The sequence below is a fragment of the Peribacillus sp. 05N428 genome (assembly GCF_056397085.1).
Genome location: NZ_JBFTMS010000016.1, coordinates 57672 through 114657 on the forward strand (window position 1 = coordinate 57672; position 56986 = coordinate 114657).

The window sequence follows — 56986 nt, forward strand, 5'->3', positions numbered from 1 at the left end:
TGAAACTGCGTAAGCTATCGCCTGCCTGCGGTCTTCAATAACCTTATATTCTTTGCTTGCTACACCAGCTTCCATATCGCGGAGGATCTGGGCAGCATCTTCACTGCGTGGATTATCCGAAGTGAAGATCGGGTCAGTCGCCAAGCTGCATGCAATTTGCGCCATGATTGGACGCTTTGTCTTGTCTCGGTCCCCGCCGCAGCCCACTATCACGTAAATTTTCTTTCTAGCAAACTCACCAACAGTCTTTAGAACATTTTCCAAACTGTCCGGAGTATGGGCATAGTCAACAATGACCGGGAAGTCCTGATTCGCTGAAATGAGCTCAAAACGGCCTGCAACACCTTTTATATCCTCGATGGATCTAATGGTCTCATCCAGATCGTTACCGGCGCACAAAGCAGCAGAGATGGCAGAGAGTACATTATAAACACTGAATTTACCAATTAGCTTCAGCTGAATGTATCGCTCTTCTTTACCTGCTGTCAAGGTGAACGATGTGCCATTTGCATCAATTTTTATATCCTTGGCCCTGATATCCGCTTCATTGTCTATGCCGTATGTAACGACAGTAGCAGCAGTCGCTTTAATGAAATCGGCTGTTGCCTCATCATCAGCATTAAGCACAGCATATTTAGGGCGATTTTCTATGTAAGCATTGCCAAGCTGTGAGAAAAATAAGGATTTTGCCTGCCTGTATCTGTCCATGGTTTTATGAAAATCCAAATGATCCTGTGTGAGATTCGTAAAGACGGCAATATCATAATCACAGCCATGGACGCGCCCAAGCTCAAGTGCATGCGATGAAACTTCCATAATGGCCGTGGAGACGGATGCTTCGGCCATTTCATGAAAAGCCTTCTGCAATGTAACGCTATCTGGCGTCGTATTCTTGGTTTCATATACCGTATCGGCAATTTTTGTATACATCGTGCCAATCAAGCCTGTTTTTTCTTGTCGATCCTCGAAAATCTTTTCCAATAAGTGACTGGTCGTCGTCTTTCCATTCGTTCCTGTAATTCCGATCAAGCGCATCTTTTGAGTCGGATGGCCATAAAATGCATCGGCAAGAACTGCCATCGCCCTGCTCGAATCCCTGACTACGATCACGGGAACATCGAGGTCAAGCGGCCTTTCGGCAATGACTGCTGCAGCTCCATGCTCTACAGCAAGTTCGGCAAAATCATGACCATCGACTGTATAACCTTTTATACAAACAAATAAACTTCCGTCTATGACTTTTCGGTTATCATTTTCAATGGAGGTGATTTCAGGATTTTCTCCTTCATACGTAAATAAGGAGTGTAAATAAGATAGTAATTTGTGAAGCTTCATTTTTCCATCCCTCTCAACTTAATTTGAGGATTCATTATATGTGATTAGCCTTGGCTTGTCGAGAAACCAATTTCAATTATACGGGGTTATCCCGACTCCGTAAACAAAGCGGCTGATGATTCTTCAGCCGCTTTAACTATTCATATATTATATTATACTTATTCTGTATTTTCGCCAAGATAAATTCTTATTGTAGAGCCTTGTTTTACTTTAACACCTGGATCTGGGGCTTGATTTATGACTTTATCCCCATTTCCGGCAATATCAAGCTTAAGGTCGATGAGCTGGGTTTGCAACTCTTTTTTGCTGAGACCCACGACGTCGGGTACCTCGACCATGACGGGATCCGTCCAGACCGTTTCCTTCTCAATCTGGTTCTTCCTTGGCTTGACGCCCATGGCCCTAAGTGAATCCTCCATGATATTCCCAACGATCGGTGCGGCAACGACCCCGCCGAATTGTACCGTTCCTTTCGGATTATCCACAGCTATATACACGACGATTTGCGGATCATCCGCTGGAGCGACACCAATGAATGAGAGAATATAATTATTTTCAAGGTATCGGCCATTTTCAGCTTTTTGGGCTGTACCCGTTTTCCCGCCGACGCGGTACGACTCCACGAATGCTCCTTTACCGCTTCCTTGGGCGACAACGGATTCAAGCGCTTCCCGGACTTTCTTCGAGGTTGCTTCTGAAATCACCTTTTTCTTCGCCTGAGGGGTCTTTCGCATCAGCACTTCCCCATTTTTTGGATTCACGAGTTCCTTCGCGATATATGGTGTATACAAAGTCCCGCCATTCACGGCCGCCGATACCGCTGTCACCTGCTGAATGGGCGTTACGGCTACACCTTGTCCAAACGCAGTAGTTGCCTGCTCTACCGGACCCACTCGATCCATGTTGAACATGATTCCTTTTCCTTCTCCGGTTAAATCAATTCCCGTCTTTTGCCCAAAACCGAAATCATTTATATATTTAAACAGCTTGTCTTTACCAAGCCGGTTCCCTAATTCCACAAAACCCGGGTTACATGAGTTCTCGACCACTTCAAGAAAAGTTTGATCCCCATGTCCTCCGCTTTTCCAGCAATGCAGCGTTGATCCTGACACTTCCACATGTCCGGAATCATAAAAATGTTCCTTTTGTAAGTCGACCTTCCCTTCCTCAAGCGCTGCAGCAAGCGTGATGATCTTAAAAGTCGATCCTGGTTCATATATACTCCAAACTGGTAAATTACGATTATACACTTCTGAGGGGACATTTTGAAAATTGGCAGGGTCGAAGGTTGGCCTGCTGGACATTGCCAATATTTCCCCTGTGTTCGGGTCCATTGCAATGGCAATTATACCATCGGGATCATATGTCGCCTCCGCATTATCGAGCTCCCTCTCCACAATTGTTTGGATTTTGCTATCGATGGTCAGCTTCAAGTTATCACCATCAACAGGGGGCTTATAGTCATCGGCCATATTCTCAAGCCTTTTCCCTTTCGCATCGGAGTAAAATTTAACGAATCCTTTTTCCCCGCTTAGTTCCTTATCATAAGACAATTCAATACCCATCAACCCTTGATTGTCAGAGCCTGTAAAGCCAAGAACATGTGAAAGGTATTCACCAAATGGGTAATGGCGCTTTGAATCTTCAGCGATATATACACCCTTTATCCCTAATGCCTTAATTTCCTTCGCCTTTTCGTGAGATATCTTTCTGCCTTCCGGAATTCTGACGCTCATCGCCTGTTTCGTTAACCATTGATAAGCCTTTTCCTTTGTCATATCCAATATTGAAGCAAGCTGTTCCGCCGTCTCCCCAGGATTCTCAATCTGTCTTGGGATGACATACACTGTTGGCGCAGATATATTCGTTGCCAGCTCGACACCATTCCGATCAAGGATTTCTCCTCGTTTGGCTTCAAAAGGAATATTCCTGCTCCAGGAATCTTTAGCCAGCCCCGTCAACTTATCCCCTAGATAAAACTGTACAATTCCCAATCGGATATCAATGATAAAAAAAACAACGATACCGATCGCCAATGCGATTGCCAGCCGTTTTCGGACAGTAACATTCGAAACACGCAAAAACAGGCACCTCCATTTCATACATGCTTCAATATATGCTTGTCTACTCGATGCTAGACTAGAAAATTTGATAGAAATAAAGAGGGGATCCAATTGGATCCCCTCTTTGTCTTCACTCTGTTTTCTCTTTTGTCGATATATCTTCACCAGCCCCATCTGGTTGGGATAATTCAATATTGAAGGTTTCCCCTTCATTAACCTTTTTCCCGGCCTCAAGACTCTGTTTACTCACGTATCCCGTACCTTCGGTTTTCAGATCCAGTTTTGCAACCTTAGCCAATTTCATGACATCGCGCAAGGACCATCCCTTCATGTCAGGAACTTTCATTTCGCCATCCGTCCTGAGGATTATCTTTTCACCCTGTAAGAGTACACTCCCCGCTTTCGGGGATTGGTCGAGCACTTTACGTCCACTTCCGATCGTACTTACATCATAACCAAGTTCCTTCAGTTCTGTAACAGCTGAACTCTCGGTTTGATTCGTAAAGTCTTTGATTTTATTTGCTTTTTGTTTTTTAACTTCAGAAGGTTTTATGTTTAGATATTGCAGGCTATTTTGCATGACAGGATTAAATATCTCTGACAATGGATCAGCCCCAACATAAGATACACCTAACTTGGGCTGCTTGACCGCCACATACATGACCAACTGCGGATCATCTTTTGGAGCCATTCCTAAAAAGGAGAACACATAGTTATTTTTCCCTTCTAAATATCTACCTGTCGGACCCGCAATTTGTGCAGTACCGGTTTTCCCCGCTACTTGATATCCATCAATGGCATATTTTTTCCCAGTTCCTTTTTTCGCGGTAATTACCGTTTCCAAATAATCACGTACTTGTTTTGCAGTTTCTGCCGAAATCGGTTGCCCTGTCACTTTCGGCTTAGTCGTTTTCAAAATTTTTCCGGTATCCTGATCGGAAATGCTTTTTATCACGTACGGCCGCATCATTTTTCCGTCATTGGCTATTGCGGATGCAGCTTGGATTTGTTGAATCGGTGTAACGGTCGAACCCTGTCCAAAGGAGGTAGTCACTTTTTCAAGCTTATACTTGTATTGAATTTTTCCGGTTATCTCGTTTGGCAGGTCAATTCCCGTTTTTTTATCAAATCCGAACTTAGTCAAATACTCACGGAACGTATCGGCTCCTATTTTATCCATTGCAAGTGTGGCAAAAGCGACGTTCGAGGAACGTTGTACCCCTTCCAGAAAGGTCATGCTCTTTCCTCTTTCGATTCCGCTATGATCCCCGATTTTCCCCGATCCGGCTTTATAGGTTCCTGCAACAAAGCTTTCATTCGGATTAAAGACCCCTTCCTCAACAGCCGCGGCAAGGGTGAAGGTTTTCATGGTTGAACCCGGTTCGAAGGTTTCTTCAATAGCCAGGTTACGCCATGTATCCGTTAGGCCGACTTTCGTTGTCGGATGGAAGGTGGGCCTTTGCCCCATCGCCACAATCTCCCCCGTTTTGGGATTGGAGACAATCGCTATGATTTGTTCGGGATCGTATTTTTCCTGCACTTTGCTCATCGAGTCTTCCAAGAATGTTTGTATTTTCTTGTCGATCGTAAGCATGACATCATTGCCATTATCAGGAGCAACGACTTTTTCCTTCTTATCCGGTAAGAGGAAACCCCATGAGTCACTGTCATATGTCAGCTTCCCATCCGTTTCCTGCAATTCTTTATTGAGGTACCTTTCGATGCCGAACTTACCAGCCATTTCTCCCGTTTCTTCATCCTTTTCTACATAACCAATCAGATGGGAGGCAAAAATCCCATTCGGATAAAAACGTTTATTGGTCCTTCCGAATGTAATTCCCGGCAGTTCCAATTTTTCTATTTTCTGCTTGACGACCTGAGTCAAATCCTTGCCGGCACTGCCAAACTCCACTTGGTATGCCCCTTTTTTCGTAAGTCTTTCATAGATGTCCTGTTCATCCATTTCGATATATTTAGCAAGCTCATTCGCGGTCTTCTCCGGATCCTTGACATGCTCCGGCTCCTTTTCACTAAGTACTGCCCTTAAGATATAGGAGGAAGTATCTTCGGCGATGACTTCACCTTTTGTATCGAGTATGCTTCCCCTTTTTGCTTCTATGACCTGTTTTTTTTCATATTTCTTGTCGATTTTCGAAGCCAGTACCTCCCCGCCAGCTGTACCCGTCACCTGAATATACAAAAAGCGGCAGACTAAAACAAAAAAGAGCAGGCCGAATAAGAAGAATAATCCGGCTGCCCCATGCTTCATATTTTTTTGTTTCTGCATTATCACTGCACACCCTTCACATTATTCTCATTTAACTTGAACCCTAGCGCTGCAGCTTTTTTCCAAATTCTCTCGTATGTACTAAGTTCAGCAACCTGCACTTTTAAATCATCATTCACTTTACCCTGTTCTTCAATCGATGTTTCCACTAGCTGGATCTCTTTATTCGTTTCATAGATGGCCGCTTGATTAGAGACTATTTTCACTCCCATGAAGGTGACCATGATAGCAAGGGCACATAGTAAGAAAACTTCACCAATGGATATCTTCGCTTTACGGATGACCACTGTTTGCTGTGTCTGTTGCTGCTGTTGGTCTTCATATTGCTGTTCTTGTACTTTTTTGGCTATGGAACTCATTCATGTTCCCCCTCACTGATTTTTTTCTGTAATCATTGCTTTTCGGCGATTCTTAGCTTAGCCGACCGGGAACGATTATTCCCTTCCAACTCTTCTTCTGAAGGTAAAATCGGTTTTCTCGTAATTATTTTCATAGTTGGCTTGAATTCATCCGGGATAACTGGAAGTCCAGGCGGAAGATCCGGCATGCTACTGGCCTTTTTAAATACCGTTTTACAAATTCTATCTTCGAGCGAATGGAATGTAATAACAGATATTCTTCCCTCTCTATCCAAAAGCGAAATGGCCTGCTCCAGGGAATCTTCAAAGACACCAAGTTCGTCATTCACAGCGATCCTTATTGCTTGGAACACTCGTTTCGCAGGGTGCCCGCCTTTACGCCTTGCCGGGGCCGGTATCCCATCCTTAATTAATTCCACAAGTTCGAACGTCGTTTCAATCGGTTTTATTTCTCGTGCCGCTTCAATTTTCCTGGCAATTTGTTTCGAAAACTTTTCTTCTCCATATTGGAAGAAAATTCTCAGCAAATCATGGAATGACCAAGTATTCACGACATCATAGGCAGAAATGGCAGCACTTTGGTCCATCCTCATATCCAAAGGTGCATCATGGTTATAGCTGAAACCACGCTCCGGTGTATCCAATTGTGGGGATGACACACCTAAATCATAAAGGATCCCGTCCACTTTCTCGATTCCCCGGGCATTCAACTCTTCTTTTAAGTATTTAAAATTATTAGGAACAAGAACAATACGTTCGCCATAGCTTTCCAATTTTTCCTTAGCATTCCGAATCGCCGTTTCGTCCTGATCAAAAGCATAAAGCCTGCCCTTGTCAGAGAGCTGTGAAAGTAAGTATTCGCTGTGACCGGCTCCTCCTAAAGTACAATCCACATAAATTCCATCAGGTTTGATGTTCAATCCATCAACCGTCTCTTTTAATAACACTGTTGTATGTTGAAACATGCTAGACATCCTTCCAATCGGTTATTGAGTGACTCTATTTCTGAGGGCAGCCTTAAATATCAAAGCCAATCATATTTTCTGCTATCTCAGCGAAAGAATCCTCCGAAGCTGAAAAATAGTTTTCCCAAAGGGATTTGCTCCAAATCTCAATACGATTGGTAACACCAAGAATTACACATTCTTTTTCCAATTGGCCATATGAAGTAAGCGGCGTGGGGATATTAATTCGCCCTTGTTTATCAATTTCGCATTCTGTAGCTGCAGAAAAGAAAAAACGGGTAAAGGCTCGGGCATCTTTTTTTGTTAAAGGCAGGGCTTTCAGCTTTTCTTCTAGCAGCTTCCACTCTTCCATAGGGTAACCAAATAAACATTGATCGAGTCCGCGGGTAAGGACAAATTGCTCCCCGAGATTTTCCCTGAATTTCACCGGGACTATCAAACGGCCCTTTATATCGATGTTATGATGGTACTCTCCCATGAACATACCCAATACCCCCACATTCTAATCTCAATGTACCACATTCCCCCACCTTTCTCCACTTGTTTTTACTTTCTCCTTCCAAGTAAAAATTACCTTCTTTTCTTATTAAGTTTATTTAGCCAAATTATTCAAAGAAACGTGCATTTCCCTCGAATGCACTCAAACTAAGACGCAGGCCCACTATTACTGTCGAAGCCCCGCCTGACAAGTACTCAGGAAACAGAAAAAAGACAGGCTTTAGCACCTGTCTTTTTTTCACATTTCAATCCCTCCATCAGGATTGGTTTGTGGCAACCGTATTCAAAATGATCTATCCGCCACTTTTCCCCAAAACGGATGGTTTTTCTAAATGAAAATCAATTTATGCTGATTATTGAAGCGATAGTCCAGTTTCATCATATCCCTTACGAGCTCTGGCCCATATTGATTCAAGTAATAAAACACATTCCAAATCCTCTCCTGGGGTGATTCGAGAGGGTACAGCGAATTTGCTATCCGATCATATTTTTTCAAGATGACCGAATGTCTTTCCTTTGTACGGTCACCGATTTTGCCATAGATGAAATTCAATTGTTTTTGAATGAATTCAATGTTCTTGTTCAACATTGGCTCGAGTCCTCTATCCAAAGAGACAGCGTGGACAAATAGCTTTTCATGGTTCTCTTCAAGCTGTGATTTCAGCGTCCCGAACAGGGTGTCAATCGTCTCATCTTTAACGGAATCAAGGTAACTTTCCACAGCATTAGCGGTCCCTTCAGTCAGAACAGTTTCCAAACTGAGTTCCATTTCTTCAAGGTCGCTTTGGATACTCCGCTCCACCAGCGTGATGTTTAACCTAGGAATGATTGGCGGCATCTTCATGGAAAACAACTCAAACACCTTTTTTAATTCTGCCCAATAGGCTATTTCCCCTGGCCCAGAAACGAAAGCCAATACAGGGAAAAGCATTTCCTGCATGAGCGGGCGTGTAATGACATTGTTGCTTAATCGTTCTGGATGATTTCTGGCTATCTGCAAGAGTTCATCTCCGGTAAATGATACCTCACCGTTTTTTCCGCTGAAACCGCCTTCTACACGTTCGAGTAAACATCGATCTTTTTTTTCTGGATCATAATAAAATAAATTAGCGGCCTGTTTATCCATTTCAATCATTTTTGCATACCCTTTTGCATGCATGAATGATTGCTGTTCCTCGACCACTTCAGCAATCCGTCCACTTTCATTGACCATCGATTCAAAGTATGCCTTCTCGATTCGCCTTAAATCCGGATCTCCGGCATCGACTAGTAAAAGGCCATATTCTTTGAACCATTCATGAATCAGCTCGGCGAAGAAATCGACGAAAGTATTCGATCTCTTAATGGTTTCCTTCATATCAATCAGGAGTTTGTTCGTAAATTCCGTTTCTCCATATGTTTCAATGATTTCCTCAAGCCACTTCTCTGCCTTTTCCGTTTCCAGCTCCACATCGGAAACCATTGTTTTATATGGCTGGTAGGAAGGGTAGGTTTTTTTATCGGGTTTTCCGTTTTTCATAACATAAACATGATTGACTTCAGCCAAATCATGATCTTCTCCAGCTATCCAAAAAACCGGAATGACTGGCTGCCCCAGTTTTTTTTCCTGTTCTTCCGCAAGCTTAATGATCGATATCACTTTATGAATGGTATACAGCGGCCCTGATAATAACCCTGCCTGCTGTCCTCCAATCACAACCACGGAATCATCCCTGCGCAACCTTTCAATATTACCCTTAACTGCCTCACTGAACGAAAGACGAGACATGTATTGTTGTATGTAATCCGACAATTCCCCACGTGAAAAAGAGCGGTTCATCAATTCTTCATATCTATTGAGATAAATGTCAGGCTTAGACAAGTCATAGTGAAAATAATCCTCCGTTTCAAGACGGTTTTGTAAATAGTCCGATGCAAAACGGTTTAAAGATGGTAACGCGAGATCTTTCATCTCCATTTCTGTTCTCCCTTTCTCTGCAACTACAATTCTTTTTAGAGTATAACATTCCGGTTTAAGAAAACAAAAGAAGTTGCCCAGCAGCAGAAAATTGATGCGTTGTTCTATGTTATGTAGTCAATATCTTCGTAATACTTGTGATTATTCCAATGGAAAACAATAGAAGGTAAGCCACGAAAAAGAAGGCGAAGTTCACTCTCCAAAAACCCTTTAATACCTTATGGAAAATGATTTCTCCTTTTACCTTGTAATGGACAAGAACCACCACGAATGCGTTGATGATCATGATGAGCATGATCACCCAAAGAATTTGCATATCCCAAATCGTAATGATCAAATAATGGACGGATAATACGAACAGCAGCGTACTCATGTCCATTGCAAATTGAACGGAGCGCCGATGGTTTCCAGTGAATTGTTTGGCACCTATAAAAAAAAGTATATACCCTACGAAAGGCAAGGTAATAAATATCGCGGCAAGGCTTGAAACTACGTACGGCACATCCTCATCCCCCCTGAGACTCTTTTCCTTTGACCATCTTATATAGAGAAGACGTCAGGCAATCACTTTTCCCTTTATTCTTTGCCTCCGAGAGGATATGACCCAAAATGGCATCAATTTCCGTTTTACGGCCATTTTCTAAATCTTTTAGCATGGACGATCGATTTTCAGCAGTTGCCATGCAAACGGATTTCACATGTTCAAATGACTCTTCCTTATTTTGAACTTCCAAAATACCGGAGATTTCCCCGAAAAGATCTTGAAATAATTGGTAGTGAAAAGAGTTAGTGATTAAACCGCCATTTTCCACACCAAGTATCGCCGTTAATGGATTTATCACCGCATTGACGACAAGTTTATCCATCAGCATCGAGTGAAAATCTTCACTCGTCGTAAAAGGAAAATGATCGATCCTTTCATTCATGAGCGATAGTTGCCCAAGTTCCCCTCTAAAGGAAGCGATCCTTGTAATGCCAAGCCCCGTATGCTCCACGGTATTCCCGTCATGTTTCAATGCACCATGCTCCACTACCCCCACATATATGGTCGGGGATTGAAGCTGCTTTAAATAAGAAATATGCCCATAGCCATTCTGCAAGAATAGCAATGGAACCTGAATACCTTTGATCCTAGGCAATATTTGCGGCAGGTGATATTGCTTGACTGCCACTATTAGAAGATCCACATCCGATATCCCTTCATCCAGCCCCTTGGAAATGATGCCCGTCAGCAGTCGGCTTTCACCATCCGCAATAAGACGGATTCCATCACGTTGGATGATGGACGCCTGATCCGCAGTATGAGTATAGAGAGTCACATTATGTTTTTCACTTAAATGGGACGCAAACAGCAGCCCTATGGCCCCTCCGCCAATGATTCCAATTCTCATAATAACCTTCCTTACTTTTTTATATATATTTACTATTTTATCACATTATCTTTTTTAGCCTGCACCAATTTTCCCATCGTTGGAAAACGCAGCCAATCTGATTGAACGAAACGATGGAACTGCCATTAACGATGGCTCGTCATAAAATACCAATGGAAAGAATGATTAATACGCAATTGAAGATATATTTTCTTCTTTAAGTGTTAATTTAATGGTATATTAGATACGAAAAGCTTAGCCATTTTGAAGACTTTACAGGAACAAAAGATAACTCCAAACTCACCCCAAGAGATTGAAGGGAAAAGGGCGGGGGATATAAGGCTATAAGCATTTAGTCAGCTAGGATAAGTCGATGATGTCATACTAGATTTAACCTAAGTTGAAATTCCACATGGCAAAGATCAGTGGGATGACTTTCAAAGGGTACTATCGGAAGAGGTTTATCAGAATTAAGGGGGAGCTTTTTTATGGAATACAAGGTTGAACGATTACTTGTAAATTTTAAAACGCTTGAGGAATTCAAAAAATTCAAAGAATATGGGATACAGGAACTGTCCATGCTAGATGATTTAGAGGGTAACATCATCGAAAATGACAGCCAATCACCTTTTTACGGAATCTTTTATGGCGATAAACTTGTAGCTCGCATGAGCCTGTATAAAAGAAGCGCTAAATTCGACCAGTATTTTGACAATTCCAGGGATTTCCTTGTGCTTTGGAAACTTGAAGTCCTGCCTAACTATCAGAAAAAAGGTTATGGAAGAGCTTTGGTCGAATTCGCCAAAAGCCTGAACATGCCTATCAAAACCAACCCAAGAGTCCATTCACAAGACTTTTGGAAAAAGATGGGTTTTTCTGCTGTTTCCTATGACTTGGACAGGGACCTCGGAGAAAACCCGCTGATTTGGAGCCCATTTGACATACAAGATAAGGAAGAAATAGATACACAAGAATAAGGAAGCATCAAGAAAATGCGGGCGGATTTTCCCACCCGCATTTTTTATTTATTGACCCTTTCCAAATTACCATTCTTATCCATTTGAAAACTCACCTTCGGATTCGCCTTTTCGTCCTCCTGGACACTAAGTTTTCTTGCGCGCTCCATGATCTGCATTAACGCACGATAATCTTCCTCAACAGCTTTCAGGTTTTCCTTAAGCAGGACATTCTCTTCCAGTAATCGGACATTTTCCCGTTCAAGAAATAGGGAACGCTCAGAAATCCGTTCTTTTTCCTTATTATCAAGCTGAAAGAATTCATCCATTTTGGTTAAATATAATATAACTTCCTGAAGGGTAATAGATTCTTTATCTTCATGCTCGGGCGTTATTTCTTCAATCGTGACATTTTCGACCGCTGCAATCGAATCCCTTTCCACTTCAGGATTATTGACTACCTGTTCTTTCCTTTGTTTTTTCGCCAGCTCTATCCCTGATTTATATTGCTTCCTAACAAAGGAATTCCAACGGAACCCACAAGCAGCAGATGTCCTTGATAACTGTTTCCCCACTTCTTCAAACGCCTTTAATTGTGTACTGCCTTCCCGTATATGCCTCAGTACCACTTCAGCCAACAACAGATCCTCATCATGAGTCCATGCATCTTGTCTCGCAATCGTCATCTCTCTACCTCCTTAGCAAGTTTTAATTCATAATATGCACATGCTAGGAAAGATAGAAGATATATAGAGCTGTAATATTTATTTTTTCTTATTTAGAAAACGCTCGACTGCAGCATGGTGCTCATCACTCGCCCACAGTTTGGAACATTCCCGGATTTCCGCATCCATTCTTCCTTTAAGCCCGCTATCCTGCCATTTATGGACCAGCAATCGTTTATAGGCCATCAATACCCCTTTCTCATGGCGAAGAAAATCTTCCGCAAACCATTCCCATCCATCCGTACCTTCTCCGACTACCTCATCTACGAAACCAAGTTCCTTCGCTTCCTCAGCTTTATGTATTTTTGCATCCAATAATAGCTTTAGCGCTTTTTGCTCTGGTATTTTTTCAAGTAAAAGCGAAGCTCCGCCCCAGCCAGTCGTTATTCCTAGAGTACCTTGTACAAACCCTAGCCTAGCTTCCCTCTTTGCTAACCTGAAATCACAAGCTGTCGCTATTTCGCATCCGCCGCCGAAAGCACTTCCATTGATTAGCGCTATTGTCGGTTTTGGGAAAACTGCTAGTTTATACAGAATTTCACCCATTTTCGATAACATAGAAAAGGCCTCTTCTTCTGTATGCAAATCCTGAAATTCCCTTAGATCCCCGCCTGAACAGAACGCCTCAGAGCCCGCGCCGGTCAGGACCAGCAACTTAACTTCATCATCGCTTGCAGCTTCCGACAATATCGACTCAAGTTCGTCCATCAGCTGATAATTCACGGCATTCCTTTTCTCCGGTCTATTAAATAGGAGCTTCATGAAACCGCGTTTATCCATTTCAACTTCAATCACCTGATCCATGTAAACACCTTCTCCAAAATCATCGGCAAACACAAATGATTCGAAATATTCTGCCAAATATATTTGTAAAAAAAGCACAGAGAAAAATCCCTGCGCTTTGATTAGCGTGTTGCATCAAGAGAGCTAAGCTCTCAAGTAGGTCAAGAAATTATTTTGCGACAACTTCTTTTCCTTTATATGTTCCACATTCTTTACAAACGTGATGTGAAAGAGTCATTCCACCACAGCTCGGGCATTCTACCATACCAGGTACTTGAAGCTTGAAGTGCGTACGACGTTTTCTTTTTACAGTTTTCGACGTTCTTCTAAAAGGTACAGCCATTATTCCCACCTCCTTAAAAAATATAAAAAAGCTGGAAAAATCGGATTAACGATTTTTCGTTCCAATCAAGATTCTTTATTGTTGTCAAAAAAGTCGGCAAGCTTTGCAAATCTCGGATCAACCTTATGCTCATTTTCCTCTTCGGAAATAACAGCCCAGTCTTTCCCAGATTGAGGAGCAGCTTCATTCGAATCGACATCCTCACAAAAAACCTGCATCGGAATTTCTAGCAATAAATTTTCTTTAATTACCGGTATTAGGTCTACAACGTCGCCTTCCACAACAGTGACATCATCTCCGTAGAAATCTGTGCCATCTGCCTTTAAAAGAAAGGTTTCCTTTGTATCAATATCAATCGGATATTTAACGTCTACCAGTGTACGGGAGCAAGGTAATGTTAATTCACCTGAAAGATGCAAGTGAAAAGTAATCTCGGTCGAGCTGATATCAGCTCTTCCTGTTACTCTGATCGGAGAAACATCGCGAATTTGCGGGTCTCTTTCTCTAATGTCCAAGACATCCACCAGTTCATCAAACCGTAAATCTTTGTCCCGAATTTTTTGAAGTTGACTAATCGTCCATTTCAAATGAAATCACCTCAAGGCAACAAAAATAATTATAGCTTTCAATTATAAGTTTGTCAATATTTTTTCTTTACACTATAATGTAGTCATCCTAACTGATTGTCTAAGTTTTATGAATCATTTCTAACAAAAAATCCAGACGATTACTTATAGTAATTTTACTTGAAATACTATTTTAGCACTAAGTTGATAAAATACAAAGTTTTTCTCTGAGGTGAACGAATGAAAGCTTGCGGTTTAGTAGTCGAATATAACCCTTTTCATAATGGACATGTTTTACATGCAAGAGAAAGTAGAGAAAAAACAGGTGCAGATGTTGTTGTCGCTGTTATGAGCGGGCCCTTCTTACAGCGTGGCGAGCCCGCTATCGTCAGCAAGTGGACACGCGCTGAAATGGCCTTGAATGGCGGCATTGATCTTGTCATTGAGCTGCCATATGCTTTCGCGACACAGAAGGCTGAAATATTTGCAAAAGGATCTATTGCTCTTTTGGAATCCCTTGGCTGTGACTCCTTTTGCTTCGGAAGCGAGGATGGCAAAATTGAACCATTCATCATCGCCCACAGAATCCTTTCGGAAAATTCCGCTGCATTCGATGCCGCAATCAAATCGGCCATGGATGCCGGTAATAGTTATCCGGCAAGTGCTGCCCAGGCTTATCGTTCGATCATCCATGGTGATGCGGCATTGGATTTGACAAAGCCGAATAATATCCTTGGAAAGGAATATGTAAGTGCTGCCCTTTCAAACGGCTACTCCATTCGCCCTTATACGATTCAAAGGGTCGCTGCCGGGTACCATGAAACAAAGTTGTCCAAAAACCCTATTGCCAGCGCAACGGGGATACGTAAAGCCATCCATGAACACCAGGAATTACATTCAGTTTCCAGTTACATTCCTCAAGCGACGATGAGTGGCCTTGAGCAATATTTAACGCACTACCATGCCTTGCATGACTGGGAAATGTATTGGTCCATGTTGAAATACCGTATCCTTTCCTCCTCTTTAACCGAATTGGCAGGAATATACGAAGTTGAGGAAGGCATAGAGCACCGAATGAAGGAGATGGCCAACCAATCTTCGAGCTTTTCTGGATTCATGGCAGCGCTGAAGACAAAACGCTACACATGGACACGGCTGCAGCGGATGTGTGTCCATATATTGACGCATACATTCAAGGAACAGGTGATTCATAATGACCAACCGGCCTATATCAGACTTCTTGGCATGAATGGCCGGGGACAAGAATATCTTCGTTCTGTAAAAAAAGGCTTGCCCCTCCCTCTCATCTCTAAACTTTCGTCCTATCGGAAGCAGGACATCGATATGGACTTGCGAGCGGCACAGGTGTATGCACTGGGCTTGCCCGAGCCGCATCAAGCTGCATTGATGCAACGTGAATATGAATCTCCCGTCATTTTCAAATGAAGAAGGATTCAAGCTTGGTCCGTTTCATCCTTAAGTGTAAAAAGAAAATGAAAAAAGCGCAAACAGTAGATGACTGCCTGCGCTTTTTTTCATTTTTCTTTTCCATTTAGCTTCGTTAAATAGGCTACTGCATCTTCAAAGTTGTCAACCGGCACGATCTTCATGTCAGTGTCAATATCCTTTGCTGCAATGAGTGCATCTTCATAATTCGAACCCGCTGCTCCGTTTTCATTCGGGGCAAAGAATATTTCGGCTCCAGACTTATCGGCTGCAACAATTTTCTGTTGAATTCCGCCAATTGGACCGACTGTCCCATCATCAGACATCGTCCCTGTACCCGCTATGTCATATCCATTTGTAAGATCGCCTTTCGTTAATTGATTATAAATTTCCAATGAAAACATTAAACCAGCCGAAGGACCGCCTATATGTTCTGAATCTATGGCAATCGCCGGTTTTGTGGTCACTCTTCGATTGTCATCCAGCGAAATGCCGATTCCTACCCTATTTGGGTCATTTTTAAAAGGCTGCAATGAAAGAACGGCCGTTTTCTCCGTCTCTTCCCGCTTATAAACTATTTTAACTTCATCTCCAGCCTTCTTTTCGTTAATATAGTCCATGAATTCCTGTGCAGACTTGAATTTAACATCATCAACTTGAATGATTTGATCGCCCGCTTTCAGCTCTTTTGCTGCCGGCATTCCTTTTAGCACGTCCAAAACATATACACCCAGGTACTCGTATTCGACTTCTTTCCCTGCTTTTTCATATGCGATCTTAATGGCATTATTTTTAGAACCATCCATTAAATGGAGCTGCCTGATATTATATTCTTCATCTGTTTCATCTTCGCTTCTGATGGAGGTTTCTGGATAAAGCTCCTGATATTTGCTCCACTTCGCCATCATGTAGGAATATATATTCGCCCGGCCCATCCTTACAGTGGTTAACATAAAGCTTCCTTTTGCTTCATCTCCTCCGGATACCTCAATGATTGGCTCCAATTCTTTAGCCATTCCTGGTTTCGATACATAAAAAGGTAGGGAATAAAGGGCTGATGCTATGAGAAGTATAGCCACCACCAGGAAAGTGCGTACATACGTTTTACGGCTCATCTTCAAAGGACTCCTTCCAAGTAACAATGCTCTGCTTAATTTGATCTATCTTACCTCTTGCTGCTTCTTCTCCAATACTAATTATTTCCTGTACGTTTGTAAATGATTTCGAGCTGTATTTCTCAACCCTGGGGCGTATCATGACGTCTGAAGCAAACTCCCTGCTTTTAACCAGCTCCATTTGCAGGATATCGAGGCTTTGCATGATGACGTCATATATGGAGTTTATCTCCATATCCTGTTTCACGTGGGCTACATCCACACCAATTATGATGTCTGCTCCCATGTCCTTCACAACTGAAACAGGAACCCTGTCAACTACGCCGCCATCAACAAGCAGTCTGTTTCCGATTCTTTCGGGAATGAAAATCCCGGGAATGGAGATGCTTGCCCTTACAGCCGGTGCGATGGGACCTTCCTGAAAAATGACTTTTTCCCCCGTTTTTATATCAGTGGCTACCACCGCCACAGGAATATCAAGTTCTTCAAATTTCTTGCCATATGTAAATACCCTGATTAAATCCTTTGTCCGCTTACCCGAGATGAAGCCCATCTTAGGTATGGTGAAGTCCAAATAATACTTCCGCTTAAATGCACGGGACAACTTATACAGCCTCTCGATATCCGACCCCGCTCCATAAAAGGCTGCAACCATTGCTCCCATGCTGCTTCCAGCAATCATATCTATCGGAATGCCTTCTTGCTGCAATACCTTTATCACGCCAATATGTGCAAACCCCCTAGCTCCTCCTGACCCAAGTGCAAGCCCGACCTTTGGTTTCGACAAAGATATCCCTCCCGCTTTAACTAGTTCAAAATATTGAAATAACACTCATTCAAAGTTATGGTCTTAAACGGATTTATAGAAGCATATTATTTATATTGACAGTGAAACAAGCATGGCAGATATATTCCATGCAGCCAATGTAAGTGAAGGGCTGCGCGGAAATTCCATTGTGCGGATCATCCCTCTTTACATGTCGGTACAATCCTTATTCCATCATGCGCTTACTTTCGAGAAAAAGAAGTTCATATTTTATTATATACGAAACGAACTGCCCTTATTTAGTAACCTTCAAGAGGAGGCTGAATTTTGCTAAAATCAAAATCTAAAACAGTACTGTTAGCTACCTCCGTCACGATGATGGCAGTTGGCTTGATCATCTTCCCCCAAGAATCCTTTGAAGCTTCCAAAGGCGGACTGAATATTTGGTGGACAATTGTTTTCCCTTCGCTTCTGCCTTTCTTGATTTTCTCGGAGTTATTAATCAGTTTTGGGGTTGTCAGGTTCATTGGTGTCATGCTCGAACCATTTATGCGTCCCTTATTCCGTGTACCAGGAGTGGGCGGTTTCGTTTGGGCGATGGGACTTGCATCAGGGTTTCCAGCCGGGGCGAAATTCACTGTAAGGCTTCGTCAGGAAGAACAATTGACCCGCATTGAAGCTGAAAGACTCGTTTGTTTTACTAATTCATCCAATCCATTGTTCCTATTCGTTGCCGTTGCCGTTGGTTTTTTCCACAATCCTCATTTAGGGATCATCCTTGCACTTTCCCACTACCTAGGAAATATTTGTGTAGGCATCATCATGCGTTTTTACCGTTGGAAAGAAGAAAAATCCCATGCAAAAGTACTGACCAAGCTCCCCTCCATAAGACAAGCCTTTAGTCAAATGCATCGAACCAGAATAAAAGAAACAAGACCATTTGGCAGTTTACTTGGAGATGCAGTACTCTCATCCATCCAAACCCTATTGATGATCGGGGGGTTCATCATTCTCTTTTCTGTGGTGAACAAGCTTTTATTTCATATGAACATCACCGGATTGCTAGCATCTGGGGTCGGAGGAATTCTACATATTTTTAATTTCCCGGATTCCTTAAGCCTTCCCTTCATATCAGGTATGTTTGAAATGACTCTAGGTTCAAAATTAACCAGCACGGTCGAAGAGGCGACACTCTTTCAGCAAACCGTGATGACAAGTTTCATCTTAGCTTTCAACGGGTTCAGCATTCAAGCGCAAGTGGCCAGCATCATTGCCGCAACGGACATTCGTTTCACTCCCTTTTTTCTGGCTAGGATTGCACATGGCCTTCTTGCATCCATTATCACCGTCCTGCTTTGGGAACCATTCTATAAAGGCAAAATGTACAGCGGCAGCCCGATAAACGCATTCCCGGTCAGCGGATCCGGTGAACACGCGAATTCCCTATATCAAAGCATGCTTGAAATAGGTCCCATTCTAACACTCGTGTTTTTGATCCTATACATCATCATATTTACCAAAAGGTTATTCAAAGGCCTTTCGTAAACCAAAAAAGAGCATTGCGCGTTGGCAATGCTCTTTTTTTCTATCCTTTCAGTTCCTCGTATTTTTTGGCCAGAGCTTTCTGGACGACACTTGGCACTAGTTCGGAAATATCCCCGCCATACTTCGCTACCTCTTTCACGATACTCGAACTCAAGAAAGAATATTGATTTTTCGTCATGATAAAGAATGACTCTATTTTACTGTTAAGGAATCGGTTCATCGAAGTTCCCTGCATTTCATATTCAAAGTCGGAAGTCGCCCTCAATCCCCTGATGATGGCATTCGCGGAAACGCTTTCAGCATAGTCGACCGTCAATCCTTGATAGAAATCCACTTTAACATTCGGCATATGGGCAGTCGCTTCAGTAATCAGTTCCAGCCTCTCCTCCACTGTAAAAAGGGAGTTTTTCGCTGAATTGTTCACGATGACCACATATACCTCATCAAAAACATTCGCTCCCCTTTGAATGATATCAAGATGACCAAATGTTATTGGATCAAAACTCCCCGGACAAATCGCTATTTTGGACATTCATAGTTCCCCCTGTTCGTGTACGTTTCCCCATTGATAAATCGTAACGGCAATGACGCCATAAACTTCTTTTCTCTTAACGGTAAAGTCACCAACTTTTTCTGGCAAAGTAACATCATGGCCATGCTCACAAACAATGTATCCCATATCGTTCAGCAATCGGTATTTATGTATTTCTTCAAGAATCTCAACTAGCTTTTGTTTCTTATAAGGTGGATCAAGAAAAATCAAATCAAAAGTCATTTCCCTTTTCACCAAAGCCTTTAATGCACGTTCTGAATCATTTTTATAAACTTCTGCACGGTCTGAAAACTTGCATAGTTCCAAATTAGCCTTAACCGTTTGATTTGCTTTAAAATCCCGGTCGACAAATATGGCTTTTTCCATGCCTCTGCTTAACGCTTCAATTCCCAGTCCACCGCTTCCGGCAAACAAGTCGAGGACCAGCCCTCCTTCGAAATAAGGACCAATCATGTTGAAAATGGATTCCTTGACTTTATCAGTAGTCGGCCGGGTTCCTGTACCCGGTACAGCCTTAAGTGGTCTTCCTTTGCAAATTCCGGAAACGACCCTCATCATTCTCACCACATTTTATGACAAATTTCTGTTACTTTCCTATCCTAACATATTAGAAAAAGCTAGCCAATATTTAAACCCATTTGGCTTCATTTCCATGATGAAAAGAACATAACATTTCGTACCATGGATAGTAGATATCCATTCTTTTTATAAATCTTTTACATGTTGAATAATAAAGTGGTTTTTGGCAATAATGTGAATAACAACATTCCTTTTTAGGTGTTGTTGCCAACCGCGGAGAAGGCTTACGTTTCCCCATAAGTTCTTCCTCCGGTTTCTCCTCTCCCTTTGCCTTCTGGTCCTTAGTTAGACATAGAAGGACCCTGCATATTTTTGCAGGGCTTTTTTTTATTGATAAACCACTTATTTCTAATTTCCTTTATCATCATTCGTCAATGAAGTTGTCCTTCTCTTTTATGAGGGATAATGATAAAGTAATGAATAATAAGTTAGTTAGGAGAGGTTTAATTGATTCAACGTTTTATTGAAATTGGACAAGGATATTCCGATATATATGAGTTGCTGGAAGTAGGCCGCAATCAGAAACATCGAGTTGCAAGGCTCTTGGCCATGCATACTACTATAAATGATAAAAAGGTAACGTCATTGGTCATCGTCATGGAGCCCACAGATCCCGGGAAATTCCAGCCGCTTTACATTTGCCGTGAAGGTATCCCTAACCCACATGCCACCAAAAACAAACGCTATGAGCTTTTTGAGAACTTGGCTGAGGAACTGGATAGGCCAATTATTGAAATCGACGTGAAACCTTCGGTGCTCTTTGCAGAAATCGAGTTGTACTACCAGCACTTAATCGGCATTTTGCGAATGAATAGATATCTGCCGCCATTAGGTTGAAAGATGTTGCTGCCCTGAAAATGAAAAAGCTGACTCCGCATGAGTCAGCTTTTTTCAAATTCCCATTTTATAATCATATTCTTTCGCTTTATCCGGTTTGGAGTTTTCGAACTCCACCTTCAAAAAAGGCTTGTAAGAAAGGTCCACCTTTTTAACGAACGAATAATTATTCAGTTTTTCCACCAGTGGTTCCACTTCATCCATATTCGTATAAAGCACGACATATTTCAACTTTTTTGAAACATAATGGATATTTCCAAATTTCCTAAGCATTTTGGCTTGTTTCAATGTATGTAAATAGACGATGATTCCCTGTCTCGCTCCAAGCATATCAATAACTCCCTTTTATAAAGGTTTTAACTAAGTGTAGCATAGCAGAATCTTTACTTTCAACCAAGAAAAAAAGATTATAAACAAAATTCTCTCACTATTATGAATATATACACTGTGAAGGGAGTCAAACAAACGATGGATTTAAACCAAATTTGGCATCAATTTATTGATCATCTATTGGATAATGATGAAATTACCCAAGCTTCGATAAAAAAGTTCACAGGAATCCCCTTTATATATATCCATTATCATCCGGCACCAAATGATGATGGTAAGCTTCCTCTCTTAATAAAAACAGCCGCAAGCCTTTCAATGCGTGGCAAGCAGCTTCATTGTGAAACCATTTTCGTACGGCAGGAAGAACATTTATATGTATTCCGGCATCGTTTTTATGTGCCGCAGCAAAAGATGTTTTGCTGCGGAAACCTTTGTCCGGATTGTATTTTATATCGCAGTTAATCGCTTTTTGCCACGAATCCGGAATATGTACAATGAAAGAACATGCATCTGTTCATGACCATGTCTCGGCGAGGTTCCAAACATGACACAGCCACCGAACTTCGTATTAATGTCGAATTTCGATGGCTGCATGTTATATACCGGCCGGGAATGTTCCCAATCTGGCCATTACCTTAAGCAGAGCACCCGCAACTTCCCCCGGTTCCGCAACTTCCCGTTGAACATCCGCCGGATGAAACAAAAAATGGATTCCCAGCCGGGGTTTTGACCTGTTCAGAAACAGCTCGGCCAATTCTTCCACTTATTTCATCAAGAACGGATTGCAACTCGGTCTCCGCCCGCTTAAACCTTGCAACGGCAGGATGCATATCCATGTCTCGTTTAGCTTGCCTCGTTTCTAAATTGATGCGTTTATAATCCGGATGATATTTACCGAACCTTTGAACATCTTCAAATAGATCCTTAAGCGAAGTAAACTTTGAAATTATCCGCTGGGCCTCTTTGTCGTTTTGTAATTTATATAAACTAAGGAGGTATTCTTCCCCTATTTCAGAATGAAGGATCATTTCAGCTAATCCATCAGCCTGATGTAAAATGTCGATGATTTCCATAGTAGCAAGCATTAACAAGCTCACCTCCACAACCATTTTACCATTTCTCCCTTTTAGATGCTAATGGTTTGATTAAATCGAGGAAGTGATATGTACCTCAATCTCTTTTTGCAGCCCTGTTTTTTCACCTGCACCATTCAAAATCTCCAGCTTTATTTTATGCATGCCATTCGGAACATCCTTTACGATAAATGCTGCCGTTTTCATATCGACTTTCTTTTGATTATCAATAAATACGGACACAGTTGCCAATTGTTCAGGATTTGATTCAGAAAAACCATAGTTTTTCAAGTAGCACTCAACATAGACGGAGTTGCCTTTTACAAATGTTTTTACCCGAAAGTCCTCATCTGAGTTTTTGATGCTCGATACAGTGGTGGCAGCCTCTAGTGTAGAAACACCTTGTATGGCTACTCCTGAGTTTTCAGGTTCAGGTATTTTCTTGCCACAACCCGTCGCTGCCATCAACACTGTTAGAGCCAATATCAACTTTCTCATTCCATCGTCCCCCTTTTGCCTTTATTGTTCGCCAAAAGGAGTAATTTACTCTTATTTTCTTCATTCACTTGGAGCATTCATCGCTTGAAACATATGAAGCATCATTGAGGCAACCTGAACGCTTTCCGAAAATTTAGAGACCCGATGTGGAATCGACTTCTCAAAATAATATTTAGCTTCGGTTTCAAACACATCCACTTCATGTGGATTACGCATTAATCTTTTGTACCATGCAGGCTGAACCCTCAAATAATTTCGCATATCTTCGTTTGTTTGAATGAATTCATATATATTCTGGCGCATGAAAAACCCTCCTTAATCTTTGGTGAATAAAAAAGGGTTAGCTCTCTGCTCTTTTTCTTTTGGGGGAGGACTGGTATCACCTGATTTATTCCCTTGGAAAGCAGATAGCACTCCTTGGATTGCACCGATGGCCTGATTGGCATTCGTAATATATTGTTGAATCTGCCCCATATCCATGTTTTTAACGGCACTCATTAACGAACCGATCAACTCAGTGCTTTGGTCTCCCTTTTCAACCGGCGGTGATGGAGATCCTGTATTCTCTTTGGGCTCACCCACACTGCCGTCAGCCTGCCAGCGCGGATGATCTTCTCCGAGTAAATACCACTCTTCAAAAAGTTCCTGCCATGTTGCTTGTTTGCTTCTCACTTCATTCACTAAATGAGGATGTTCCTTTACAAACTCCCGAAATCCATCCACGGAGGGCCGCTTTCTTTTTGCCATTACTCTCACCTCACACTTAGACATCGCCTATTGCACCATATGCTAAAGGTAAATAAAAAGTGCATAAATTCCTTTTCTAATGCAATGGGGCGTGACTGCTGAATCCAAGTTCGTTATGTAAAAACCTCCATTGGCAAAAGATCCTCATCGAGGGGAATGCAACTGGTTGGGACCTTTAGTCAATTTAAAAATATGATCCACAACAAGAAAACGGACCCAAACCGGGTCCATTTCAGACTGTAGTCAAACTCGATGAAAAACGAGTTTGTCTACATTTTTTTTGCTTGTACAAATTTGGACGTTGATTTCCACTTCAGGCACTCGCTTTCCGCGGGCGGTCCGGGAGCCTCCTCGGCGTACTTGCGCCTGTGGGGTCTCCCTTGGACTCGCTATTCCCGCAGGAGTCTCGCACCTGCCGTTCCAATCAACTATGTTTTAGCCTACAGTCTTTTGTTTTGAAATAGATCTATTAAAACTTGAAGTGATGAGGATGCTTTCGAAACATATTTCCATTCGAGATCAATGATTACGTTAGATCAATTGGTGCCTCCGAACCATTTGGTTCGTAAAATATAGGCTGACATTGACTTCACTTTCATGTATGACTTGGTGAAAGGTATGTATTCAGAGGTAGGACACGCAGTATTGATCCAGTTATTCAGTTAAACTGACATTCATTCAATATACCTTCGTTTTCGTTATTCGTTCCATGCGTAAAGCGATTGAAGAAACTGAAACAAATATGGCTTACCATTGGCTCTTAGGCTATAGTTTTCATGATAAGCACCTCATTTCTCAAAGTTCGGAAAAATTATGAGCGACGTTTTAAAGATACAGACCCGTTTGAACAGATTTTCAATCGCATCTTAATAACAGCTGCTGATAGAAAGTTAATAAGCGCTGAACACGTATTCGCGATTCCACACATGTAAAAGCCAATGCGAATAAGCGCAAATTGAAAAGAAAATCGTACGCATAGAAACACGAGCATATCAATGACGTCTTCCAGATGAAATAAATCAAGATCGTGAAAACCATGGAAAGAAGCCTTTTCCACCAGATAAATTTGATAAGGAAGAAACCAAAGCAATTAAAGAAAGTACTACGGATCCTGAGAGTGGCTACCATGTGAAAGGTAAACGAACAAAACAGTTCGCCTATTCATTCCACGCGGTCGCAGACAGCAACGTTTTGTATTGGGAACAATTGTAACAACTGGCATGACAGTCATATTTTGATGCTACTAGGATTGAGAAAGTTGGCAACGAGAAGCAGTTGCCGCAAATGCAGCTTATAAAACACCAGCGATTACAAGCTACCTTTTTAACAAAGTAATCACACCTGCTTTACCCTATACACGTCCTCGAACAAAAGAAGGATTCTTTTGCAAACATGACTATGTTTCTTGTTACCTTTGCTCTTCGTGCGAAACTTTAAAGTACTCAACAACAAATAAAGTGGACTATCGCGAGTACAAATCGCCAAAACAAATTTGTGCAACATGCTCATATTTATCACGGTACAGAAAGCAAAGACCATCAAAAGGTAGTGACACGACATATCTGGCAAGCATTTGTGGAAGAAGCAGATCATTGCGTCATCATCAAAATATAAAACCTATATATGCGAAACGCAAAGAAACGGTTGAGCGTATATTCGCAGATGCAAAAGAAAAGCATGGTATGCGATGGACTACTTTAAGGGGACTTGAAAAATTGCCGATGCAAGCGATGCTTACTTTCGCTGCCATTAATTTAAAGAAGATGGCCACGTGGACATGGCAAGGTCCTAAAATGGCATAACATAGTGGCTCGAAGAACTCAAATCTCTTACCCTTTGGTCAAAATTTCAAAGGGAATATTAAAGGTTCGGAATTTTTTAATTCCGAACCCCTTTTGTCTACAAACTGAAACGGACCCAAACCGGGTCCGTTTTTTTATCTCTTTATGAAATTCTGGGTGTAATACTTTTTATATACCCCGACGCCCAGACCTGTAAATTCCTCGCTCAGCATCGCATCCCGATGCCCTTTGCTATTTAGCCAACCTTCCATGACTGCAGCTGCATCCACATAATTGGCTGCTATATTTTCACCGGCCACCCTGTATTTCACATGACCTGCATCAAGACGATTTTCCAAATCCCCCTTTGTTTCAGAAACATGGGTTCCTTCAGGGGTGTCCTTCATTTCCCGGCTATGAAGGTAAGCAACCTCCGCAGTAGCGGCATCCCATTCTAAAGGCTTCAAATCAAATCTGCTGCGCATGATATTCGTAATATCGAATATTTGCTGCTCATTTCCATCTTCCACTTTCGCCATGTCCTCATCTGAAAGGTCCTTAACTGTCACAAGTTCACCATGATAGGTCAACTCATATGGCTTTTGTTTCAATAGGGCGGAATCATTCAAAAATCGGATGCTTGAAACAGTCCCCGTGAATTTATCCAAATAAAGCTGAACATTAATATTCCCTAAATCAATTAACGGCCTCATGTTCATATCTTCCTCCGACAATTCAAAACGATAGGAACTGTGACCAACTTCAATATCAACAGTAGGTTCCACATATAAACTGGAATAGATGGCATCAATCGATTGTCCAATTTTAAAAGGAGCGACATTGACCTCATCACCGATTCCGAAAGCAGATACCACTTTTTCATTTTCAACGGCTAATTGGAAATAATTATTATAGTCCTTTTTATAAACCCACCATTCATATCCATAGGCAGACAAATCAATTCGATCCGGCTTACCGTATTCCCTTTCTATCTCTTTTGCATTTTTCCCGATCGTTACCGCCAGACCTTCTGTCACTTCAGTAACCCCTTCCTTTTCAGAGGAAGTGCTTCTTTCATTTATATGTCCATTGGGGTTAACACCTTTGTTACCATCAATAAGAGGGTTCCCTTCATCTTCATCGCCGATATTAAGATAAATACCGATTACGAAAAAAATAATGATTAACACCAACACCTTACCTAAACTGCGCAGAGGAACACTCCCTCTCTCTATCTAATTTATGTATCCAATGCAAAAACCTTTCTTTCCTGATTATATCACTGTTCAATCATAATTTTCTAATTTACGATAGACTGCCCCTTCATTAAATTTATTTAAAAAATGGAACTTTTGTGAATGATTGAAATACCATGGTTGAGTTCATTGCAACTTCAACCATTTCGTACTATTATAAAATATAGGATAAAATGGTATATTATAAACATACTTGGAGATTTTTAATATATTCATGTACATAATATTTTCCCGGTATGTCATTTTAATTCTCAATAGTAAACATAGGAGGTACTACTCGTGAAATTTGAAAGCTTTGGAATCGAAAACATCACAGCCGACTTAAACCGACTAGATGACCTAATGCCGCAATATGGTTTAATACGAGCAGAACAATGGGATTACGAAAGAGTCAGTTACGATCGTAAGTTCGAATTAAAAGAAGGCACGTTTTACCTGAGAATACTTGGCTATGCTACAGAGGGCGATGTTGGCGCTCACAGGGCCGTCATCAAATTAATGGTTCCTCTATTAGGAAAACACTATTATCCACACGGAGTTGAATATGGTGAAGGAGAGGATTTCCCTGCATCACTAGTTAAACAAAGTGAAAAAATCCTCGCTCAAATCAAAGAAGAACTTACACAATTTAACGGCCTGTAAAAGCCGTTAGCGAAAAGTGGGTCAAAGAGAGAGGATCATGTGTGATGCTCTCTTTTTTGTATCCAATACAAAAGCCTGATGCTTTTTTTTGCACCAGGCTTTTTTTCATTTTAAAATCCTAGGATTGCCTTTATTAAAGATGTTGTTTCGCCGCCATGATAAATCACATAAAGCAGGATGTAAACAGCTACTCCAGTAATCCCAGTGAAAAACCAAATGATGCTGGTCGCCGGCCCGATTTTCTTATGAATCGCGAATTTACCTTTAAACCCAGTGGTAAGCATGATGATCCCCAAAACAGCTCCAGTTGTTGCAAGCGTTATATGGAAAATCAAAAAAATCGTATAATAAATTTTTATGTCATCGGGTCCGCCAAATGACGTACTACCAATGAAGACCGTCCGAGAAAGATATATAGTGAAAAAGATCACCGCAAAAATCGCAGCTGCCATCATGGTTTTTTTATGGGTCTCGATTTTGCGTTGTTTAATTTGATACCAGCCTATTGCAACAGTGATGGCACTTAATACAATGAAGGCTGTACTTATCGTTGGAAGGATTGGTAAAGACATATGAAGTGTAGTCCTCTCTATATTTATTAATCAACTACCATTTTATAAGAGGCAATCGTAAAATTCAATAAAATCAAGGATTATTAACAGAATGCTCACTTTTACAGAATAGCCAAGTCAAATCACTGGCAATTTGCTTTAATTCGAAAATCAGGCAAAGGCAGATAAAAGACTTGTCCGCCCCAAGACAAGTCTTTTATCGTACAATTATTCTACAGTCTGAAAATCCGAAGGTATCGGATCGATATCACTTTGGCCGCCATTCTCCTTTTTGAACCAAGCAAAGAAAATGACACCTAATACATAGCCTAAAACGATTTCTTGAATCACCTTCATCAGAACCCCACCAAGCTGTTGATCCTCAAGCAACGGCAGTCCATTGAACATTTCCGGGCCACTGAGCGTTAAGCCCGACAGTGCTGAAGCAGGAACGCAAAGTTCCATGGCACTCGCCCAAGATTCCGCATTCGTAAATGTATCATACATCGGATCATTAGCAAAAATGATTAAAGCGCAAGCAGGGGTCATTAGAATGCCACTACCGAAAATATAAGCTACTTTTTTCACACCTGATAGACTTTCACGTTCCGGCAGTTGATTGACAAGCGGGAACCACATCAAAACGGCAGTCGTAAATAAAAGGACCGTGTATCCGGCATGAAACCACATGCCAGTTTTGATAAAGTCGAATACTAATGGGATATGGTACAGAGAGAAAAGAACATTAAATAGTAAAAGGGCGACAAGAGGTTTCGTGAAAAATTGAAATAACGTCTTCACTCCCCTTGAATTTATGAAAGTTCTTAAAAGCCAATCTGGAACCGCAATGATAAATAAAGGCGGGATCACGAGATAAAGCAGTGCCATTTGAAACATATGGGCACTGAACATGATATGGCTCAATAAGTCCAGTGGCGATCCTTTTACAACATATAGAAGGAACATGGCTATCAAAAAATAAGTAGCCTGTTTAACGGAAAGCGATGAACTGCCCGAAAACTTTTCCCTTTTTTTTGTCACCAGCCAAAAATAGCCAACGGTTATAAGTACGAGGACGGCAAAATAATAAGGACTCCATAAAGCACGAAATCCGAAAATATCAATAGACAAAAAAATCACCTCGTTCATGAACTTTTTCTTACTTTCATTATAACTAAAATGAAACCCGGTAACAAATATAGATAAACTTGGATTCTTTTTCTAGCTCATCACATAAAGAAAACCGGCTATCATTCAATAGCCGATTTTCTTTATGGTCTATAACCAAACAATCGTTGTGAACACAAGGACCGTTATCAAGCCGACTGCAAGCCCGGAAAACAAGAACAATGCAATGGTGCCATGGCCTTTATGCTTCATATGCATGAAATAATACAATTGGAAAATCACTTGTACAACTGCCAGCAGCAAAATGACTGGTTTAATGAACCAATGTGAAAAACCCTCAATTCCTACAGCAGCAAAAGCAAGTAATGTAAAGAAAATCATAAGTGTAAATGTTATCACTTGGTGTTTCATCTCTTCAGCATTTTTCTTGCGGCGATATTTTAAATCGACATTCGGGTTCGCTGAATTTGATTGTTCATTCGCCATCAGTTATCCCACCATTCCCATTAAATATACGACTGTAAAGATAAACACCCAGACTACATCAATGAAATGCCAATAAAGACTTGCAACATAAAATTTAGGAGCGTTATATAAATTCAAGCCCCTTCTTGCATTACGAACCATTAGAGATATGATCCAAACCAGACCAAAAGCAACGTGTCCTCCATGAAAACCAACTAACGTATAGAATGCGGATCCGAATGCACTGCTCGTAAATGTATGATTATATTCATGTATATAGTGATAAAATTCATAAATCTCAAGACCCAGAAAAGCAAAACCAAGTACAACCGTAATCAAAAGCCAAGCCTGCATCTGTTTAAAGTGGTTATTTTTCATATGGTACATCGCATACACACTGGTTAATGAACTGGTCAATAACAGCATGGTTGCTACAAAAGTAAGTGGTAATTGGAATAAGTCTTTTGCCAGGGCCGCATCACCATTTGGAACTTTATCCTTCAATGCAAGGTATGTTGCAAAAAGTGAGGCGAATAGTACCGTCTCTCCACCAAGAAACAACCAGAATCCCAAATACTTATTTTTACCTTCTAAAGTCGCTTTCTCGGGAGAAGCAGGCCAAGTGGCATCCGTGAATCTTTCATCTGTTTGCATTATGCCTTACCTCCCTTGTCTTTATCGTCCAAAAGGTCTTCTTTATGAATGTGGTATCCATGATCGTCTTTAACGGAACGGATAAACATTGAACCGAACGTGATCAAAAGACCAACAATCATTATAGGCAGGGTCCATGTCTTATCATCCATATTATATAAAGCACCGAATGCGGCAACAAATAAACCGAAAGAAATCGTTAAAGGGAGTATAGATGAATTCGGCATATGGATATCCCCCAGTGGTTCTGCAGGAGTCATTTCCTTTTTCCCTTCCATTTTTTCGACCCAGTAAGGATCCAATCCGCGGACAAGCGGAAGTTGTTTGAAATTATAAAACGGCGGTGGTGATGGAATGGCCCATTCAAGCGTACGGCCGTCTCCCCATGGATCATTGCCGACTTTCTCATTCTTTACAGATGTAATGATTATATTTATGATCATTACCAAGACACCAAATGCCATTAAGAAGGCACCGACTGTGCTGATCATATTACCTGTATTGAGACCTTGATCGTCCAAGAATGTAAATACGCGACGAGGCATCCCCATTAAACCTAAGAAATGTTGGATGAAGAATGTTAAATGGAAACCGATCAAGAACGTCCAAAATGTAATTTGCCCCAATTTCTCGTTTAACATCGTTCCAAACATTTTCGGCCAATAGAAATTGATTCCAGCCAGTAAGCCCAATACAACCCCACCGACGATTACATAGTGGAAATGGGCAACAACGAAATAACTATCATGGTATTGATAATCAGCAGGTGCTGACGCGAGCATGATACCTGTCACGCCACCCATGGTAAATGTAGGGATAAAGGCAACTGCATAAAGCATCGGTACCGTGAACTTGACGCTTCCCCCCCACATCGTAAAGATCCAGTTGAATATCTTAATACCTGTCGGAACTGCGATAGCCATGGTAGCCACGGCAAAGATTGCATTCGCTATAGGGCCTAAGCCAGTGGTAAACATGTGATGCGCCCAAACCATGAAACCTAAGAAACCGATTAAAACGGTTGCAAATACCATCGATGAATATCCAAATAATCTTTTTCTTGAAAAGGTAGCGAAAATTTCGGAAAAAATACCGAAAGCAGGAAGGATCAGGATATATACTTCCGGGTGACCGAATATCCAGAATAAATGCTCCCAAATGATCGTATTCCCGCCTGCTGCTACATCAAAGAAATTCGCACCGAACATCCTATCGAACATCATTAACACCAATCCCACGGTAAGCGGAGGAAAAGCGAATAATATCAATGCGGAAACAACGAAGGTTGACCATGTAAACAGCGGCATACGCATATATGTCATACCAGGCGCACGCATATTAATAATGGTTACAAGGAAATTGATCCCCGCAATTAATGTTCCCAATCCCGATATCTGTAATCCCAGGACGTAAAAATCAATACCATGGCCTTCTGAGTGCAGGGAAAGTGATGCATATGATGTCCAGCCCGCATCAGGAGCCCCTCCTAAAAACCATGAAAGATTCAGAAAGACTCCCCCAAAGAAAAACAGCCAAAAACCTAACGAATTCAAAAATGGGAACGCAACATCACGTGCCCCTATCTGTAAGGGTACGACCGCATTCATTACAGCAAACACCAACGGCATGGCTGCCAAAAATATCATAGTCGTACCGTGCATGGTCAATATTTCATTATAAAATCCGGCACTTACGAAGTCATTATTTGGGATTGCAAGCTGGATACGGATAAACATTGCTTCCAAACCGCCGATTACAAAGAATAACCCGCCAGAGATAAGATATAAAATGGCGATTTTCTTATGGTCTACCGTCGTCAGATAATCCCAAAGCGTAGCGCCAAATCCTTTTTTATTAGCGTACGTACTCACGATTTAACCTCCTTAATCAATGTTCTATTTGTCTTCCACCTTAAGCTCTAATAGATAAGCTGCCAGTGCATCAATATCTGAATCCGAAAGTTCACCGTAAGTACCGGTCATCGTGTTGCCCGGTTTATACTTCTCAGGATCCTTGATCCATTTCTTCACATTCTCTTCCGTATGATCCAATACGCCAGCTACTTTTTCACGCTCACCGAATGTAGCCAGATTCGGAGCCTGACGAGCAGCTTCAGGCCTGCTGTCATTTGGTGTCACCGCATGGCAGCCTATGCAACTTTGATTAAAGACGTCTTCACCCTGTTTGGCTAGATCACCTTCAACGACAGGTTCCTTCGCGGCTTTCATATCTTTTGCCCATGCTTCAAAATCGCTTTTAGACTTCGGTATGACTTTAAAATCCATCAAAGCATGTGAAGGACCGCAAAGCTCAGCACATTTTCCGTAGAATAAGTTATTCGAATCTTCTGCCTTTTTACTATCGAATTCTAAGAAAAACTGATTGACCCCTTCTGTATTTGTATCCATCTTTCCTCCGACGGAAGGTACCCAGAATGAGTGCTTAACATCTGAAGCAGTTAGATTGAAGTACACTTTTCGATCTGTCGGGACAACCAAATCCTGACTTGTTACAACGCCAAGGTCTGGATATTCAAACTCCCACCAATAAAGGTTTGCCCTAACATTCACGACAAGTGCATCCTTCGTTTTTCCATCCTTATCTTTCTTATCCATTGCCTTTGTGTCGGCTAAGTCAAAAGTCGTGACGACGGTTGGAACAGCCAGAACAATTAAAAGAAGGATAGGAATAACAGTCCAGATAATTTCGAGTTTATGACTTCCTTCAATTTGTTTCGGTATTGTTTCGTCGCCTTCCTTCCGACGGAAGCGTAGTAAAACTACAACGAACAAAATAATCACAACAATAATAACCAGTACCATGATTAGTGTACTCAATATCAGTAAGTCATACTGAGATTGCGCAACATCGCCAGCTGGCTTCAGCGCGGATAGAAATGGTTCGCCGCAGCCCGAAAGGACAAGTCCTACAATACCCAGCAGAGCAATTAGGCGCCATTTGTGCAGCCTTTTTTTCATAGCTTCAGAAACCCCTCTTTCGTCAAAATTTTCTCACAAAAATAAAAATGGGCGCAATTGCGAATATTCTCTCTATGTCAATTTCTAAAAAGAAAGAATCCCTAATCTAAGGAATTATTAAGTTGATTCATGTAACCGCTCTTATGTATGCCCCTGTTGGTTCCGTTAATATGTATGAATGGCGGTCAGTGCTTTATTTATCAGTAAACTGGAGCCTGTAAAAGAACAGGCCGCCAGTTTATTTAAACCAAAACTAGATCAGTGTGACAATAACCATCGCTACAAATAAAATGGTCATATAATTTAAAGAATATACAAACATGGATGTTGCCCATTTAATATCGTCTTTCTTTTTATACCCCTTAATTCCCAAAATAAGCCAACCTGTGCTCAATAAAGCAGCAAGAATAACTAGCGGTGTTCCTAATGGAGTTAAAAAGAAAGGAATGAACATTAAACAGATGATCCATAGCATAATCGATCTTTTTGCAGCCTTGAACCCTTTTACGACCGGAAGCATAGGTATTCCAGCTGCTCGATATTCTTCCACACGCCTCATTGCAAGTGCATAAAAATGAGGGGGCTGCCACAAGAACATGATCGCGAACAGGACCCAGGCGATCTTATCAAGGCCCGGGTCGACCGCAGCCCACCCGATAAGCGGAGGCACCGCTCCGGATATACTGCCTATTATCGTATTCGAGACAAATCTACGTTTGAAAACCATAGTATATAAAACAACATAGGCGAAGACGCCGAATGCACCCAGTATGGCAGTTGTCATATTAGTCAATGCAAGTAAAATCAGCCCTGCAGCAATTAAGCCGAAACTTAACGCCAATACCTTTGAAGGCTGTACTTTCCCGGTTACCGTCGGACGGTTTTTCGTTCTTTCCATTAAATGATCGATATCACGGTCATAATAATTATTGAAACTGCAAGAACCCGCCATTATGAGCGCCGAACCTGCAAGTGTATAAAACACTACATCTAGATTGCTTAAGAAGCTAAGCCCCGAAAAATGAAGAGCTAACCACACGCCGGTAAAAGCAGTAATTATATTCGAATTGACGATCCCCACTTTTATAAGTGCGAGAAAATCCTTCCAAGCTGTTGTTTCAGGTATATCCGATTGAAGGGCGGCTTTACTGTCCTCCATGACAGCTTCTGACAAACCCCTTGTTTCTGACATTTGTTTTCCTCCTTTAAATCATTCAGCACAGACGCAAATGCAAAAAAATACTTACATATGCTATAGAACATTATTTCATACTTTTTGATATTTGTAACCAAGGAAGCGTAAACAAAAAGTAAATTATTTACCAATGACTGTCGTCAATGGAATCCATCGAGAGCTATCATTCTTAATATCATGCTTAATAACAGTAAAATTTAGTAAAATCATTTCTTCAATATATTAAAACACATTTTTGGAAGCTTTTGTGAAAATTTTTCGGATATTTTTTGACCAATTTGTGTCTCAATAATTTACTGCTCTTGTAAGATGTTCATCAAGAACATGAATAGTATGCTATTATCATCATCCCCTAGGCTCTATCCCTATTTTGCTCCTACTTGAAGGTTTACACTCCCTTTATTTCTATCAAAGTCTTTTGTAACTTTCAACTATTTCAGGCATTTTAATTAATAGTTATAATATTAACTGAACTTGTAAAATCATTCTATTTTGTGTAATATCGAGGAAGTTCGACAAATATTATGAAAAATCTTATGCTATTATTAATTTTATGGAACAATCCTAATTTGCTACAGAGAAAAAGGTGGGACTACTAGTGAAATCGTCTCTTAAATGGTTTGCTGTTTTAACAACGATTGTAATGCTTTTCATCTTACTTGGCGGAGCTTTAGTCACGAAGACGGATTCCGGCATGGGATGCGGCAGGTCCTGGCCATTGTGCAATGGCCAATTGATCCCGGACAAAATCACGATTGAATTGGTCATTGAACTTTCCCATCGTCTCGTTTCAGGTGCTGGAGGATTCTTGGTTTTAATTTTATCGTATATGTCTTGGAAAAAAATCGGCCATATCCGTGAAGCACGTTTCTTATCCGTCCTTTCTTTTGGTTTTCTGTTACTACAAGGGTTAATCGGGGCCGCTGCCGTCATTTGGTCACAATCCGATTTTGTCCTTGCCCTTCATTTTGGCATATCGCTCATTTCCTTTGCTGCCGTCTTTTTACTTACATTGTTGATTTTTGAAGTAGACAAGAAGTTCGAAGCCGAAAAACTTATAGTTGACAAACGAATGAAATTCCATATCATTGGCGTATTGATTTTTTGTCTCGTAGTCGTATATACAGGTGCTCTTGTAAGGCATACAGAATCAAGTCTTATCTGTAAGGATTGGCCTTTATGTGTAAATGACAGCCTTGCACTCCCCTCTAACCTTTATGAATGGATTCAGATGGGACACCGTGCAATCGCAGGCGCCATTTTCATTTGGGTATCATATGTGGCTTATATCGCAAAAAAACATTACAAAAATCAAAAAGTGTTATATGGCGGTTGGATGGCTGCATTCATTCTCGTATTTTTACAGGTTACCGCTGGAGCCTTCATCATTTTCTCAAGGCAAAACTTATATATCGCATTGACACACGCATTATTCATTGCCTGCTTTTTTGGTGTAATGAGCTATTTGATGCTATTGACATCAAGAAGCAAAAAAAATGCACTGGCCAAGCAAAAAAGAAACTCCACGCACACAGTCAAAGGACAGGATGAAAAGGATATAACACCAACAGTACCCGCCCGTTAATTTCTGATTGTTCAATCAATAATATAATAGGACAAAACAAAAACCACCATTCCCCAGGGAATGGTGGTTTTTGTTTTGTCTTAAGATGACCGTGGATTGCCTTGAAAGAGGGTGTAGGGCAGCTTGAAACCTCAAGCATACCCCATATACCCTAAATCATTCAGAAGGTCACAGTCAGCGATATTACTTAGTTATTTCTATCAATAAGTCTCCAGTACTGATCGCTTCTCCATCTTTTACATAAATATCTTTGATGGTCCCGGAGAATGGTGCTTGCACGGTGGTTTCCATTTTCATCGCTTCCGTAATGATCAGGTGATCACCCTGCTTGACCTGATCTCCTTTCTCGACCACTACACGAATTACCGTACCTGGCATTGTCGCACCGATTTGTTCTTTATTTTTTGAATCAGCTTTTACTTTTGATACAACGGAAGATTTAATGTTTTCATCCTTGATGATCACTTCACGTGATTGACCATTCAACTCAAAATACACAACCCGTGTTCCATCAGCCAATGGCTGGCCGATTGAAACCAATTTTACGATAAGCGTTTTACCCTTTTCGATTTCAACTTCGATTTCTTCCCCTAGCCTCATACCATATAAGAAAGTTGCGGTATCGAGGTTGGAAACATCTCCAAACAACTCAATCGTTTTATTGTAGTCCAGGAATACTTTTGGATATAAGGCATATGCAAGCACATCGAAATCAGTGACTGCCCGTCCCAATTCCTTGAATAATTCTTCTTTAAGTGCTGCAAAGTCCACTTCTTCCAATAACTCACCCGGTCTTACCGTTATAGGTTTCTTCCCTTTCAGGATAACTTCCTGAAGCTCTTTAGGGAATCCCCCAACTGGCTGACCTAGATAGCCTTCGAATAACTCTATGACTGAATCAGGGAAATCGATGGATTTACCTTTTGTCAGAACATCCTCTTCAGACAGGTTATTTTGTACCATGAATAAAGCCATGTCCCCAACAACTTTGGATGAAGGAGTCACTTTAACGATATCGCCGAACATTACATTGACGCGCTGATACATCTCTTTCACTTCATGCCAGCGGTCTCCCAGCCCAACTGCTTTGGCTTGCTGCTGCAGATTACTATATTGGCCGCCCGGCATTTCGTGTTTGTAAACCTCGGTATGAGGTGCATTCATTCCGCTTTCGAAGTCATGATAGAATTTCCTGACCTCACCCCAGTATTCTCCTAAACGCTCTAGTGAATCGACTTCCAACTTAGGCTGTCTGCTTGAACCCTCCAATGCATAATGAAGTGTTTGTACACTTGGCTGCGAAGTCAGTCCAGCTAAAGAACCAATCGCCGTATCAACGATATCCACACCGGCTTCAATCGCTTTAGAATACATGTAAATTCCATTTCCGCTTGTATCATGAGTATGCAGATGTATCGGAAGGGATGTCGATTCTTTCAGTTCCGAGACAAGGCGGTAAGCAGCATCAGGCTTCAAGAGGCCGGCCATATCCTTGATCGCTAAAATATGGGCACCGGCTTGTTCCAATTCCACCGCCATATTTTTATAATAGTCGATATTATACTTGCTGCGTGTTGGATCATTCAAGTCCCCTGTATAACAAATGGCAGCTTCTGCAATTTTGCCGGATTGACGGACTGCATCAATAGCCAATTCCATCCCTTTAACCCAGTTTAAACTATCGAAGATACGGAAAACATCAACGCCTGCATCCGCTGATTTCTCGACGAATTCACGAATGACATTATCAGGATAATTTTTATAACCAACTGCATTTGAAGCCCTTAAAAGCATTTGTAATAGGACATTCGGTGCTTTTTTCCTGAAACTTAACAGCCTGTCCCACGGATCTTCTTTCAAGAAACGATATGCGACATCGAAAGTTGCCCCGCCCCACATTTCCATTGAAAATAAACCAGGAAGCAGTTTTGCTGTAGGTTCTGCGATATCAAGGATATCTTTCGACCTAATTCTCGTCGCCAGCAAAGATTGATGTGCATCACGGAAAGTCGTATCGGTGATCAATACCTCTTTCTGTTCTTTTATCCAATTGACCAGTCCCTCTGCTCCTTGCTCTTCAAGTATATTTTTTGTACCCGAGATAAGCGGCAGGCCACCAACATTCGGAATTGGTGCTGGATCAAAAACAGGTTTTTTCTTTTTCTCGACTCCCGGGAATCCATTCACGGTCACATTTCCGATATATGAAAGCATTTTTGTCCCACGGTCTTTTCTAATTGGGAAGCTAAATAATTCCGGTGTTGAATCAATGAATGATGTATCATATTCCCCATTAATGAATTTTTCATGTTTTACAACATTTTCAAGGAAGGGGATATTTGTTTTAATACCACGAATCCTGAATTCCTTAAGGTTACGAACCATTTTGGAAGCTGCCTGCTCAAATGAAAGCGCATGAGTAGAAAGTTTAACGAGAAGGGAATCATAATATGGTGTGATGACCGCACCTTGGAACCCATTCCCTGCGTCCAGACGGACACCGAATCCCCCACCGGAACGGTACACCATCATTTTCCCGGTATCAGGCATGAAATTATTCAATGGATCCTCGGTCGTCACCCTTGATTGAATCGCATATCCATGAGTTTTAATACCTGCTTGTTCGGGAATCCCGATCTTCTTGCCATGGAGCTCATGCCCTTCAGCCACCATGATTTGAGATTGAACGATATCAATGCCCGTAATCATTTCAGTGATCGTATGCTCAACCTGCACCCGTGGATTGACTTCAATAAAGTAAAATTCGCCATTTGCGACAAGGAACTCGACCGTACCAGCGTTTACATAATCAATATTTTTAGCCAACTTGACTGCTGCTTCACAAATCCTTTCCCTTAAATCTTCGGAAAGGGAAACGGAAGGTGCCACTTCCACAACTTTTTGATGCCGTCTCTGAACGGAACAGTCACGCTCATATAAATGGACGATATTCCCATGAGTATCAGCCAAAATCTGAACTTCGATATGCTTCGGATTTTGTATGAATCTCTCTACATAGACTTCATCATTACCAAAAGCTGCTTTAGCTTCTGATTTTGCGCGATCATAAGCCTCTTCAACTTCTTCGATTTTTCCGACAATTCGCATTCCGCGTCCGCCGCCGCCTAATGAGGCTTTTATAATAATTGGAAAACCGTATTGTTCACCAAATTCCTTGACTTCTTCAACACTGGTCACCGGTCCATCGCTACCAGGGATAACCGGAATATCCGCCAGTTCAGCTTGTGTTCTAGCTTTTACTTTGTCACCAAACATATCTAGGTGTCTTGATTCTGGTCCGATGAAGATTATGCCCTCTTCCTCACAGCGTTTCGCAAATTCAATATTTTCTGAAAGGAAACCATAACCGGGATGAATCGCATCGACGCCACTCATTTTGGCAATCGCGATTATGCCTTCAATATCCAGGTATGCATCAATCGGCTTTTTGCCTTCCCCGACCAAATATGCCTCATCCGCTTTATATCTGTGATAAGAACCATAATCTTCCTTTGAATAGATTGCAACTGTGTGAATGTCTAATTCCGTACAAGCCCGAAAAATCCTTATCGCTATTTCCCCGCGATTTGCCGCAAGTACTTTTTCTATACGTTTCCCCATTGCTACCACCCTAATCAATATGTATTTTTATTGAATATATAGAAAAAAAGCGTGAAAGATTTCCACCACTTTTTATTCATGAATTGATTTCCCAAATAAGGAGTCCAATCTGTTTAAGCTCATTTTATCGCTGATGTAATTATTTCGATATATTTTATATTTTCGTTTTTCACATCCGATAAAGACTAAAAAGAGCCCTATACCATTAACTAATTAAAATTTAGCTATAATAATATATTATCAATTTGATTTAACATTCAATTAATATAACAATAATACTAAAATTAACTGAATACAATAAAAAAATAAAAAATTACATATATTCGTATAAAAAAACAGGGAATTAGATCTGACTCCCGTACTAGCGATCCATTATTGATCAAAGCCATATGACCGGAAAATCCCACTTGTTTAATGCATGATTGGGAATTTTTAAAAATGGAAGATGACTATTGAACTTAGATCAAAAATTCAAAAGAATGAGAAAACTCAAATTGAGCTTCCGTGAATTAATTAGTATGTCACTATTAAAAATAGTATAACATTATTCATTAATTGTGTATATAAATAAAAAACTCAAACAATCATCGAGATTTGTTTGAGTTAGTATGTTTTATCTATTATTTTTTTAACGATGCTTCATGCAAAACTGACAATTCCTGTTCAAGGGTTTCCAAAAGGGATTTACCCTCGGTCTCCTCTACCAAACCTAAGCGTACGGCAAAATCGATTTCTCGTGATAGGCCGAACATTTGCGTATCAAGTACCTCTTCATATAAAGGACATTGAGGCATAGTGAGATTTTCCATTTGAACTTTTATCAGTTTTAGAATCTTGTCAGCATCTGCTTTTAATAAAGCATAAGCTTTTTCTCGATGATTGACAAGCATATCAGATGCCATGTTAAATCCCCCCGCTCAGAGCGATTAAATCTTATCTCTAAATTCTACCTTTAGTTTTGTGAAAAAGCAAGGACATTGACAAACAATTTGCCATTGAGATATCACGATCCCCTCTCAAATGAATATACCCAGCCATGGAATTTGTTCACCATCTTGAAGATGTGACATTTCAATTATAATTGATTATAATCATTAAAGAGCAACAGAAAGGAATGAGATATTTGGAACCCATCGTATTTATAAATGGAAAAGTGAAATATCCAATTACGCTAGATCCTGGAGTATGGATTTTTGATGACCGTAAAGTTGAAATCGATACATATTTCCACGCTGAAAGAGTCCAAGTCAATGAATTAGAAGAATATACGATTGCCGCCTCCAAGCATTGGCAAAAAGAAATACAGGAAGGCGCAATAATGCCACCCACAATAAAAACGGAACGAAAGTTCGAGAAGCAAAGATTGCTGGAAGGGACTTTCGGCATCCCTTTTGAACCTTTTTTAAAAAACGCCGAACCTGAAAATGGGGTGACCGAAGTCATCGTTACAACCGATGATGAGGAGCTTACATTCCCGTTGGAAACGGCACTTGAATTTTTCCTGGGCTTTTCCAAGGATGGAAAGCCGCTTAAAATATCCGAGGGCGGCCCTCTGGAAATTTATTTCGGAGACGCTTCCAACATCAATGAACCGATAAAAAATGTACGGTCTTTCACCGTTAAATAAGACTTCGTTCATTCTTGCCAAAAACTTTGGCAATCGGCAAGGGAAATCCCTTGCCGATTGCATTATAAAAGTGTAGCTGCCAGTTGTGCCAATCCCGATCTTTCCCCTTTTATCAATTTAACATGGCCGGCAATACGCTCGGTCTTGAATTTTTCCACAACATAGGTCAAACCATTATTATATTCATCTAAATAAGGATGATCTATTTGCTCCGGGTCCCCCATTAAGACAATTTTGCTCCGTTCGCCTACCCTCGTCAAGATTGTCTTGACCTCATGTTTCGTTAAGTTCTGCGCTTCATCGATGATGATGAACTGATCCGGTATGCTCCTTCCCCTGATATAGGTGAGGGCTTCAACTTCGATCGAACTCATTCCTGCTAAAATCGCATCCAATTCCCCAGGTTTTTTCGTATTGAACAGAAATTGGAGATTATCAAAAATAGGCTGCATCCATGGTCTTAATTTTTCTTCTTTTTCCCCTGGCAGATAACCAATATCCTTACCGACCGGAACAATGGGCCTGGCAACCAAAAGTTTCTTATATTGTGACAAATCTTCAGTTTGCATCAACCCTGTTGCCAATGCCAATAAAGTCTTGCCTGTCCCCGCCTTACCAATGAGCGTCACAAGCTGGATATCCGAACGAAGCAACAAATCAAGGGCCATGGTCTGCTGGACATTTCTCGGTTTAATTCCCCAAATATGCTCCCCTTCATACATCAATTTCTTAACGGTCCTGCAGTTCTCATCCACTATCCCAATCGCCGAAGCTGAACTGCCCAGCGTGTCCTTCATCAACAGGAATTGATTTGGATAATATGCATCTTTTGTCAGTTCTTCCAGTGAAAGAAAACTTTTTTCATAAAACTTATTCAGGTTATCAATCGATACATACACTTCTTTGTGCCCAGCGTATATATGATCCAGTTCTACAACGCGATCATTTAAAAAGTCCTCTGCCTCTAAACCGATGGCGTCAGCTTTAACCCTGACTAGAGTATCTTTGCTAACAAGAATGACCGTTTTTCCATCTTCCTTCGTCTCTTCTTCCAAAGATAAATTTTTCGCGACTGCCAATATCCTGTTATCATTCGTTTTCTCAACAAAAATTTCCTGAAGTTTGTGAAATGAACGGTGGTTGAGTTCAATCCTTATGCTGCCACCATTATGAAGCGGAATGCTCTGATGCAGCTTTCCTTTTTCACGGAAGCTATCGATCAATTTCGATACTTGCCTGGCATTCCTTCCGATTTCATCCATATATCTTTTTTTTGAATCCAATTCTTCTAATACGACTGCTGGAATGACAACTTCATTATCTTCGAATGAATAAATCGAATACGGATCCTGCAACAGGACATTCGTATCTAAAACATATATTTTTTTCCCCAATATGACGCCTCCTGCCTGCTCTATAGGATATGTCTTACCATTTACTACACTCAGCAGTTATGTAGCGGACGAGACTGTTGATAAAATATATGTTCCTTTGCATAAAGATAGAAGAACATTTACAGACTATAAAGAAAACTTCCAGCAAAGAATGCAATCCCCACCATTGATTTCTCCATGTTTGGCTGCATTTTATACTCAGATGCATCAGACTAGGTAGCGATGGACAGGCTGGAACAAAGGAAAACATTAAGGAGGTTTTACATTGCAAAAAATCATATTGTCGCTCGCTGCTGTTCTGTTGATGTCAGGTTGCACAATGGATAATAAAAATGAAGTGTCTGAAAATAATGCGCAAAACAATATAACGAAAGTCAATAATACGACCATTAAGGAAGCAGACAGGAATACAGGTCAGCAAACAGCGGAGAGACTCACCGGTTTGGCTAAGTCCATTCCAGAGGTGAACGATGCCACCGCAGTCGTACTTGGCAAATACGCCATCGTCGGAATAGATATCGACCAAGATATTGAGCGTTCACAGGTTGGGACGATAAAGTACTCAGTCGGAGAAACTTTAAAACATGATCCTGACGGTGCAAATGCCATCATCGTCGCTGACCCGGATTTAAATGAGCGGATCAGGGAGGTGGCCAAAGATATTAAAGACGGCAAACCGGTAACCGGGATACTAAATGAACTCGCTGACATCACAAGCCGAGTCATCCCGGAGGTTCCTGGTGATATTTTAACCCCAACGCCATCTAAGAACATCGAAAAGGAAAAAAATAAACTTGATGATGATACGGAAAGAAAAGAACTCGATAAAGAGCAAAATGATCAATCCAATCACTTTAAAGAATGAATTTACCCGACCCGAAGTGAATCTTCGGGTCTTTTTCATACCCAACAATCAACTTCAACTGTTAGTTTCACTTTATCCTCGTTTTACCATAAAAATATTGGTATACTTAAAAGCATATTCAAATTGAAGTGAGGTTCAACTAATATGAAGGTTAAATGTGTAATATGCGATCAAATTGAATCTATTCCCGACGATAGCCCGGAAGCAAAGAAGCTTCGCAACCGTCCTATACATACCTATATGTGCAATACATGCAACCAACGCATTGAAGAGCGTACAAACGAACGGATTGCCACCGGTAACTTCCGTCTATACCGGACGATCAAAAATGAAGATGAATGGTAGAACTTTCCACAAAGTTACTCTGATTGGCCTGATCAATGGACTTCTGCTTGGATGGATAATGAAGTGGGTCGAAATGCTATCCGGTAAACAAGTGTATAAGCTTTTATTGAATGTGGATTTCCTCCCCCTAATTGGAGCCGTTTCCTGGAGTGAGGAATCATTATTCCTTTTCCATCTCCTTTTCTCACTGGCAATTACGTATAGTTACGTTTATATACTACATCCTTTGAAAGCTTTCAGGAAATGGAACAAATACGCACTTGCTTTTATCACGATCATTCCAGCCATCATGCTTTACTTCCCACTATCGGCGCTGTCAAAAACAGAAGTTGTCCTTCCTTCTGATTTGACAGCTTTCTTTTTGTGGACAATCTTACATCTTTTTTACGGACTTTCCCTCCCTAAAGCAATATAAAAAGAACCGTGCGTAAATCGCACGGTTCTTTTTATCATTACTCGATATTTTTATACTTTTCTGGCTCTAACTGAATTTGGTCCAACATGATATCAATCAATTCAATCGGATAACGCTGCTTCTTCATTTCGTCTCCCAAAAGGTACTCGACGTAATAAAAAGGTTCTGTTTTTGTAACCGAATCGATTATCACCTGATGATCGTCTTTCAGCATCTGCATGAAAAACATTTCTGTATCGCGTGCAGCTGAATCATCAGGCCTTGCATCACAGACAACTTTGATCGTCAACCAATTGTATAAAGCATCCTGTAATGATTTCATCATCTTAAGCCTGTTCTTCTTTTCTCGAATTATGAAGACGGATCCTATAGATCCCCAGAACAAGCGAAGCGATGACTAATGCCTCCCCCATAGGGAGAAACACCGCAAAGAAAGAAAGAAGGGTACATCCAAGTGCCATTACCACATAAATGACCACATTTTTTAGCAATGGTAACTTTTTGGCAAAACCTAACTGATAGACAAGGATGCATAATCCAAAGACCGTCAAATATAAATACCACATTCCTGCTTCAGGGTTTTCATCCACTCTGTACAATGCTGCAAAAAATGATAATCGCTCTTGGATATCCAATCTTTTCTCCTCCTCTTGCTATTTATTTTTCTTCAACAGCAACTTTTTTTCTTTTAGCTGCTCTTTCACGCTCGTTTTTATCTAGAATTTTTTTACGAAGGCGGATTGAATCCGGAGTTACTTCACAGTACTCGTCATCGTTCAAATATTCCAGAGCTTCTTCAAGGGACATGATTCTTGGTTTTTTCATGGAAGAAGTTTGGTCTTTATTTGCTGAACGCATATTTGTCATTTGTTTCGCTTTAACGATATTAACAGTCAAATCGCTATCACGGTTATGTTCCCCGACGATCATGCCTTCATAAATATCCGTACCTGGCTCAACGAAAATAACACCGCGGTCTTCTACTTGCATAATACCGTATTGTGTAGTTTTTCCTGATTCCATGGATACAAGTACACCTTGGCGTCTTCCGCCGACTTGACCTTGTGCCATTGGTTGATAGCTGTCAAATGAATGGTTCATGATACCATATCCGCGTGTAATCGTTAAGAACTCAGTTGAATAACCAATAAGTCCGCGAGCTGGGATCGTGAACAGTAAACGAACTTGACCGCTTCCGCTGTTGATCATATCCAATAATTCACCTTTACGGGCTCCCATTGATTCCATGATCGAACCAGTGTGCTCCTCAGGTACGTCGATTTGTACACGTTCAACCGGCTCACAACGGACGCCATCAATCAAACGAACGATAACTTCCGGTTTAGAAACTTGCAATTCATAACCTTCACGTCTCATGTTTTCGATCAGGATGGAAAGGTGAAGCTCCCCACGACCTGAAACAATCCAGACATCCGGAGAATCAGTATTTTCGACTCTTAAGCTGACATCAGTCTGCAATTGGTTTCTCAAACGCTCTTCAATTTTACGAGCTGTAACGAATTTACCTTCACGGCCTGCGAATGGGCTGTTATTTACAAGGAAAGTCATTTGTAATGTTGGCTCGTCAATACGCAGGATAGGTAGAGCTTCAGGATGCTCGGTCGGACAAACCGTTTCCCCTACGTTAATATCCTCCATACCAGAAACGGCAATTAAATCACCGGCAACGGCTTCTTGGATTTCAACTTTCTTCAAGCCAATATAACCAAAGATTTTCGTTACACGGAATTGTTTAACCTTCCCATCAAGTTTCATTAATGAAACTTGTTGACCTACATGCATTTTACCTCGGAATACACGGCCAACGCCAATACGTCCTACATAATCATTATAGTCAAGTAAAGCCACTTGGAATTGAAGCGGTTCATCTGAGTTATCAATTGGTGCAGGGATCGTTTCGACGATTGTTTCGAAAAGTGGGGTCATGTCTTCTTCTTGTTTAGCAGGATCTGAATCCAAGCTAGCAGTACCAGCGATACCTGAAGTGAAGACAACTGGGAAGTCTAATTGTTCTTCTTCAGCTCCTAGTTCGATGAATAAGTCAATTACTTCATCGACCACTTCATTTGGACGTGCAGAATCTTTATCGATTTTGTTCACGACAACGATTGGCGTGATCTTTTGTTCCAATGCTTTTTTCAACACGAAGCGAGTTTGCGGCATACAGCCTTCATATGCATCAACAACAAGTAGAACGCCATCAACCATTTTCATGATCCGTTCCACTTCACCACCAAAGTCGGCATGACCAGGTGTATCCAAAATATTGATTCTTGTATCTTGGTATTGAACTGCTGTATTTTTCGCAAGAATCGTAATTCCGCGTTCTTTTTCAATCGCATTAGAATCCATCGCACGTTCTTCCACATGTTCATTTTCACGGAAAGTACCAGATTGCTTTAGCAACTGATCCACTAACGTCGTTTTACCATGGTCAACGTGAGCAATGATGGCTATATTACGAATATTTTCTCTTAATTTCAAAAAATTCACTCCTAAAAAAGTTTGTGTAAAACGTATCACTAGTATTAACTTACATATTATATCACAAACATACTAGAAACAAATACAGAAATTATGTACAATAGATATATTAGGGGTGATATTAATGAACATTAAATGGAATTTCTTAATATTAGCGGTATTGGCAACATCCAGCATTGGCTCCATTGGCATCTTCATTGCTGAAAAAAGCTTGATTGGAATATTAGCTGCAATCGTTATTCTTTGCGGAATCATGGGGTTCGGTTTCACCCAGAAGAAGAAATTACGTGAAGCCGGGAAGTTATAATATAAAAAACTCGCTGACAGACAGCGAGTTTTTTTTTGTTAATTATTTCTATCCGAGACATTTATCATGGCCGCAATCAGTCCTTGATACTAACGGCTGGAGTTTCCTGATAAGTATTTGTCAAATACTTCTTTGTGTAGCCCTGGTTTTGATACGAAAAGTGAGTCGCCTTTTAAAAAATCCAATTTGTCACCTTTAATATTACTAACTTCCCCGCCCACTTCCTCGACCAATAAAACTCCCCCGGCAAAGTCCCAAGGCATGAGTCTCATGGTTATGTATGCATCAATCCTTCCAGCGGCCACGAATGCCAGCTCCAACGCTGCCGAGCCATAAGAACGTGTTCCTCTTGCATCCCGGACCAGCGGTGCCAAAAGACTCGGGTCGATCCTCCGGTTTTCCGTTACCCAGCTTGCATTAATGGAAATGATCGCTTTGCTTACCGATGCCTCTTCAAGAGATGGGAGCCTTTGATCATTCAGAAATGCTCCTTGTCCCTTAATCGCATGATATAATTCATCACTAAAGACATCATAAACCATGCCAATCTTTCCGATGCCATCCACATAAACCCCAAGGGAAATCGCAAAATTCCTCTGTTGATGAATGAAATTCAAAGTTCCATCAATTGGATCGATGATCCACACCGTGCCTTTTAGGTCTTTAATATCATTGCCCATTCCCTCTTCACCAAAAATGCGGTGTTCTGGAAAAACTTCGCCAATTTTTTCGCAAAAAAACTTTTCTATCCCCTTATCCATATTAGTTACCAAATCATTCGGATTCGTTTTCATTTCAATATTCAACTTGGTTTTGAAGGACGCCCTTAGCCTAGTACCGGCTTCTTTCATCCATAACTTCGCATATGTATCCATTTCCTTGACCGATGCCATTATAATATCCCCGTCCTTTATGATCAGAAACTACATTAAAATGATCCTCTTTTAAAGATTAAAGCAAATATAGCTTGCCTTCAAGCTTTTAACATCTTAAATTTTCCATTTTTTTAACTGATGAGGAAAGAAGGTTCCTTGACTGCCCATCCATTAATCGTAATCATGATTTAGCCAGCAAGAATATTCTCCCTTTTTTGACGTTCCCCTTCCTTATTAAAGGGACTCGATACAAAATGATATTCCACCTTATATATATTGGACATTTAATGAAAAACGGACACATTATTTTTTAATAAAATAAAGTGTCCGTTCATCTATAATAAAATTCCTTGTATTGAAATTGATTCATTTCCTTAATTCATTCTCCTTCAAGGTCTCTGCAGCCAATCATTTACAAGGCTTTCAGTTTCAACAATTCCAAGCGGATGCGTTCTAGTCTTTGCTTGCATTGTGACCTCTTTTGGTCATTCTCTTCACCGATTGCTTCAAAAAGGGTTGCTAATTCATAGTCCATTTCCATTCTTAACACTGCAGCTCTATGTCTTTCAACTTCTTTAGCTTTTAATGCTTGGTTCATGACTTGTTTCATAATTAACATTCTCCCTTCGTTAATTAACGTAATTTTCTGAATTTATATTATCATATGACTTCCTACCTCAAATAGCAACTAATTTGTGCTTAAACCTATAAGGAATTTTTCATTGCCAACCCGAATCGTATTTTTTAAATTTTACTTTTACTTATGCTACAATATGTGCAGATATTACGGTAGGAGAGATGAAAATGAATATAGAAAGTTTTACAGCAGATGATTTTGATGTTTTTAAAATTGATGGATTGGAACCGCGCATGGATGCTTTAAAAGAACGGATCCAGCCAAAATTACAAGCCCTGGGAGAGCACTTTTCTCAAAAACTCTCAGTTATGACCGGTGATGAAATGCACCCTCACGTTGCAAAGCATGCTAGACGGACAGTGAATCCCCCCAATGATACATGGGTTGCTTTTGCTGCCAATAGCAGAGGCTATAAAATGATGCCGCATTTCCAAATCGGGTTATGGGAAACGCATATGTTCATCTGGTATGCCGTCATTTACGAAGCCCCTAATAAAATGGAAATCGGTAAGCATCTGGAGCAGCAGGCAGACCGATTGGTGAATAGCATTCCCTCCCATTATGTATGGTCAATGGACCATACAAAACCTGATGTCATCCCTCACGATGGTCTTGGAGTAGATGATTTGAATTCAATGTTCACCCGTTTGCAAACGGTAAAGAAAGCCGAAATCCTATGCGGTATAAAAATTTCCCGTGATGACGCTATTAAGTTAAAAGATGATGATTTCATTGAAACCATTCAAGATGCGTTTGAACATCTTTTACCCTTATATCAATTAAATTAAACACATTGATTCCTATTCGGATCCAACAAAAACTGGATAATATAAAAGGAGAGCCTAAAAGCTCTCCTCAGACTGTAGACAAACTCGATAATCATTGGGTTTGTCTTCAGTTTTTTTAGGTTTTTAAAAATTTTGAACGTTGCTCCAGGCACTCGCTTTCCACGGGCGATCCGGCGCTTTTGCACCTGCGGGGTCTCCACTGGACACGTTTTTCCGCCAGAGTCTCGTACACCCGCCCCAATCAACTATGTTTTAAGATAGAACTCCTTTTTGCCTATAAACTAAGGGAAGCCTGGGAGTCTCTCCATCCCTATTTTTGCACTAAGCCTTTGCTTGCTTGAATCAAGTCTCTAATTCGGTCTTCCTTGCCTGTCTCGAAGCATTCGATGATCTTGCTGCCGACAATGACTCCATCGCAGTATTGTATGGCATCACGGACATGTTCTGGAGTCGATATGCCGAACCCGGCAAGAACGGGAACCGGACTTATCTCTTTTACCTTCTTTAAATAGCCTCCAAGTTCTTCTCCGAAGGCGTCACGGGCACCTGTGATGCCTTTGACTGTAACTGCGTAGATGAAGCCCTCCGCCCCTGCGGTAATCTCAGTGATGCGCTCTTCCGGAGACGTGAGTGTCACAAGTCGGATAAGAACGATCCCTGCAGTTTTGATTGATGAAAAGATGGCTTCTTCTTCAATCGGTAAATCGGGGATGATGCACCCGGAAATTCCTGCTTGAAGACAGTCAGTCGTAAACTCTTTAAGTCCATATGCCAGGATTGAATTCGTATATCCCATTAAAATAATGGGGATGTTCACATCATTTTTGATTTCCATTACTTTTTTCAGAACATCTTTTAAAGTTGTTCCATTTTTCAAAGAACGGATTCCAGCTTGTTGGATAACGGGTCCATCAGCGACAGGGTCAGAGAAAGGTATACCTAGTTCAACGGCAGTCGCCCCGCTGTTTTCAAGGAAAAGAAGCTGACTTTTTAACCGATCAAGACCTCCATCACCTGCCATGATATATGGTATGAATGCTTTTTCCTGCTTTGTTTGACATTCTTCAAGCGCATTTGTTAATTTATTCATGTTCACTACCCCCCATCAATGATTGGACCGTTTCAACATCTTTATCACCACGGCCGGACAGGCAAATCACCAGTCCTGTTCCTTTCTCCATTTCTTTAGCAAGCTTTAAACCATAGGAAATGGCATGTGAACTTTCTAAAGCAGGGATGATCCCCTCCTCCCTTGAAAGCATCGCTAGGGCTTCCAAGGCTTCATCATCGGTTACTGAAGTATATTCCACCCGATTCGTATCTTTTAAGTAACTATGTTCAGGCCCTACCCCTGGATAATCCAGCCCTGCCGAAATAGAATGTGCCTCCTGGATCTGACCGTCCTCGTTCTGCAAAACATACATGAATGCCCCGTGGAGCACCCCAGGTTTCCCTTTCGTCAAACTTGAAGCATGTAATGGTGTATTAAGCCCATGCCCTGCCGCTTCCACTCCGTATAACTTTACCGTTTCGTCCTCAATGAAGGGATAAAACATCCCCATTGCATTACTTCCTCCGCCTATGCATGCAACTATTGCATCCGGCAGGGAATGAACCGCCTCAGAATATTGACGTTTTGTTTCATTCCCTATCACGCTTTGAAAATCACGGACAATAACGGGGAATGGGTGCGGACCAAGCACTGATCCCATTATATAATGGGTGTCATCCACATTAGCCACCCAATATCGTAACGCTTCATTTACTGCATCCTTCAGTGTCCCGCTTCCTTGTGATACAGATATGACTTTGGCTCCCAAAAGCTCCATCCTGAATACATTCAATTTCTGTCTCCTGATATCTTCTTCTCCCATAAAGATAATGCATTCCAACTTTAGCAAAGCACACACAGTCGCCGTTGCAACCCCGTGCTGTCCTGCACCCGTTTCGGCAATCACTTTTTTCTTGCCCATTTTCTGAGTCAGCAAAGCCTGGCCGATCGTATTATTTATTTTGTGGGCTCCAGTATGATTCAAGTCTTCACGCTTCAGATAAATGTCTGCACCGCCAGCCAGTCTCGTTAAGTTCTCCGCAAAATAAAGAGGGGTTTCCCGACCGATATATTGTTTCAGGTAATAACTTAGCTGCCTTTGGAATTCTGGATCATTTTTAGATTGTTCATATACTTCTTCAAGCTCCGTAATCGCCGCCATTAAAGTTTCTGGAACGAAGCGGCCTCCATATGCTCCAAAATGTCCAGTTTTATCAGGCTGTGTATAAGTATTCATCTATTCATTCCTCTTTTCCGGCTGTATTTTTTGCCTCATTGATAAATGCTTTCATTTTTACAGCATCTTTTAATCCGTTTGTTTCAACACCACTTGCTACGTCAACTGCGAATGGTAAAACGGCATTAATCGCTTTTCCGACATTTTCCGGAGTCAGCCCACCGGCTAGAATTACCTTCTCCAGTGGCAGATCAGCTTTTCGAATCATATCCCAATCCAAAGTCAATCCCTTGCCGGATGCGCTCTTAGGAAGATCGACCAATAGATAATCCGCTGGGTATTCATGCAGGTTTTCAAGGTCTTTCTCTGAATGGATGGCAAAGGCCTTGATCACCGGCAGGGGCATTCTGCGGGCAAAGCTGGCAGACTCGTTACCATGAAGCTGAATATAATCCAATCCCGCAATTTCAGCAATTTTTATCACTTCTTGTTCAGTTTGATTGGCAAACACTCCGACCTTTTTAACATGACCAGCTAGATTCGCTCCGAAATCTCCTACTATCTCCGGCTCAACCTTCCTGCTGCTCTCGGCAAAAATGAAACCAATGAAGTCTGCTCCGGAACTAACAGCAGTCTGAGCAGCTGCCAAAGTCTTTATCCCACAGATTTTCACTAACATATTAATCTCCTTATATACTCATTTGCAGTTCGGCCATCTTGTGCGGAAGATTTGATGCAGTCATGAGTGTCTCCCCGACCAAAACCGCTTTTGCACCAGCATCCTTCACACGCATTACGTCTTCTTTTGTTTTGATCCCACTTTCACTGATAATGATATGTCGTTTGGGATCAAGTAACTTCGCCAGTCGTTCCGTTACAGCCAAATCCACTTTGAAGGTCTTTAAATTCCGATTGTTAATCCCTATGAGCTCTGCATTCAGCTCTAGAGCACGTTCCAGTTCGGCTTCATCATGGATTTCCGTCAACACTTCAAGTCCTTTCTTTTTTGCATATTGATATAATTCATGAAGGCGTTCTTTAGAAAGTGCTGCCACAATCAATAGAATGATAGTCGCACCTGCTTGATGGGCCCGATCGATTTGGATTTCATCGATGATGAAATCTTTGCACAACCTGGGAATTCGTATGGCCTCGCTTACGTTTCTCAAATCTGCAATTGATCCTTTAAAGAAAACCTCATCCGTCAATACGGATATCGCTGCAGCTCCGCCACTTTCATATGAAAGGGCCTGCTCGATCGGATTTACATTGATTTTAATGTCCCCTTTTGAAGGGGAAGCCCGTTTTATTTCCGCGATGACCGCCATCGATTTAGCCGTTTTCAAATTTTCCACCAAAGATGGTCTGACTATGTTGATCATGACCGAATCATCTAAGCCCCTTTCTTTTAATTTTGCGACTTCCACCTTTTTCTGTTCGATGATTTTCGTTAAGATATTTTCCATTACATGACCACCTTATTTCTATTGCCATAAGCAATCAGATTTTCTAACTTTGCAAGAGCCGATCCGCTATCAATGCTTTCTTTGGCCATGGAGATTCCTTTTTTGATCGTCGCTGCCGTACCATGTGCGTATAATCCCAATCCGGCATTCAATAAAACGGTATCACGATATGCACCTTTTTCCCCTTTGAGAAGCCTAAGCATGATATCGGCATTTTGTTTGGCGTCACCGCCACGGATGGCATCATTTCCGTAAACAGGCAGATCCACTTCTTCAGGATGAAGCGTAAATGGTATAATATCTCCTTGCTCCAAAAGGACGAGTGAGTTTTCACCCTGCAGGCTCGCTTCATCCATGAACCCGGCACCATTTATCACGACTGCGCGTTTCCTGCCCAATTTATGCAGGACTTCCGCAAAAAGCTCGAGCATATCGCGTCGATTGATTCCCATTAATTGTGTGTCGAGTTGGACTGGATTTGTCAGAGGACCGATAAGATTAAATATCGTCGGGATTTTCAGTTCTTTTCTCACTTTCATTATCCTTGCAATATTAGGATGAACAGATGGGGCAAATAAGAATGTGATCCCATTTTCCTCCAACAGTTCCTTTAACATGTCAGGCTCCAAGTACAAATTAACGCCTAATGCTTCCAATACATCCGCACTTCCCGTTTTGCTTGAAATGCTGCGATTTCCATGTTTGGCAACCTTGACACCGGCCCCAGCAAGCACGAAGGCCGATGCTGTGCTTATATTGAAGCTTTGTGACCCATCTCCTCCCGTTCCGCAATTATCCATTACATTAAGGGAGCTTGTTTGTACACTTCTTGCTTCTTTTCTCATGACTCTGACAAGGCTTGCTATTTCACCTGCCGTTTCCCCTTTGGCTTTTAAGGCAATGATGAATGCTGCCATCTCGCTTTCGGAGATATCTTTAGAAAATAACGATTGGGCTGCTCTGCTCATCTCTTCTTCCGTCAATGTTTGACGCTCTGCTAACTTCGCTAAATACTCCTTCACCGCTAACTCCCCCAGTCGTTTTTTGTTTTATAGAATGGATTGTTCCTTCTCTGATTGAAAGGTACCGGCAATCTCATAAAATTGATGTAATAATTCCTTGCCGATTTTCGTCCCTATTGATTCAGGGTGGAACTGTAAACCGTAGAGAGGGAATTCCTGATGTTTAAGGGCCATGATTTCCCCATCATCCAGTGCCACTGCCGTCACAGTCAGTTCTTCTGGCAAACTCCCCCTTTCAACCACAAGGGAATGGTAACGCATTACCGGGAATTGTAAGTCCTGTTTGGCAAAAACACCTGTTCCATCGTGTTCGATTACCGATGTTTTCCCATGCATGATTTGTTTCGCCCCAACAACATTCGCTCCAAAAACCGCCCCAATGGCCTGATGCCCCAAACAAATGCCTAATAGCGGAACCTTCTCATAAAAATTGCGGATGATCTCCATACTGATTCCAGCATCTTCGGGCCTGCCGGGTCCCGGGGAAATGACGATTGCCATTGGATTCAGTTCCTCAATTTCCGCAAGGGTGATTTCGTCATTCCTTTTTACTACGATTTCTTTTTCCACTTCACCTAAATATTGATAAAGGTTGTAAGTGAACGAGTCATAGTTATCAATTAATAAAATCATATAGTGTGAACCTCCATTAAAGCGCGTGCTTTATTTTGTGTTTCTTCATATTCCGTTTTTGGATCTGAATCATATACGATTCCAGCCCCTGCCTGTACATAGGCCTTGCCATCTTTGATGATCATCGTCCGAATGGCTAAAGCCATATCAAGATCCCCTCCAAAACCTATGTAGCCTATCGAGCCCGAATACATCCCGCGTTTACAATTTTCCAGTTCATTGATCAGCTCCATTGCCCTGATTTTAGGAGCACCTGAAACTGTTCCGGCAGGAAGGCAGACCGTCAGTGCATCTAAACTCGTGTACCCTTCCCTAAGCTTTCCGCTAACCTTCGAAGCAATATGCATGACATGCTGATATCTTTGAATTTCCATTTCCTCGGTAAGGTGGATTGAACCGATTTCGCAAACCCTGCCAAGATCATTTCTACCTAAATCAACAAGCATCTTATGCTCGGCAAGTTCCTTTTCATCCATCAGCAGGCTTTTTTCGAAGCCCTTATCTTCTTCATCCGTTTTCCCTCTCGGCCGTGTGCCGGCAATGGGATTAACATGAACCATTCCTGATGAAACACTGATTAAACTTTCTGGAGAAGACCCAATGATTGTATAGTCACCAAATTCTATATAAAACATATAAGGAGAGGGGTTGGCTAATCGCAAACGACGGTATGCATCGAAAGGCTCCCCATCGAAGTCCGCTTTAAACCTTTGTGATAAAACAACTTGGAACACTTCACCAGCTATGATCGCCGATTTAGCTTCAAGGACCATTTTCTCGAATTCATCCTGACTGAAATTCGAGTTGAATTCCAAATATTCCGACGATATTTCCTTTGACGGCTTGCTTGCCTGATTGATTTTGTCCTTCATTCCCAATAAACTTTTTTCACTATCTTCTTCAGCAGTCAAAAGATGGATCTTCTGCAGAACATGATCGAATATATACAGTTCTTTATAAAAAAGAAAATGAGCATCAGGCATTTGCAAAGAATCAGGTGGAACCGGACCTATATTTTCATAAAGACGAATGATATCATAGCCCATATATCCGATTGCACCACCGTTAAATGGCGGAAGATGTGTGGGAACCTCTTCTATTTCCACTAATAATTCTTTTTTTAGAAACTCGATGATATTGATGTCCTTAACGATTTGATCACCTGTTTCAGTGTCTTTCACATTTACTCGGTCAGCAAGTGATGTCACCTCCAAATAAGGTTTTGAACCTAGATATGAGTAGCGGCCGTTGTCATGATGCGAGTTCGAACTTTCCAATAAAAACTTCTGGTCACCATCTAATTTCTGAAATATGGCAATGGGTGTATGGATATCCCCTTCAATTGTATCCATTTTGAAACGGAGTATTTTTTTTTCATCCAAATTATTATTCATCTCTTGATTCCCTCCCGATTCTTATGCGCTCTTATAATCCCCCGGAGGGAAAACCCTTTTGGTCAAATGACCAGGTCTTCATTTCCTCTGGATATTTTCTTTAAAAGGTATATATATTGAAATTCCAATAAAAAAATCCCCTGCAAACACAAATATGTGTCTGCAGAGGACGGTATACCGCGGTGCCACCTCAAGTTGGAAAAATGCATCATTTTTCCCTCTCAAGCAAGAATTGAATTCTTGCGATTACCCTTTAACGGTGGCAGCCGAGTTTCCCTACTTATTTTCAAGAAACCACTCATAAGTCCATTCATCTTCTTATATCGTACCGGTTTCCACCTATTCCGGCTCTCTGTGACGCATCTAAAAAGATTACTACTCTCATTCATAGATTTAATTATCATTTTCAAAAAAACGCAAAAAGGGCCCTCATCCAAAGGACGAGGAACCCGTGGTACCACCTTAATTAGCTAAATTAGCTCACTTTACGGCATTAACATGCCTATCTCCATTAACGATGAGATAATCGCCAAAGCCTACTCCGTTCATCCGTTTCGGTTTGGGGCTCGGAAGTCCATTCGCTTAATTTCGTTCACCAGTTTTCAGCAACCACTGGCTCTCTGCAGAACATCATTAAGGTACTCTTCTTCGTCACTGCCTTTATCTTTTTCTTGATTATTATGTTAAAACAATCTTTTCAGTAAGTCAATGGAGTTTTCGAAAAATTATATTTTTAATGTTTCATTTTTATCCATTCCCCGTCATCGATTCCTTTTGCCTTCTTAATGACAAGATAGGCTGAATAGGTGCTGACTGACTCGAACTCATCCGTATACTTTTTTTCATCCGCCTTACCGGGGACTATTTCCTTGAATCTTCGGTAAGCCTTCATGAATTCTTCCTTTTGTATCTTATTTTCATAAGCCTTTTCTA

At 41.2% G+C, this 56986-nt stretch carries 62 protein-coding genes and 2 other annotated features (2 of these 64 only partly in view); of the genes, 15 read left to right on the plus strand and 47 right to left on the minus strand.

Annotated features, from left to right (window positions below; genetic code table 11):
• The 10 genes from AC1DIV_RS15985 to AC1DIV_RS16030 all read right to left on the minus strand — a co-directional run.
• Nucleotides 1-1335: the 5' portion of a UDP-N-acetylmuramoyl-L-alanyl-D-glutamate--2,6-diaminopimelate ligase gene (locus AC1DIV_RS15985; RefSeq protein ID WP_340875658.1), read on the minus strand. The gene continues 138 nt to the left of window position 1, outside the view; the window shows 1335 of its 1473 coding nt (coding positions 1-1335); the start codon lies at nt 1333-1335; its stop codon lies beyond the left edge, outside the window.
• A 158-nt stretch (nt 1336-1493) separates the two neighbouring features.
• On the minus strand, nt 1494-3416 hold the full coding sequence (locus AC1DIV_RS15990) for a stage V sporulation protein D (protein WP_034313905.1): 1923 nt from the start codon (nt 3414-3416) through the stop codon (nt 1494-1496).
• 112 nt (nt 3417-3528) lie between these two features.
• Nucleotides 3529-5685: a penicillin-binding protein gene (locus AC1DIV_RS15995; protein WP_340875656.1), complete on the minus strand. Its 2157-nt coding sequence runs from the start codon at nt 5683-5685 to the stop codon at nt 3529-3531.
• 2 nt (nt 5686-5687) lie between these two features.
• Nucleotides 5688-6044, minus strand: a complete 357-nt coding sequence (gene ftsL, locus AC1DIV_RS16000) for a cell division protein FtsL (RefSeq protein ID WP_072272701.1) — start codon at nt 6042-6044, stop codon at nt 5688-5690.
• Nucleotides 6045-6076: 32 nt separating this feature from the next.
• Entirely contained in the window at nt 6077-7009 is a 933-nt protein-coding gene (rsmH, locus tag AC1DIV_RS16005; protein ID WP_340875654.1) for a 16S rRNA (cytosine(1402)-N(4))-methyltransferase RsmH, read from the minus strand.
• A 52-nt stretch (nt 7010-7061) separates the two neighbouring features.
• Nucleotides 7062-7493 (minus strand): division/cell wall cluster transcriptional repressor MraZ, encoded by a 432-nt coding sequence (gene mraZ / locus AC1DIV_RS16010; protein ID WP_034313914.1) that lies wholly within the window; start codon nt 7491-7493, stop codon nt 7062-7064.
• A gap of 121 nt (nt 7494-7614) precedes the next feature.
• The gene (locus AC1DIV_RS16015) at nt 7615-7749 is read right to left on the minus strand and encodes a hypothetical protein (RefSeq protein WP_286676029.1); all 135 of its coding nucleotides are present in this window, start codon (nt 7747-7749) and stop codon (nt 7615-7617) included.
• 86 nt (nt 7750-7835) lie between these two features.
• Nucleotides 7836-9464 carry a bacillithiol biosynthesis cysteine-adding enzyme BshC gene (bshC, locus tag AC1DIV_RS16020; protein ID WP_340875649.1) on the minus strand — a complete coding sequence of 543 codons (1629 nt, stop codon included), beginning with the start codon at nt 9462-9464 and terminating at the stop codon, nt 7836-7838.
• Nucleotides 9465-9573: 109 nt separating this feature from the next.
• Nucleotides 9574-9966, minus strand: a complete 393-nt coding sequence (locus tag AC1DIV_RS16025) for a DUF3397 domain-containing protein (protein WP_275730360.1) — start codon at nt 9964-9966, stop codon at nt 9574-9576.
• 4 nt (nt 9967-9970) lie between these two features.
• Complete coding sequence (locus tag AC1DIV_RS16030) at nt 9971-10855, minus strand: 2-dehydropantoate 2-reductase (RefSeq protein WP_340875647.1); 885 nt, start codon at nt 10853-10855, stop codon at nt 9971-9973.
• Nucleotides 10856-11322: 467 nt separating this feature from the next.
• Here AC1DIV_RS16030 and AC1DIV_RS16035 point away from each other — a divergent pair, with 467 nt between their 5' ends.
• Nucleotides 11323-11811, plus strand: coding sequence for an N-acetyltransferase (locus tag AC1DIV_RS16035; RefSeq protein ID WP_318291365.1), 489 nt, complete (start codon nt 11323-11325; stop codon nt 11809-11811).
• Between the two features lie 44 nt (nt 11812-11855).
• Here the strand turns inward: AC1DIV_RS16035 and AC1DIV_RS16040 are convergent, their stop codons facing one another.
• The 4 genes from AC1DIV_RS16040 to AC1DIV_RS16055 all read right to left on the minus strand — a co-directional run bounded on the left by AC1DIV_RS16040 (nt 11856) and on the right by AC1DIV_RS16055 (nt 14228).
• Nucleotides 11856-12476: an RsfA family transcriptional regulator gene (locus tag AC1DIV_RS16040; RefSeq protein WP_048684572.1), complete on the minus strand. Its 621-nt coding sequence runs from the start codon at nt 12474-12476 to the stop codon at nt 11856-11858.
• A 78-nt stretch (nt 12477-12554) separates the two neighbouring features.
• Nucleotides 12555-13319, minus strand: coding sequence for an enoyl-CoA hydratase/isomerase family protein (locus AC1DIV_RS16045; RefSeq protein WP_340875644.1), 765 nt, complete (start codon nt 13317-13319; stop codon nt 12555-12557).
• A 148-nt stretch (nt 13320-13467) separates the two neighbouring features.
• Nucleotides 13468-13641 carry a 50S ribosomal protein L32 gene (gene rpmF / locus AC1DIV_RS16050; RefSeq protein ID WP_034313929.1) on the minus strand — a complete coding sequence of 58 codons (174 nt, stop codon included), beginning with the start codon at nt 13639-13641 and terminating at the stop codon, nt 13468-13470.
• Between the two features lie 65 nt (nt 13642-13706).
• Nucleotides 13707-14228 carry a YceD family protein gene (locus AC1DIV_RS16055; RefSeq protein WP_323599218.1) on the minus strand — a complete coding sequence of 174 codons (522 nt, stop codon included), beginning with the start codon at nt 14226-14228 and terminating at the stop codon, nt 13707-13709.
• Nucleotides 14229-14447: 219 nt separating this feature from the next.
• On the opposite strand from AC1DIV_RS16055, the gene AC1DIV_RS16060 reads away from it, so the two are divergent.
• On the plus strand, nt 14448-15653 hold the full coding sequence (locus AC1DIV_RS16060; RefSeq protein WP_340875642.1) for a nucleotidyltransferase: 1206 nt from the start codon (nt 14448-14450) through the stop codon (nt 15651-15653).
• Between the two features lie 89 nt (nt 15654-15742).
• On the opposite strand, the gene AC1DIV_RS16065 is transcribed toward AC1DIV_RS16060, so the two are convergent.
• Together AC1DIV_RS16065 and AC1DIV_RS16070 are read right to left on the minus strand one after the other, a co-directional pair.
• Entirely contained in the window at nt 15743-16768 is a 1026-nt protein-coding gene (locus AC1DIV_RS16065) for a SepM family pheromone-processing serine protease (protein ID WP_048684565.1), read from the minus strand.
• The gene (locus AC1DIV_RS16070; protein WP_034313939.1) at nt 16758-17555 is read right to left on the minus strand and encodes a patatin-like phospholipase family protein; all 798 of its coding nucleotides are present in this window, start codon (nt 17553-17555) and stop codon (nt 16758-16760) included. Before AC1DIV_RS16070 ends, AC1DIV_RS16065 begins: the two co-directional genes overlap by 11 nt.
• Before the next feature lie 306 nt (nt 17556-17861).
• On the opposite strand from AC1DIV_RS16070, the gene ylbJ reads away from it, so the two are divergent.
• Nucleotides 17862-19079, plus strand: a complete 1218-nt coding sequence (ylbJ, locus tag AC1DIV_RS16075; protein WP_063596324.1) for a sporulation integral membrane protein YlbJ — start codon at nt 17862-17864, stop codon at nt 19077-19079.
• A 40-nt stretch (nt 19080-19119) separates the two neighbouring features.
• Here the strand turns inward: ylbJ and coaD are convergent, their stop codons facing one another.
• Nucleotides 19120-19611 (minus strand): pantetheine-phosphate adenylyltransferase, encoded by a 492-nt coding sequence (gene coaD / locus AC1DIV_RS16080; RefSeq protein WP_340875639.1) that lies wholly within the window; start codon nt 19609-19611, stop codon nt 19120-19122.
• Entirely contained in the window at nt 19612-20187 is a 576-nt protein-coding gene (gene rsmD, locus AC1DIV_RS16085; protein ID WP_127778618.1) for a 16S rRNA (guanine(966)-N(2))-methyltransferase RsmD, read from the minus strand.
• Nucleotides 20188-20658: 471 nt separating this feature from the next.
• Here rsmD and AC1DIV_RS16090 point away from each other — a divergent pair, with 471 nt between their 5' ends.
• Nucleotides 20659-21048, plus strand: coding sequence for a DUF7147 family protein (locus AC1DIV_RS16090; protein ID WP_053534320.1), 390 nt, complete (start codon nt 20659-20661; stop codon nt 21046-21048).
• A 54-nt stretch (nt 21049-21102) separates the two neighbouring features.
• On the opposite strand, the gene AC1DIV_RS16095 is transcribed toward AC1DIV_RS16090, so the two are convergent.
• Nucleotides 21103-21378 (minus strand): YlbG family protein, encoded by a 276-nt coding sequence (locus AC1DIV_RS16095; protein ID WP_048684554.1) that lies wholly within the window; start codon nt 21376-21378, stop codon nt 21103-21105.
• Nucleotides 21379-21516: 138 nt separating this feature from the next.
• On the opposite strand from AC1DIV_RS16095, the gene AC1DIV_RS16100 reads away from it, so the two are divergent.
• On the plus strand, nt 21517-21840 hold the full coding sequence (locus AC1DIV_RS16100; RefSeq protein ID WP_340875635.1) for a hypothetical protein: 324 nt from the start codon (nt 21517-21519) through the stop codon (nt 21838-21840).
• 173 nt (nt 21841-22013) lie between these two features.
• Here the strand turns inward: AC1DIV_RS16100 and AC1DIV_RS16105 are convergent, their stop codons facing one another.
• From AC1DIV_RS16105 to AC1DIV_RS16120, 4 genes are read right to left on the minus strand one after another with little or no spacing between them, the layout of a single operon-like run.
• Nucleotides 22014-22463, minus strand: a complete 450-nt coding sequence (locus tag AC1DIV_RS16105; protein WP_063596543.1) for a YlbF/YmcA family competence regulator — start codon at nt 22461-22463, stop codon at nt 22014-22016.
• A 60-nt stretch (nt 22464-22523) separates the two neighbouring features.
• Nucleotides 22524-22949: a hypothetical protein gene (locus AC1DIV_RS16110; protein WP_048684546.1), complete on the minus strand. Its 426-nt coding sequence runs from the start codon at nt 22947-22949 to the stop codon at nt 22524-22526.
• A 60-nt stretch (nt 22950-23009) separates the two neighbouring features.
• Nucleotides 23010-23252 carry a YlbE-like family protein gene (locus AC1DIV_RS16115; protein ID WP_034313959.1) on the minus strand — a complete coding sequence of 81 codons (243 nt, stop codon included), beginning with the start codon at nt 23250-23252 and terminating at the stop codon, nt 23010-23012.
• Nucleotides 23253-23264: 12 nt separating this feature from the next.
• Nucleotides 23265-23696, minus strand: coding sequence for a YlbD family protein (locus tag AC1DIV_RS16120; protein WP_063596327.1), 432 nt, complete (start codon nt 23694-23696; stop codon nt 23265-23267).
• A 709-nt stretch (nt 23697-24405) separates the two neighbouring features.
• On the opposite strand from AC1DIV_RS16120, the gene AC1DIV_RS16125 reads away from it, so the two are divergent.
• Both AC1DIV_RS16125 and AC1DIV_RS16130 read left to right on the plus strand, forming a co-directional pair.
• A complete protein-coding gene (locus tag AC1DIV_RS16125; protein WP_289349413.1) occupies nt 24406-24513 on the plus strand; it encodes a hypothetical protein in 108 nt (35 codons plus the stop codon).
• A 640-nt stretch (nt 24514-25153) separates the two neighbouring features.
• Entirely contained in the window at nt 25154-25498 is a 345-nt protein-coding gene (locus AC1DIV_RS16130; RefSeq protein WP_477576850.1) for a transposase, read from the plus strand.
• Nucleotides 25499-25632: 134 nt separating this feature from the next.
• Here the strand turns inward: AC1DIV_RS16130 and AC1DIV_RS16135 are convergent, their stop codons facing one another.
• On the minus strand, nt 25633-26667 hold the full coding sequence (locus AC1DIV_RS16135; RefSeq protein ID WP_340875628.1) for a CAP domain-containing protein: 1035 nt from the start codon (nt 26665-26667) through the stop codon (nt 25633-25635).
• A 345-nt stretch (nt 26668-27012) separates the two neighbouring features.
• Here AC1DIV_RS16135 and AC1DIV_RS16140 point away from each other — a divergent pair, with 345 nt between their 5' ends.
• Nucleotides 27013-27375 carry a YugN family protein gene (locus tag AC1DIV_RS16140; protein WP_034313973.1) on the plus strand — a complete coding sequence of 121 codons (363 nt, stop codon included), beginning with the start codon at nt 27013-27015 and terminating at the stop codon, nt 27373-27375.
• 110 nt (nt 27376-27485) lie between these two features.
• Here AC1DIV_RS16140 and AC1DIV_RS16145 read toward each other — a convergent pair whose 3' ends face one another.
• The 7 genes from AC1DIV_RS16145 to cyoE form a co-directional block, all read right to left on the minus strand.
• Complete coding sequence (locus AC1DIV_RS16145; RefSeq protein WP_048684536.1) at nt 27486-27947, minus strand: DUF420 domain-containing protein; 462 nt, start codon at nt 27945-27947, stop codon at nt 27486-27488.
• 207 nt (nt 27948-28154) lie between these two features.
• Nucleotides 28155-29066, minus strand: a complete 912-nt coding sequence (gene ctaG, locus AC1DIV_RS16150) for a cytochrome c oxidase assembly factor CtaG (RefSeq protein WP_340878483.1) — start codon at nt 29064-29066, stop codon at nt 28155-28157.
• Between the two features lie 138 nt (nt 29067-29204).
• The gene (ctaF, locus tag AC1DIV_RS16155) at nt 29205-29540 is read right to left on the minus strand and encodes a cytochrome c oxidase subunit IVB (RefSeq protein WP_063596329.1); all 336 of its coding nucleotides are present in this window, start codon (nt 29538-29540) and stop codon (nt 29205-29207) included.
• A gap of 3 nt (nt 29541-29543) precedes the next feature.
• Nucleotides 29544-30173, minus strand: coding sequence for a cytochrome (ubi)quinol oxidase subunit III (locus AC1DIV_RS16160; RefSeq protein ID WP_336862819.1), 630 nt, complete (start codon nt 30171-30173; stop codon nt 29544-29546).
• Nucleotides 30173-32044 (minus strand): cytochrome c oxidase subunit I, encoded by a 1872-nt coding sequence (ctaD, locus tag AC1DIV_RS16165; RefSeq protein ID WP_336862818.1) that lies wholly within the window; start codon nt 32042-32044, stop codon nt 30173-30175. Before ctaD ends, AC1DIV_RS16160 begins: the two co-directional genes overlap by 1 nt.
• Before the next feature lie 24 nt (nt 32045-32068).
• Nucleotides 32069-33151 carry a cytochrome c oxidase subunit II gene (gene coxB / locus AC1DIV_RS16170; RefSeq protein ID WP_340875618.1) on the minus strand — a complete coding sequence of 361 codons (1083 nt, stop codon included), beginning with the start codon at nt 33149-33151 and terminating at the stop codon, nt 32069-32071.
• A gap of 253 nt (nt 33152-33404) precedes the next feature.
• Nucleotides 33405-34343 (minus strand): heme o synthase, encoded by a 939-nt coding sequence (gene cyoE / locus AC1DIV_RS16175; RefSeq protein WP_340875615.1) that lies wholly within the window; start codon nt 34341-34343, stop codon nt 33405-33407.
• 601 nt (nt 34344-34944) lie between these two features.
• Here cyoE and AC1DIV_RS16180 point away from each other — a divergent pair.
• Nucleotides 34945-35931, plus strand: a complete 987-nt coding sequence (locus AC1DIV_RS16180) for a COX15/CtaA family protein (RefSeq protein ID WP_034313992.1) — start codon at nt 34945-34947, stop codon at nt 35929-35931.
• Nucleotides 35932-36114: 183 nt separating this feature from the next.
• Here the strand turns inward: AC1DIV_RS16180 and pyc are convergent, their stop codons facing one another.
• On the minus strand, nt 36115-39552 hold the full coding sequence (gene pyc / locus AC1DIV_RS16185) for a pyruvate carboxylase (protein WP_340875612.1): 3438 nt from the start codon (nt 39550-39552) through the stop codon (nt 36115-36117).
• Between the two features lie 620 nt (nt 39553-40172).
• Nucleotides 40173-40454, minus strand: coding sequence for an Fpa/YlaN family protein (locus tag AC1DIV_RS16190; protein ID WP_034313996.1), 282 nt, complete (start codon nt 40452-40454; stop codon nt 40173-40175).
• 221 nt (nt 40455-40675) lie between these two features.
• On the opposite strand from AC1DIV_RS16190, the gene AC1DIV_RS16195 reads away from it, so the two are divergent.
• The gene (locus AC1DIV_RS16195) at nt 40676-41179 is read left to right on the plus strand and encodes a hypothetical protein (protein ID WP_048684525.1); all 504 of its coding nucleotides are present in this window, start codon (nt 40676-40678) and stop codon (nt 41177-41179) included.
• A gap of 62 nt (nt 41180-41241) precedes the next feature.
• Here the strand turns inward: AC1DIV_RS16195 and AC1DIV_RS16200 are convergent, their stop codons facing one another.
• Nucleotides 41242-42573, minus strand: coding sequence for a PhoH family protein (locus AC1DIV_RS16200; RefSeq protein WP_048684523.1), 1332 nt, complete (start codon nt 42571-42573; stop codon nt 41242-41244).
• 265 nt (nt 42574-42838) lie between these two features.
• On the opposite strand from AC1DIV_RS16200, the gene AC1DIV_RS16205 reads away from it, so the two are divergent.
• From AC1DIV_RS16205 to AC1DIV_RS16215, 3 genes are all read left to right on the plus strand, one after another.
• Nucleotides 42839-43438 (plus strand): YhcN/YlaJ family sporulation lipoprotein, encoded by a 600-nt coding sequence (locus AC1DIV_RS16205; RefSeq protein ID WP_072272691.1) that lies wholly within the window; start codon nt 42839-42841, stop codon nt 43436-43438.
• A 144-nt stretch (nt 43439-43582) separates the two neighbouring features.
• On the plus strand, nt 43583-43783 hold the full coding sequence (locus AC1DIV_RS16210) for a YlaI family protein (RefSeq protein WP_072272690.1): 201 nt from the start codon (nt 43583-43585) through the stop codon (nt 43781-43783).
• Entirely contained in the window at nt 43767-44198 is a 432-nt protein-coding gene (locus AC1DIV_RS16215) for a hypothetical protein (protein ID WP_421161931.1), read from the plus strand. The genes AC1DIV_RS16210 and AC1DIV_RS16215 overlap by 17 nt, the downstream gene beginning before the upstream one ends.
• Before the next feature lie 37 nt (nt 44199-44235).
• Here AC1DIV_RS16215 and AC1DIV_RS16220 read toward each other — a convergent pair whose 3' ends face one another.
• From AC1DIV_RS16220 to typA, 3 genes are read right to left on the minus strand one after another with little or no spacing between them, the layout of a single operon-like run.
• Nucleotides 44236-44520, minus strand: a complete 285-nt coding sequence (locus tag AC1DIV_RS16220) for a hypothetical protein (protein ID WP_202317081.1) — start codon at nt 44518-44520, stop codon at nt 44236-44238.
• A 4-nt stretch (nt 44521-44524) separates the two neighbouring features.
• On the minus strand, nt 44525-44833 hold the full coding sequence (locus AC1DIV_RS16225) for a YlaH-like family protein (RefSeq protein ID WP_034314008.1): 309 nt from the start codon (nt 44831-44833) through the stop codon (nt 44525-44527).
• Nucleotides 44834-44855: 22 nt separating this feature from the next.
• On the minus strand, nt 44856-46703 hold the full coding sequence (typA, locus tag AC1DIV_RS16230) for a translational GTPase TypA (protein ID WP_048684521.1): 1848 nt from the start codon (nt 46701-46703) through the stop codon (nt 44856-44858).
• 124 nt (nt 46704-46827) lie between these two features.
• On the opposite strand from typA, the gene AC1DIV_RS16235 reads away from it, so the two are divergent.
• Nucleotides 46828-47010 (plus strand): YlaF family protein, encoded by a 183-nt coding sequence (locus tag AC1DIV_RS16235; RefSeq protein ID WP_034314013.1) that lies wholly within the window; start codon nt 46828-46830, stop codon nt 47008-47010.
• An 89-nt stretch (nt 47011-47099) separates the two neighbouring features.
• Here the strand turns inward: AC1DIV_RS16235 and AC1DIV_RS16240 are convergent, their stop codons facing one another.
• Nucleotides 47100-47903 (minus strand): inositol monophosphatase family protein, encoded by an 804-nt coding sequence (locus tag AC1DIV_RS16240; RefSeq protein WP_063596336.1) that lies wholly within the window; start codon nt 47901-47903, stop codon nt 47100-47102.
• 394 nt (nt 47904-48297) lie between these two features.
• Nucleotides 48298-48495 carry a hypothetical protein gene (locus tag AC1DIV_RS16245; protein WP_034314018.1) on the minus strand — a complete coding sequence of 66 codons (198 nt, stop codon included), beginning with the start codon at nt 48493-48495 and terminating at the stop codon, nt 48298-48300.
• 194 nt (nt 48496-48689) lie between these two features.
• Here AC1DIV_RS16245 and AC1DIV_RS16250 point away from each other — a divergent pair, with 194 nt between their 5' ends.
• Nucleotides 48690-49310 (plus strand): YktB family protein, encoded by a 621-nt coding sequence (locus AC1DIV_RS16250; protein ID WP_053534306.1) that lies wholly within the window; start codon nt 48690-48692, stop codon nt 49308-49310.
• A 310-nt stretch (nt 49311-49620) separates the two neighbouring features.
• On the opposite strand, the gene trpA is transcribed toward AC1DIV_RS16250, so the two are convergent.
• From trpA to AC1DIV_RS16290, 8 genes are all read right to left on the minus strand, one after another.
• Nucleotides 49621-50400 carry a tryptophan synthase subunit alpha gene (gene trpA, locus AC1DIV_RS16255; RefSeq protein ID WP_323599211.1) on the minus strand — a complete coding sequence of 260 codons (780 nt, stop codon included), beginning with the start codon at nt 50398-50400 and terminating at the stop codon, nt 49621-49623.
• Nucleotides 50393-51598, minus strand: coding sequence for a tryptophan synthase subunit beta (gene trpB, locus AC1DIV_RS16260; RefSeq protein ID WP_063576935.1), 1206 nt, complete (start codon nt 51596-51598; stop codon nt 50393-50395). Before trpB ends, trpA begins: the two co-directional genes overlap by 8 nt.
• 4 nt (nt 51599-51602) lie before the next feature.
• Nucleotides 51603-52217: a phosphoribosylanthranilate isomerase gene (locus tag AC1DIV_RS16265; protein WP_340875593.1), complete on the minus strand. Its 615-nt coding sequence runs from the start codon at nt 52215-52217 to the stop codon at nt 51603-51605.
• 10 nt (nt 52218-52227) lie between these two features.
• The gene (trpC, locus tag AC1DIV_RS16270; protein ID WP_252269135.1) at nt 52228-53004 is read right to left on the minus strand and encodes an indole-3-glycerol phosphate synthase TrpC; all 777 of its coding nucleotides are present in this window, start codon (nt 53002-53004) and stop codon (nt 52228-52230) included.
• A complete protein-coding gene (gene trpD / locus AC1DIV_RS16275; protein WP_048687068.1) occupies nt 53004-54026 on the minus strand; it encodes an anthranilate phosphoribosyltransferase in 1023 nt (340 codons plus the stop codon). Before trpD ends, trpC begins: the two co-directional genes overlap by 1 nt.
• 27 nt (nt 54027-54053) lie before the next feature.
• Entirely contained in the window at nt 54054-54659 is a 606-nt protein-coding gene (locus tag AC1DIV_RS16280) for an anthranilate synthase component II (protein WP_048687070.1), read from the minus strand.
• Entirely contained in the window at nt 54656-56053 is a 1398-nt protein-coding gene (gene trpE / locus AC1DIV_RS16285; protein ID WP_340875589.1) for an anthranilate synthase component I, read from the minus strand. Before trpE ends, AC1DIV_RS16280 begins: the two co-directional genes overlap by 4 nt.
• Nucleotides 56054-56215: 162 nt before the next feature.
• Nucleotides 56216-56451, minus strand: a binding site (T-box leader).
• 35 nt (nt 56452-56486) lie between these two features.
• Nucleotides 56487-56717 (minus strand) — a binding site (T-box leader).
• Between the two features lie 69 nt (nt 56718-56786).
• Nucleotides 56787-56986, minus strand: the 3' portion of a protein-coding gene (locus AC1DIV_RS16290; RefSeq protein WP_048687073.1) for a UPF0223 family protein. It continues 76 nt past the right edge of the window; 200 of the gene's 276 nt are visible here — the last part of the coding sequence; the start codon falls outside the window, past its right edge; the stop codon is at nt 56787-56789.

What these genes read in the sequence shown, in the direction of transcription:
- AC1DIV_RS15995 (WP_340875656.1), bottom strand. Translation starts at nt 5,685, where the DNA reads ATGCAGAAACAAAAAAATATGAAGCATGGGGCAGCCGGATTATTCTTC.
- ftsL (WP_072272701.1), bottom strand. Translation starts at nt 6,044, where the DNA reads ATGAGTTCCATAGCCAAAAAAGTACAAGAACAGCAATATGAAGACCAA.
- rsmH (WP_340875654.1), bottom strand. Translation starts at nt 7,009, where the DNA reads ATGTTTCAACATACAACAGTGTTATTAAAAGAGACGGTTGATGGATTG.
- mraZ (WP_034313914.1), bottom strand. Translation starts at nt 7,493, where the DNA reads ATGTTCATGGGAGAGTACCATCATAACATCGATATAAAGGGCCGTTTG.
- bshC (WP_340875649.1), bottom strand. Translation starts at nt 9,464, where the DNA reads ATGGAGATGAAAGATCTCGCGTTACCATCTTTAAACCGTTTTGCATCG.
- AC1DIV_RS16030 (WP_340875647.1), bottom strand. Translation starts at nt 10,855, where the DNA reads ATGAGAATTGGAATCATTGGCGGAGGGGCCATAGGGCTGCTGTTTGCG.
- AC1DIV_RS16035 (WP_318291365.1), top strand. Translation starts at nt 11,323, where the DNA reads ATGGAATACAAGGTTGAACGATTACTTGTAAATTTTAAAACGCTTGAG.
- AC1DIV_RS16040 (WP_048684572.1), bottom strand. Translation starts at nt 12,476, where the DNA reads ATGACGATTGCGAGACAAGATGCATGGACTCATGATGAGGATCTGTTG.
- AC1DIV_RS16045 (WP_340875644.1), bottom strand. Translation starts at nt 13,319, where the DNA reads ATGGATCAGGTGATTGAAGTTGAAATGGATAAACGCGGTTTCATGAAG.
- rpmF (WP_034313929.1), bottom strand. Translation starts at nt 13,641, where the DNA reads ATGGCTGTACCTTTTAGAAGAACGTCGAAAACTGTAAAAAGAAAACGT.
- AC1DIV_RS16060 (WP_340875642.1), top strand. Translation starts at nt 14,448, where the DNA reads ATGAAAGCTTGCGGTTTAGTAGTCGAATATAACCCTTTTCATAATGGA.
- AC1DIV_RS16065 (WP_048684565.1), bottom strand. Translation starts at nt 16,768, where the DNA reads ATGAGCCGTAAAACGTATGTACGCACTTTCCTGGTGGTGGCTATACTT.
- coaD (WP_340875639.1), bottom strand. Translation starts at nt 19,611, where the DNA reads ATGTCCAAAATAGCGATTTGTCCGGGGAGTTTTGATCCAATAACATTT.
- rsmD (WP_127778618.1), bottom strand. Translation starts at nt 20,187, where the DNA reads ATGAGGGTCGTTTCCGGAATTTGCAAAGGAAGACCACTTAAGGCTGTA.
- AC1DIV_RS16095 (WP_048684554.1), bottom strand. Translation starts at nt 21,378, where the DNA reads ATGCTTGGAGCGAGACAGGGAATCATCGTCTATTTACATACATTGAAA.
- AC1DIV_RS16100 (WP_340875635.1), top strand. Translation starts at nt 21,517, where the DNA reads ATGGATTTAAACCAAATTTGGCATCAATTTATTGATCATCTATTGGAT.
- AC1DIV_RS16105 (WP_063596543.1), bottom strand. Translation starts at nt 22,463, where the DNA reads ATGCTTGCTACTATGGAAATCATCGACATTTTACATCAGGCTGATGGA.
- AC1DIV_RS16110 (WP_048684546.1), bottom strand. Translation starts at nt 22,949, where the DNA reads ATGAGAAAGTTGATATTGGCTCTAACAGTGTTGATGGCAGCGACGGGT.
- AC1DIV_RS16115 (WP_034313959.1), bottom strand. Translation starts at nt 23,252, where the DNA reads ATGCGCCAGAATATATATGAATTCATTCAAACAAACGAAGATATGCGA.
- AC1DIV_RS16120 (WP_063596327.1), bottom strand. Translation starts at nt 23,696, where the DNA reads ATGGCAAAAAGAAAGCGGCCCTCCGTGGATGGATTTCGGGAGTTTGTA.
- AC1DIV_RS16125 (WP_289349413.1), top strand. Translation starts at nt 24,406, where the DNA reads ATGCGTAAAGCGATTGAAGAAACTGAAACAAATATGGCTTACCATTGG.
- AC1DIV_RS16145 (WP_048684536.1), bottom strand. Translation starts at nt 27,947, where the DNA reads ATGTCTTTACCAATCCTTCCAACGATAAGTACAGCCTTCATTGTATTA.
- ctaF (WP_063596329.1), bottom strand. Translation starts at nt 29,540, where the DNA reads ATGGCGAATGAACAATCAAATTCAGCGAACCCGAATGTCGATTTAAAA.
- AC1DIV_RS16160 (WP_336862819.1), bottom strand. Translation starts at nt 30,173, where the DNA reads ATGCAAACAGATGAAAGATTCACGGATGCCACTTGGCCTGCTTCTCCC.
- coxB (WP_340875618.1), bottom strand. Translation starts at nt 33,151, where the DNA reads ATGAAAAAAAGGCTGCACAAATGGCGCCTAATTGCTCTGCTGGGTATT.
- cyoE (WP_340875615.1), bottom strand. Translation starts at nt 34,343, where the DNA reads ATGTCAGAAACAAGGGGTTTGTCAGAAGCTGTCATGGAGGACAGTAAA.
- pyc (WP_340875612.1), bottom strand. Translation starts at nt 39,552, where the DNA reads ATGGGGAAACGTATAGAAAAAGTACTTGCGGCAAATCGCGGGGAAATA.
- AC1DIV_RS16190 (WP_034313996.1), bottom strand. Translation starts at nt 40,454, where the DNA reads ATGGCATCTGATATGCTTGTCAATCATCGAGAAAAAGCTTATGCTTTA.
- AC1DIV_RS16210 (WP_072272690.1), top strand. Translation starts at nt 43,583, where the DNA reads ATGAAGGTTAAATGTGTAATATGCGATCAAATTGAATCTATTCCCGAC.
- AC1DIV_RS16215 (WP_421161931.1), top strand. Translation starts at nt 43,767, where the DNA reads ATGAAGATGAATGGTAGAACTTTCCACAAAGTTACTCTGATTGGCCTG.
- AC1DIV_RS16220 (WP_202317081.1), bottom strand. Translation starts at nt 44,520, where the DNA reads ATGAAATCATTACAGGATGCTTTATACAATTGGTTGACGATCAAAGTT.
- AC1DIV_RS16235 (WP_034314013.1), top strand. Translation starts at nt 46,828, where the DNA reads ATGAACATTAAATGGAATTTCTTAATATTAGCGGTATTGGCAACATCC.
- AC1DIV_RS16240 (WP_063596336.1), bottom strand. Translation starts at nt 47,903, where the DNA reads ATGGCATCGGTCAAGGAAATGGATACATATGCGAAGTTATGGATGAAA.
- AC1DIV_RS16245 (WP_034314018.1), bottom strand. Translation starts at nt 48,495, where the DNA reads ATGAAACAAGTCATGAACCAAGCATTAAAAGCTAAAGAAGTTGAAAGA.
- AC1DIV_RS16250 (WP_053534306.1), top strand. Translation starts at nt 48,690, where the DNA reads ATGAATATAGAAAGTTTTACAGCAGATGATTTTGATGTTTTTAAAATT.
- trpA (WP_323599211.1), bottom strand. Translation starts at nt 50,400, where the DNA reads ATGAATAAATTAACAAATGCGCTTGAAGAATGTCAAACAAAGCAGGAA.
- trpB (WP_063576935.1), bottom strand. Translation starts at nt 51,598, where the DNA reads ATGAATACTTATACACAGCCTGATAAAACTGGACATTTTGGAGCATAT.
- AC1DIV_RS16265 (WP_340875593.1), bottom strand. Translation starts at nt 52,217, where the DNA reads ATGTTAGTGAAAATCTGTGGGATAAAGACTTTGGCAGCTGCTCAGACT.
- trpC (WP_252269135.1), bottom strand. Translation starts at nt 53,004, where the DNA reads ATGGAAAATATCTTAACGAAAATCATCGAACAGAAAAAGGTGGAAGTC.
- AC1DIV_RS16280 (WP_048687070.1), bottom strand. Translation starts at nt 54,659, where the DNA reads ATGATTTTATTAATTGATAACTATGACTCGTTCACTTACAACCTTTAT.
- trpE (WP_340875589.1), bottom strand. Translation starts at nt 56,053, where the DNA reads ATGAATAATAATTTGGATGAAAAAAAAATACTCCGTTTCAAAATGGAT.